The following is a 56934-nucleotide window of genomic DNA, read 5'->3' as shown; positions in this document are numbered from 1 at the left end:
CGCCCTCCAGGCGGCGCATGTGCAGGGTGTGGGCGAGGTAGTCGATGAAGCAGGTCAGCGCCTCGTCCATGTAGCCTCGGCCCTGCATGGCGCTGGCCAGGCAATAACCGATCTCGCCACGGCGAGAGACATCGTCGATGTTGAACAGCTGGACCATGCCGATCAGTTCACCGTTGTCGCGCCGGTACATGCCCAGCTTGAGCTGGTCACCGTTGGCATAGGCTTCACGATCGGCGGCCAGGGCGCTTTCGGCTTCGGCCAGGTCTTGCCAGGGGGCATGGTGCCAATAGCGCATGACCTCGGGGTCGGCCATGATTGCCAACCACTGTGCTGCATCGGCATGGCGCATGGGGCGCAATTGCAGGCGCGGGCTGTCAAGGCAGAGGTCACTGGGGAAACTGCGGGGTGGGGTCACGCCGGATCTCCTGTCCATGGCTGGGGAAATGACAGTTTAACGTCAAGCGCACGGTTCAGGCATCCGGGTGGCCCGCGCAGGCTGGCGCTCAGGCCACCTCGGCGCCGTCATCCGGCCAATGCGGCTCATTGGCCCCTGGTGGCGTCAGCGGTGGCAGCCCATATGCCGCCCGCGCATCGTCACAGCTGGGGTTGTGTACCCCACCCACCCACGACGCCTCGAACTCGCGGCAGGGGCTGGAGCGGTTGGCGTAGATGGTGCACGCCACCTGCTGGCCAATCTCGCCCTGCAGGCTGATGCAGCGGCATGGCTTGGCGTCGGTGCCGATCATGGCGACACGGGTGGGGTTGATCTGTACCACCAGGTCATCCGGTACCAGGCCGCCGGATGACTGGCATTCGCCCCAGAAGAAGGACACACGGAAGTACCCGCAGCAGGCGCCGCAGTCAAGGCAAGGGTTATATTCGGACATGATGGCACGGAGGGAAGGTTGTTGTTATCGGGGCTGGCCCGCGGCGCCATTTTCAATCCAAGCCGGGGCTGCTGGATAGGGGGGCAATGCAAAAATATCTGCCGCTGATCCGGCGGCCGGCCGAGGGCGGCCAACACCTGCGCCGACCGCCCGTTTCCGTTAGCAGATAGCCTTGTACGTCGAGGCATCCGCGCGCTGCAGAGCAAGCCCGGCGTCGGGCTCATAATGGCTGCCTTGCACCTTGCTGAAGTAGGTACGCGCTTCACCACAGTGCACCAGGCGGTCGTTCTTTTCACCCTCGGTGAGTACCGTGTAGGACTCGCTGCGCATGGCCTGATATTGGCTATCGGCTGTCGCCATGGCCTGGTGATGCTTCATCAGCTGGCTGTCGTCCAGCGCCAGGCGCTTGTCGAGCTGCACACCCCAGCGGGTCAGGCAAACCTCGGCGAAATGGCGCACGATCAGCCCCGGCTCCACCAGCACCTTGCCAGCACCGGCGCCATCCGCCGAGGCGTTGCCGACCAGCGTGGCATGGCGGCCTGGCATGGGGTAAATGCATATCCGCGTCCCGCTCGCGACCGACGGGATCACACAGGCAAACCCTTTGGAACGCTCATCCCGCGAGTAGAAGCCCACGTACTCTTTGACGTTCTCCGCCAGTGTCACACGCTCGCTCTGCACGTTGCCGACGCCTGGCACCGGGTCGATGGCAAAGATGTTCACGGGTATGTGGCGCAACACCGGGTCCTGGGCCATGGCATTGGCCAGCATGTGGCAGCTGATCCCTCCCCGGCTCCAGCCGATCAGGTTGACCTGGGCCGGAATGCGCGGCTTGCGGAAGATGCTGATAATGCGTTCTTGCAACTGCTGGGGTGTCGGATGGCGGTGACCATAGGCATAGGTACGCCAGAACCAGGAGGCCGTGGAAGATGGGTCCGGAACCGGTACGCCGGCGCCTTTCAGGCGCAGGTATTCTTGCTCGCTCAGCTCGGTACGCTGCCAGCTGCTTTCGCCTTTTATCACCTGCAACACATGCCTGACGTTCTCTTCCCAGCCACGCCCGAACAGCTGGCCGGTCCAGTTGAAATAGCCACCGGGCTCGACGAACAGGTTGTCATCCTGCAGGTTGCCGCTGCCGGGGCCATCCACGGCGATCCAATGGGCGAACTCGCGGCCTAGATCGTTGTTGGCCAGGGTAGATACCAGCTCGCCGTTCCAGAAATTGGGGTTGGCGTGGTCGAAGCGGTGGGAGCCGGTGCCGCAGAAGTAGGCGGTGAATACACTCATTTGTGGGTCTCTTTGGTGAGAAATGAGTGCGCAAGGTAGGGGGATGAATATTGCGAACGCAGGCGGAAGGCCGATCCCTTTACCTCTTGGTACAGGGGGGCTGCTTCCAGCCCATCGCCGGTTTACCCCAGGGATATCACAGCCCCCAGGGCTTGAGCTACGTGTGGGACGATGGGCCGCAAAGCGGCCCGAATGGCTTACTTGCGGATCAAACCATCGGCCCGGAACATCTGCCGGATCCCGCGAATCGCCTGGCGAATGCGGTCCTGGTTCTCGATCAGGGCAAAGCGCACGTGGTCATCACCGTAGTCACCAAAGCCGATCCCCGGCGACACGCACACCTTGGCCTCGGCCAGCAGTTTCTTGGAAAACTCCAGCGAACCCAGGTGCGCATACTCTGGCGGGATCTTCGCCCACACGTACATCGAGGCCTTGGGGTTCTCGACCATCCAGCCCAGTTCGTGCAGCCCTTTCACCAGCAAGTTGCGGCGCTGGCGGTACTGTTCGGCAATGTCGCGAACGCACTGTTGGTCACCTTCCAGCGCAGCGATGGCAGCTACCTGCAGCGGGGTGAAGGTGCCGTAGTCATGGTAGCTCTTGATCCGCGCCAGGGCGCTGACCAGCTCGGGGTTGCCAACCATGAAGCCGATCCGCCAGCCGGCCATGTTGTAGCTCTTGGACAGGGTAAAGAATTCCACGGCGATATCCTTGGCTCCCGGCACCTGCATGATCGACGGCGCTTTCCAGCCGTCGTAGACGATGTCGGCATACGCCAGGTCATGCACCACCAGAACCCCATACTGCTTGGCCAGGGCCACCACGCGCTCGAAGAAATCCAGCTCCACGCACTGCGCGGTGGGGTTGGACGGGAAGCCAAGGATCATCATCTTCGGCTTGGGGATCGACTCGCGTATGGCCCGCTCCAGCTCGTTGAAGAAGTCCACCCCCGGCACCAGCGGCACCGAACGCACCTGGGCACCGGCGATCACCGCACCGTAGATATGGATCGGGTAGCTGGGGTTGGGCACCAGCACCGTATCGCCCTGGTCGAGCGTGGCCAGCATCAGGTGTGCCAGGCCTTCCTTCGAACCAATGGTGACGATGGCTTCGCTTTCCGGATCGATGTCGACCTCGTAGCGTTCCTTGTACCAGTTGGCGATGGCCCGGCGCAGGCGCGGAATACCGCGAGAGGTGGAATAGCCGTGGGTGTCTTCACGCTGGGCGACCTGCACCAGCTTTTCGACGATGTGCGGCGGCGTGGCGCCATCGGGGTTGCCCATGCTCAGGTCGATGATGTCCTCGCCACGGCGGCGGGCAGCCATCTTGAGCTCGGCAGTGATATTGAAGACGTAGGGGGGGAGACGATCGATGCGCGCAAAGCGGCGCGGCGAACCTGGGTTGGCCATGGCTTCCTCTGAGTACGTAAGCGCCCGGAACCGTCCGAGCGACGTTGGCCGATGTGGCGGCCTGGATCAGAAGATAGTGCCGAAACAGGAATTCTGTAAAGGATAATTTCCTGTTTTTATAGAACTTTTCAGACGTATTTTTTGAAAATCTGAACTTTGTGTTTTCAGGACCGGCCTCTTCGCGGGCTCGCCCGCTCCCACAGGTACGGCGCAGCCTCAGGCCGAGAGTAACCCTGTGGGAGCGGGCGAGCCCGCGAAGAGGCCGGCACAGGAAAACGCCCATAAAAAAACCCCGGCACATGGCCGGGGTTTTCGTGAAACAGGCAGCAGTCTCAGCGCGCGTAGGTCATCAGCACGTCCGCAGCGGTCTGGCTGTCCACACCCATCATCACGCTGAGCGCAGTGACGGTGAGGATGGAGAAGCCGAACACCTTGCGTGCCCATTTGCTGTCGTCCTCGGCCTTGTAGCCACCCCAGGCCATGTACAGCCAGTACAGGCCCATGGCAGCGGCCACGGCCAGGTAGCCGAGGCCGGCGTAACCGCCGAGGGTAAGCATCAGGGTGGCGAGCACGAAGGCCAGCACGTACAGCACGATCTGCTTCTTCGCCGCGAGGACACCGCGCGCCACCGGCAGTACCGGGATGTTGGCAGCGCTGTAGTCCTTGAAGCGGAAGATCGCGATGGCAAAGCTGTGCGGCATCTGCCACAGGCTGAACATCACCAGCAGGGTGACCGCAGCCAGGTCGAAGCTGTTGCTCACGGCGCAGTAGCCGATCACCGGAGGCATGGCACCGGACAGGCTGCCGACCAGGGTGCCATGCACCGATTTACGCTTCAGCCACAGGCTGTAGAAACCGACGTAGACGATGAAGCCGATCAGCGCACAGAACGCCGACAGCGGGTTGGCCTGGACATACAGCAGGCTGAAACCCGCCACCCCGAGCAGGGTGGCGTAGATCAGCGCGAGGGGCAGCGGCATGCCGCCCTGGACCATGACGCGGTTCTTGGTGCGTTCCATCTTCTGGTCGATGTCGCGGTCGATGCAGTTGTTGAACACGCAACCGGACGCGACTACCAGCGAAGTACCCACTACCACCGCCAGGAACAGGGCGAAATCCACATGGCCCTTCGCGGCAAGGAAGAAACCGCCTGCCACGGAAAGCACGTTACCGAAAATGATCCCCGGTTTGGTGATTTGGATAAAGTGCTTAACGGACATGCAGTCTTACCTCACTTGGCCAACATTTCGAAGTGGATGCTGAACATGATCCACAGCGACAGGCCGACCAGCAGCGCGATCACCAAGGTGGTGAACAGGAACGTCGAAACGTTGTTGCGTTGCTCTTTCGAGCGGTCCATGTGCAGGAAGTACACGAGGTGTACGACTACCTGGATCACGGCCATGGCAACAATGATCAGAACGGTCAGGTTCTTCGGCAGGCTTGGCGACATCGCCAGGCCGAACGGGATCGCCGTCAGGATGATCGACAGGATGAAGCCGATCATGTACGACTTGACGCTGCCGTGGTTACCTTCGTGATGAGTGTCGTGTGCGTTAGCCATTACAGAACTCCCAGCAGGTAGACGACGGTGAATACGCAGATCCAGACCACGTCCAGGAAGTGCCAGAACAGGCTCAGGCAGCTCATGCGGGTCTTGGCGGTCGGCGTGATGCCGTGCTTGTTGATCTGGTACATCATGACTGCCATCCAGATCAGGCCGGCGGTCACGTGCAGACCGTGGGTACCTACCAGGGCGAAGAAGCCCGACAGGAAGCCACTGCGGTTCGGGCCGAAGCCTTCGCCGATCAGGTGATGGAATTCATAGATTTCCATCGCGATGAAGCCTGCACCGAACAGGAAGGTCACAGCCAACCAGCCCAGTACGCCAGCTTTCTTGCCATCGAACATCTTCAGCATGGCGAAGCCGAAGGTGATCGAGGACAGCAGCAGGAACAGCGTTTCAACAGCTACGAAATCGAGCTGGAAGATGTCATGACCCGACGGGCCGCCGGCAAAACTGCCGGACAGCACCGCGTACGTGGCGAAGAGCGACGCAAACAGGATGCAGTCGGTCATCAGGTACAGCCAGAAACCCAGTACGGTCATCTGGCCCGAGTCGTGGTGGTGGTGGTCGTCATGCCCATGGTCGTGACCATGAGCAGCACCGTGCATTACTTGACTGGACATTGATTACACCCGCTCAAACGATTCGACACGTGCGCCGGCAGGCAGAGCACCTGCTTTGGCCAACGCTTTCATGCGCTCGCCTTCGATGCGCGCCACTTCTTCGGCCGGAACCATGTAGCCCTGGTCGTCACGCGCAGCGTGGCGAACGAAGACAGCGATGGTTGCAACCAGGCTCGCGCCAACCAGCCACCAGATGTGCCAGATGAAGGCGAAGCCGAAGACGGTCAGGAACAGGCCCATGAACAAACCAGTGGAGGTGTTGCTCGGCATGTGGATCGCTTCGTACTTGGCCGCTGGCTTGTAGGCAACACCGGCTTCCTTGGCTTCGTGCCAGGCGTCCAGGCCAACCTTCTCAGGCATGTGGGCGAAGTTGTAGAACGGAGGTGGCGACGAAGTCGACCATTCCAGGGTACGGCCGCCCCATGGGTCGCCGGTCACGTCCAGGTTCTGGTTGCGGTCGCGAACCGATACGTACAGCTGGATCAGCTGGCAGGCGATACCGAACAGGATCAGCACGGCGCCGACAACGGCTACGTACAGGTAGGGTTCCCACAGCGGGTTGTCGGAGTGGTTCAGACGACGGGTCATGCCCATGAAGCCCAGGGCGTACAGCGGCATGAACGCTACGTAGAAGCCCGAGATCCAGAACCAGAAGGCAGCTTTGCCCCACTTCTCGTTCAGGGTGAAACCGAAGGCTTTCGGGAACCAGTAGGCGAAGCCGGCGATGTAGCCGAATACCGCACCACCGATGATCACGTTGTGGAAGTGAGCAATTACGAACAGGCTGTTGTGCAGGACGAAGTCAGCACCCGGAACAGCCAGCAGAACGCCAGTCATGCCACCGATGGAGAAGGTGATCATGAAGCCCAGGGTCCACATGATCGGCGCGGTGAAGCGCAGACGGCCCTGGTAGATGGTGAACAGCCAGTTGAACAGCTTCACACCGGTCGGAATGGAGATCAGCATCGTCGCCAGGCCGAAGAAGGTGTTGACGCTGGCGCCGGCACCCATGGTGAAGAAGTGGTGCAGCCATACAGCGAAGCCCAGCACGGCGATCGCGCCCGATGCATAGATCATCGAGTGGTGGCCGAACAGACGCTTGCCGGAGAAGGTCGAGGTAACTTCCGAGAACACACCGAAGGCCGGCAGGATCAGGATGTAAACCTCAGGGTGACCCCACGCCCAGAACAGGTTGACGTACATCATCGGGTTCCCACCAAGCTCGTTGGTGAAGATGTGGAAGTCCAGATAACGGTCAACAGTCAGCAGAGCGAGTGCAGCGGTCAGGATCGGGAAGGAAGCCACGATCAGCACGTTGGCCCAGGTGCAGGTCCAGGTGAAGATCGGCATGTCCATCAGCTTCATGCCAGGTGCGCGCATCTTCATCACGGTGACGAGGAAGTTCACACCGGTAAGCGTCGTACCCAGGCCGGACAGCTGTAGCGCCCAGATGTAGTAGTCGACACCCACCCCAGGGCTGTACTGAATGCCCGCGAGCGGCGGATAGGCAACCCAGCCGGTCTTGGCGAATTCACCAACGCCCAGCGAGATGTTGACCAGCAGCACGCCTGCCAGCAGCAGGTAGAAGCTCAGCGAGTTCAGGAACGGGAAGGCCACGTCACGTGCACCGATCTGCAGCGGAACCGCCAGGTTCATCAGGCCGGTGAAGAACGGCATCGCCATGAAGATGATCATGATCACACCGTGAGCGGTGAAGATCTGGTCATAGTGTTCAGGCGGCAGGTAGCCTTCGGAGCCACCGGTAGCGGCAGCCAGCTGGGTACGCATCATGATGGCGTCGGCAAAGCCGCGCAGCAGCATGACCATCGCGACGATGATATACATCACCCCGATTTTCTTGTGGTCGACAGTCGTCAACCACTCGGTCCACAAGTAGGTCCACTTGCGGAAGTAGGTGATAGCACCGACGACAGCGATACCACCGAGCGCGATCATGGCAAGTGTCACCATGACTATCGGCTCGTGATAGGGTATCGCCTCCAGGCTTAGTTTACCGAACATCTCTTACTCCTCTGCACCGGCAGCTGGTTGCATACTCGATTCCACACCCTTGGTAGTGGCCAGATCTTTGCTGCCTGCTTCTTCGTGGCTCGGACGACCGCGGTTCATGCCTTCGTACTTGTCGACGATCAGCTGGAACTGGTCAGGCGAAGCCTCGCTGTACAGCGCGACCGGGTTGTTTTCGCTTGGTTTGGCCAAGGCGTCGTATTCGGCCTTGTCCAGCTTCTTCGGCGACTGCTTGACCTCGGCGACCCACTTGTCGAAGTCTTCCTGGGAGGTGGCAGTAGCCTTGAATTTCATGCCGGTGAAGCCAGCACCGCTATAGTTGGCGCTGATACCGTCGAACTCGCCGTTTTCGTTGGCGATCAGGTGCAGCTTGGTGGTCATGCCGGCCATGGCGTAGATCTGGCCGCCCAGGCCCGGGATGAAGAACGAGTTCATCACGGCGTCGGAAGTGACGCGGAAGTTGACCGGGGTATTAGCCGGGAAGACGATCTTGTTGACCGTGGCAATGCCCTGCTCCGGGTAGATGAACAGCCATTTCCAGTCCAGCGCGACCACGTCGATCTGCACCGGCTTCACATCGGAATCCAGCGGACGATACGGGTCCAGCTTGTGGGTGGAGTGGTAGGTGAAGTAACCCAGGGCGATGATGATCAGGATCGGGATGATCCACACCGCAGCTTCGATCTTGGTCGAGTGCGACCAGTCAGGGGTATAGGTGGCGGCCTTGTTGGAAGCACGGTACTTCCAGGCGAAAACCACGGTCATGATGATGACCGGGATCACCACCAGCAGCATCAGGCCGGTAGCGATGAGGATCAGGTTCTTTTGCTCAATGCCGACCTGACCCTTCGGGTCGAGCAGGGTCCAGTTGCACCCACTGAGTAAAAGCATGCCTAAAAAGGGCAATATGCCAAACAGTCTGGGGTAACGCTTTTTACTCATCTCACGACCTCTAGATCAGCTTGCTTCAATGCAATTTGTGTTTTGGTAGCCAACACTTCGTCCTGCCAAGTGCGGCATTTCGCGCCCGTACTCGCTCCTGCCCGGGTCCGACTGCAGGGCCTTGGCGTCAAGCGGGTTAGCGGTGCTTATGGTTTCGTAGGCAACAGGCCTGTACTTCAGACCAAGTCCATTTGGTGCGGGAAAACGCGGAGGGGGGTCCGCCCGGTATCGCCGTTGGGCGAAACTTGACGAAGTCAGCAAAAAGGAGCGCTGGGGCTTCCTTCAATCCTGCGACTCGCAAGCAGTGCCGAACGGAAATTGGGGGCGATTGTAGATAGGTCGCCAACCCTTGACTATGACTTATTGAGCAACAGTCTTTTACAGATTCCGCAACAATACTGCTCAAAAATTCAACTTCGCGACAGTTTGTCGCACCCCGCTTGCTAGCCCTCAAAGCCGCATTCTGCAAGGCCTACGGGTTGATCTGGATCAAGCGGGGAGCAACTTTTCAGTCTTCTCATGGGGCGCAAAAGCCCCCACGCAATTCGGTACTTTTGTCTAAGCCTGGCGTCGGTTGCGGTAGATCCCGAGTGGAACCAGCACAGCCGTCAGGACAAACGCCAGCAACGCCCACTGCGCCAGGGACAGGCCGAGGATCGGCGGATACGGCGTGCTGCAGAAACCATCGACCTGGAACACCAGCGGCCACAGCTTGGCCAGGGGCAGGTCGTCCACGATTGGCTGCAGGGTATCGATGCCACAACTGACCATGGGGTTGGCGAGTATATACACATGGTTGCCGGCCGCAACGATTCCGCCAATGGCGCTGAGTACTACCAATGCCTCGAAGAAGGTCAGGCTGCGGCGCCCGGGCATCGCCGCCGCGATGAAGGCGAACAGGGCAATGAACAGCAACGCATAACGCTGCAGGATGCACAGAGGGCACGGCGCCTCGCCGAGCACGATCTGCATGTAAAGGGCGCCGCCGATCAGCGAAATGCAGATCAGGCCCAACAGCACCAGAAAGCGCCGTTCCCGATTCAGGCGCGATGTTTGTTCGTTCATTGCCGATTCCTTCGATGGATAGTGGCAGCGTGGTCCGCCTGCCTGGGCGCAAGTCTACACGCTGGGCAGGGCCTTTGAGCGTGCCGAGGAAGCGGCGCGATAGCGCGGCGCAGGGCTATCCGGTGTGGCTGAGACCGGCCGCAGCGACGTCGGTTCAACGTCGGGCGGCGAAAAAGCGGCTGCCCGGGTGCCGCGCAGGGCCAAGCCCCTCGACACCCGGGAGTGAAGGATACCGTGATTAAAGGAGAATTAAAGATCAAACCTACGCTACGGTTTTAATCCTTCTTTATATATAGGCACAAGGTGGGGTAGCCCAGCCGCTGGCAAGCCAGCCCCCAGGCGGCGAATGCTGTCGACCGTTTCGTTCTCGATTACCCACGGGCGGGAGCAAGGCTGCAAGGGAGCTGGCTTGCCAGCGGCTGGGATGAAAGTTTCCATAAGCCTGTAGCGGCCATTTCGCGGATGCACCCGCCCTACAGGGACCGCGCCAATCGTAAATGCGGCGCTGCCCTGCTGGGAGCGGGTTCACCCGCGAAGAAAGCCGCTACCGGGGCTGCATCACTCCAGCGCCGCCGCCGGCCCGAAGAACTCGTAGCGGCTCTGCTGCTCCGGCACGCCCAGGCCTTTCAGCTGGCGCTTGACCGCCGCCATGAAGCCCTTCGGCCCCAGGAAGTAGGCATCCACATCGCGCTCCTGCGGCAGCCACTCGGCCAGCAGGTCTTCACTCAGCAAGCCCACCGCATCGGCTGCAGCAGCACCTTCCGGCTCGGCATAGCAATAGAAGCGCTTGAGTTGTGGATAACGCTCGGCCAGGCCATCGACCCAGTCACGGAAGGCATGCACGGCGCCGTTACGCGCACAGTGAATGAAATGCACCTCGCGCCGGGTTTGCAGGGCCGCCTGCAGCATCGCCAAGGTCGGGGTGATGCCCACGCCACCACTGATCAGTACCAGCGGCTTGTCGCCCGCGGCCAGGGTGAAATCACCTGCCGGCGGGAACAGCTGCAGGGTATCGCCCAGCGCCAACTGGTCATGCAGGTAGTTGGAAACCTTGCCGCCCTGCTCACGCTTGACGCTGATGCGATATTCCTTGCCATCGCACAGCGCCGACAGGGAATAGTTGCGGCGCTGCTCGGCACCGTCGATGTCCAGTTTCAGGCCGATGTACTGGCCAGGCTCGGCCTTGAGCACCGGCTTGCCATCCACCGGGGCAAAGTAGAACGAAACGATCTCGCTGCTTTCCTGCTCGCGGCGGACCAGGCGGAATTCACGGGTGCCGCGCCAGCCGCCTGCGGCTTCTTCCTTCTGTTTGTAGAGGTTTTCTTCAGCGCCGATCAGAATGTCGGCCAGTTGGCCATAGGCCGCGCCCCAGGCCTCGATGACGGCGGGGGTGGCGATGTCCTTGCCCAGCACCTCTTCGATGGCGCGCAGCAGGCAGCTGCCGACGATCGGGTAGTGCTCCGGCAGAATCTGCAAGGCGACATGCTTGTTGATGATCTGACCGACCAGGCCGCCCAGCTGCTCCAGTTGATCGATGTGGCGGGCATACATCAGCACGCCGTTGGCCAGGGCACGCGGCTGGTCACCGCTGGCCTGGTGGGCCTGGTTGAACAGCGGGCGTACCTGCGGGTACTCGCTGAGCATCATCTTGTAGAAGTGGGTGGTCAGCGCTTCGCCGCCGCTTTCCAGCAGGGGGACAGTGGCCTTGATGATTGCACGTTGTTCGGCATTGAGCATTGCGACAACTCCTGAGCCTGTGGCTTCGAATGACTGCCACGGTTATTACAGCAATCGTGCCAACTTTTATTTCCAGCAAAATCAGGGCCTTGACCGGCATCATGTCAAAACGACCCGTGCGCGCGTATAGTCATATCGACCCATAGGAGTCCATATGACTACAAAGCCGCTGCTCACCGCCCTGCTGCCCCTGGTCAGTGACCTGTCCCGCGACTTGCCGGACCAGGAACGATACCGCCGCCTGTTACAGGCCATGCGCGGGCTGCTGCCCTGCGATGCCGCCGCGCTGCTGCGCCTGGACGGTGAGTGGCTGGTGCCGCTGGCGGTGGACGGCCTGAGCCCGGATACCCTTGGCCGGCGCTTCCGGGTCAGCGAGCACCCGCGCTTCCAGATCCTGCTCAGCCGCCCTGAGCCCACCCGCTTCGCCAGCGACTCCGAGCTGCCCGACCCTTACGATGGCCTGGTCAACGCCGCCCATGCCAACCTGGAAGTGCATGACTGCATGGGCTGCCCACTGATGGTCGATGAGCGCCCCTGGGGCCTGGTCACCCTCGACGCCCTCACCCCCGGGCAGTTCCAGAGCCTGGAGCTGGATGCCCTGCAGGCCTTCGCCAGCCTGGCTGCCGCCACGGTCACCGTGGCCGAACGAATCGAGCACCTGGCCCTGCGTGCCGAAGACGAGCACCGCCGCGCCGAGATCTACCGCCAGGCCAGCGGCCAGGATAGAGAACTGATCGGCCAGAGCCCGGCGCACAAGCGCCTGGTGGAGGAAATCCGCCTGGTCGGTGGCAGCGACCTGACCGTGCTGATCACCGGTGAAACCGGGGTTGGCAAGGAACTGGTGGCGCAGGCCTTGCACCAGGCCAGCAACCGCGCCGACAAACCGCTGGTCAGCCTCAACTGCGCCGCCTTGCCCGACACGCTGGTGGAAAGCGAACTGTTCGGCCATGTCCGCGGCGCTTTCACCGGCGCCCATGGCGAGCGCCGCGGCAAGTTCGAGCTGGCCAATGGCGGCACGCTGTTCCTCGACGAAGTGGGTGAGCTGCCGCTGACGGTGCAGGCCAAGTTGCTGCGTGTCCTGCAGAGCGGCCAGTTGCAGCGCCTTGGCTCGGACCGCGAGCACCGGGTGGATGTGCGCCTGATCGCCGCCACCAACCGCGACCTGGCGGCGGAGGTGCGCAGCGGCAACTTCCGCGCCGATTTCTACCACCGCCTCAGTGTCTACCCGCTGCACGTGCCGCCGTTGCGCGAACGCGGGCGCGACGTGCTGCTGCTGGCTGGCTACTTCCTCGAACAGAACCGTTCGCGCCTGGGCCTGAACAGCCTGCGCCTGAGCAGCGGCGCCCAGGCGGCATTGCTGGCCTACGACTGGCCAGGCAACGTGCGGGAACTGGAACACCTGATCGGCCGCTCGGCGCTCAAGGCGCTGGGCCAGCACACAGACCGGCCACGCATCCTCACCCTGGAAGCCATCGACCTCGACCTGCGCGCAAACGCCGCGCCCGGCACCCCGCCCTCCCCCGCTGCCCCCATACAGACGGCGGCCCTGGCCGACGGTGGACTGCGCGCAGCCGTCGACGTCTACCAGCGCCAGCTGATCGAAGCCTGCCTGCAGCGGCACCAGCACAACTGGGCGGCCGCAGCCCGAGAGCTGGGCCTGGATCGGGCCAATCTCAGCCGTTTGGCGCACCGCCTGGGATTACGCTGAAGGGTTGCCCCCAGGCTCTGTATGAAAAGTCTTGAGACGCAGGTCAGGCGAGGCTGTTTTCAACGCAGTATGAACAAGTATCAAGGCTTTTCTTACAGGGCCTAAAGCCCGAACAGATCAGGCCGATAACCGGTTACCCCTGTTCCCGACGAAGGTCACCATGGCCACGCAAAATGCCCGCGCGGACTCGCTGTCCCTGCTGCTGTTCACGCTGCGCAGCGGCAAGTTGATGGCAATCAACCTGCTCAAGGTCAGCGAGATCATCCCCTGCCCGCCGCTGACCAAGCTGCCCGAATCGCACCCCCACGTGAAAGGCGTGGCGACCCTGCGCGGCCATTCGCTGTCGGTCATCGACCTGTCCCGCGCCATCGGTGAACAGCCTTTGACCGACCCGGACGGCGGCTGCCTGATCGTCACCGAGATCAGCCGCTCGCGCCAGGGCCTGCATGTGCAGGCGGTCAGCCGTATCGTGCATTGCCTGAGCACCGACATCAAACCGCCGCCCTACGGCTCGGGCAACCGCTCGTTCATTACCGGCGTGACCCGGGTCGACAACACCCTGGTGCAGGTGCTGGACATTGAAAAGGTCATCCACGCCATTGCCCCGCCGCTGCCTGAGCCGCCGCAGAAAACCTTGAGTGAAGAAGACATCAGCCTGCTGGCCGCCGCCAACATCCTGGTGGTGGACGACAGCCAGGTGGCTCTGCAGCAGTCGGTGCATACCTTGCGCAATCTCGGCATCGAATGCCACACCGCGCGCAGCGCCAAGGACGCCATCAACATGCTGCTGGACCTGCAGGGCACCGCGCAGGAAATCAACATCATCGTATCCGACATCGAAATGTCCGAGATGGACGGCTACGCATTCACCCGCACCCTGCGCGAGACCCCGGATTTCCAGCACCTGTACATTCTGCTGCATACTTCGCTGGACAGCACCATGAGCGCCGAGAAGGCCAGGCTGGCCGGAGCCAATGCCATCCTCACCAAGTTCTCCTCGCCGGAGCTGACCGATTGCCTGGTGGTGGCGGCGCGTACCGTGGTGTTCGCCGAGCGCTGATAAATTCAGCGACAAATTCACCGGCTTGCCGCCGGGGCCGAGCCAGGCATAATCGCGCCCTACGCATGCAATTTGCCGGTATCGCCATGAAATACTTCAGCTCCATCCTGGTCGTCTACGCCCTGTTCAGCGCAGCCGCCCAGGCCTCGACCAGCCAGGCCTGGAACGAGCAGCGCCAGCAGATGCTCAAAGCCTGCCTGGCCGCCAGCCAGTTCAAGGATGCCCACGCCCGCGGCAAGCCCGCCGAGTTCGATGACCAGGTCGGCATGAGCGCCCTGCTGATCGAAGGCGTCTACCCACAGCAGCACATGCAGCAGCGTACCGGCAGCGAACTGTGCCTGTACGACCGCCGTCAGCAGCGCGCCTTCGTCAGCGAATGGAGCCCCGAGGCCAGGTGACCGGCAGCTTGCGTTTCGCCTGCACTGGCTGCGGCAAGTGCTGCACCGGCCAGCACGTGCCACTGACCCTGGCCGAAACCCGTCGCTGGGCAGCAGACAACGGCCAGGTGATCGTGTTGCTCGAAGCGTTCGTGACCGACGGCCCGGGCATGCCGCAGGAGCAGCGCGAGCACGTACTACCCCGCTCCCATCCCGTGCGCTGCGGCGAAGGCGAAATACGCGTCGCGGTGACCTTTGCCGCGTTCAACCCTGGCCGCTGCCGCAACCTCGACGCCAACGACCGCTGCACCATCTATGACCAGCGCCCGCTGGTCTGCCGCATTTACCCGGTAGAGATCAACCCGCATATCCCGCTGCGCCCCGGCAGCAAGGGCTGCCCGCCGCAAGCCTGGCAGCAGGGGCCTGTGCTGATTCACGGCACGCGACTGGTCGACCCCGAGCTGCAGGCGCTGGTGCAAGCCTCGCGTCAGGCTGACCGGGATGACATCGCGGCCAAGGTGGCGCTATGCCAGGCGCTGGGCATGACCACCAGTGCGCTCAAGGGCAATGGTTTTACTGCTTACCTGCCCGACATGCGTGCATTTGCCACGGCGCTGGCGCAAATGCCGGACGATGCCGGCGCGCAGTGGGCCCTGCACGTGGAGGATGAAGCGCTGCTGGCGGACTTGCGACAGCACGGCTTGCGCACCACCAGCAAGCCCCCGGTGTACTACGCCTTCATCGGCTTCTGACCAGGCCGTACGCGCCCCCGTGCATGAACCTGTCTAGCACGGGGCTTTCCGGCGAAAGTCCAATTGCTTTTTGCCCAATCATTACCTTTTGCGCAACAGTGCTTATCGCGCTTCGCTCTGTTTCAAATGCATTGAAAGGACTAACTTTAGCCCTGTCCTCATTAGCACTTGCACTGCAAGAAGGTAGTTTCAAATGTCCAACAGTAAGGGTATTGCCAGTCTCTTCGTCCTGTCTTCCCTGTTGTTGTCGCCGCTGGCCATGGCCGAAGAATCCCAGGCTTTCATCACCCGTAACGCTGAGCTTGCCGCCATTCATCAAGAGGCCCGCGAAGCCGTAGCCGCACAGAAGGCAGATGCCGCCAAAGGCGCAAACCAGACAGCTTCGAAAGCTGACGTCGATGCCAATGCCGACAGTTGAGCAAGCGCTGTCGCTGCTCCCGTTTTCCCTTGGCTACGCCATGGGCACCACCGGTGCCGATATGTTAGCCTTTTAAAGCCGCTGCCGATCAGCGGCTTTTTTTATGTGCTTCAACTATCAGCCCGGCTGTAACGTACCTCAATAAAAAGACGCACATTCGAAAATAAAAACTGCCCCACCGCCAGACCAAAGGAGCGAGTACCGGTGCCTTCCGCGTTTCGTTTTACCCCGCTGTTCATTGCGTTGACTGCAACGATCCCTTTCGCCGCCCAGGCAGATGAAGACAAGGCTGATGGCTTCATCGAAGGGTCGTCCCTCAACCTGCATTTGCGTAATGCCTATTTCAACCGCGACAACCACAACGCTGGCGTGCGTGACACCCGCGAGTGGGGCCAGGGCGCGGTTGCGCGCTTCGAATCGGGCTACACCCCAGGGGTGCTTGGCGTTGGCCTGGATGCCCATGCCATGCTGGGCTTGAAGCTCGATGGCGGTGGCGGCCACGCCGGCACCAGCATCCTGCCCGAGCACATCAAGGACGATGGCGAGCTGGGTGCCGCGCCGCATTCGTTCTCCACTGCCGGGGCCGCGATCAAGTTCAAGGCATTCGACACCGAGCTCAAAGCCGGTGACCTGTTCCTCACCAACCCGGTGATCGCCGGCGGCGAAAGCCGCATGCTGCCGCAGACCTTCCGTGGCGTGAGCCTGACCAACACCAGCATCGACGGGTTGCTGCTCGAAGGCGGCCAGGCAAGCTTCACCAAGCCCTACAACCAGAGCGGCCACCGCCGTATCGACACCTACTACGGCGCGCTGGACGAGCACGACAAGAGCAAGCACCTGAACTGGGCCGGCGCGTCGTGGAGCGGTACCCCGAACATTACGGCCAACCTGTATGCCGCCGAGCTGAAGGACATCTGGAACCAGTACTACGCCGACTTCGACTACACCTACGTGGTCAACGACCTGGTCAGCCTGAACCCGGGCGTGCATTTCTATCACACCCAGGACACCGGCCAGGCGCTGCTGGGCAAGATCGACAACAATACCTACAGCGTGCACTTCACCGTCAACGCCGGGTACCACAGCGTCACTGCCGCCTACCAGCGGGTCAACGGCAACACGCCGTTCGACTACATCAACCTTGGCGACAGCATCTACCTGGACAACTCGCGCATGTACTCCGATTTCAATGCGCCGAACGAGCGTTCGTGGAAGCTGCAGTACAACTATGACTTCGCTGGCTGGGGCGTCCCGGGCCTGACCAGCGTGCTGTCGTACTCGCGCGGTGAGGCCGACCTGACCAAGGCCACTCAGGACACCAGCCACTACGACTACTACCGTGCCGATGGCAAGAACGCCATGCACTGGGAGCGCGACCTGGACCTGAAGTACGTATTCCAGCAAGGTGACCTGAAGGACTTGTCGGTGCTGCTGCGCTATGCCGTGCACCGTGGCAGCCAGGGTTATGCCTCGATCGACAGCAACAGCGACAACGATGAATTGCGGGTAATCGTCGATTACCCGTTGAACGTGTTCTGATTCGAAACCGCCAGCGAAGGCTTTGGCCCCGGTTCGCTAAGACGGTGGATGGCACCGGCTTTGCCGGTGATCGCGGCTGAATCCGCTCCTACAGGGCAGTTCACATCTGTAGGAGCGGATTCATCCGCGAAGCAGGCGACGCGGTAGCTGTGGGAGCTTGCCGGCGATGGGCGGCGCAAAACCGCCTGCGTAATTCCGTCGGACAAATCTTGTTCGACAATCCCCACTTCCCTAGAATGTGGCCGCCGCGAATGGCCCTGCCCACGCAGTAGCGAGCATGACCCCCCGACCCCCGCGTTTCGCACTCTACAGGTCACACCCCGAGCTGTTCCTCAATCTGGGCAGTTGCCTTGCCGTGCTCGCCATTGTGGCCATCGTCAGCTACCTGCTGGCCCGTGAGCGCGATAGCGTCGAGCTGTCGGCGATCCGCTCGTCCAACAATATCGTCCAGCTGATCGAAAGCGATATCCTGCGCAATGTCGAACTCTACGACCAGTCGCTGAAGGGCCTGATCTGGGCAGTCGGGCGCCAGGAGCTGCCAAACATACCCGGCCCGCTGCGCCAGCGCCTGCTGTTCAACGAAGCCTTCGTCGACCGCAAGCGCGGTGACGTGCTGTGGCTGGACAAACAGGGCAATGTGGTAGGCGACTCCACCAGCAGCGTACCGCGTACAGCCAACTTCGGCGCTACCGGGGTGTTTCAGGCGCACCAGCGCGATGCCAACCTCGGCCTGCTGGTCGGCCCACCGTTCAAGGCGCAGCTCGGCGACCTGGACTGGTGCATCAGTTTCAGCCGACGCATTTCCGGCGCGGATGGCGAGTTTGCCGGGGTGGCAGCTGGCGCACTGCGCCTGTCGTACTTCAGCGAACTGTTTCGGCGCCTGGACATTGGCGATGACAGCAGCATCAACCTGATCAACACTGACGGCCAACTGCTCGCACGCCAGCCATCGCGTGCACAGGACCCACTGATTGGCAGCAACTACGCCGACCGCCCCAATTTCAAACGCATCCTCAACGAACAGAGCGGCAGCTTCACCGCCCGCTCCGGCAGTAGTGCAAAACTGCGCATCTATACCTTTGCCCGGGTCCCACAGCTGCCGCTGATCGTACTGGTGGCGCATTCGGCCGACGAAGTGTTCCAGTCCTGGCGCCGCACCGCGATCATGGTCAGCGTCGCCACCGGCGTACTGTGCGTGGGCATACTCTGGCTGACCCTGCTGCTGGGCCGCGAATTACGCCGCCGGCACGAGGCCGAACAAGGCCTGGAAACACTGGCCTCCACCGACAGCCTGACCGGGCTGGCCAACCGCCGTCGCCTGGACCAGGTGTTGCGCCAGGAGTGGGCCCGCGCGCAACGCAACCGCAAGCCGTTGGCGGTATTGATGGTGGATGTGGACCATTTCAAGGCGTTCAATCAGCGCCATGGCCACGCGGGAGGCGACCATGCCCTGCGGGAAGTGGCCAAGACCATCGAGGCGTGTCTCCGCCGCCCTGCCGACCTGGCGGCGCGCTATGGTGGGGAGGAATTCCAGGTGGTGCTGCCGGAAACCGACCTGGCAGGCGCACACTGGCTGGCCGAACGAATCCGCGCCAGTGTCGAGGCGCTGACGCCGTTCGCCGATGATGCCCACTCGGTCACGGTGAGCATCGGCATCGGCGTTTCCGGCACCCAGCACGACCTGGCAAGGGTGCTGGGTGCTGCGGATGAAGCGCTCTACCGGGCCAAGGCCAAGGGCCGCAACCGGGTAGAAGGGCCGGCCGATTAGGAACTGGCGCGTGCAGCGTTGCGCAGTGCCTTGACCTGGTCATGATTGCGCTGCACGCCCTGCAGCTGCTTTTCCACCAGGTTGTAGGTCTGGTCGCTGGCGGTGCGGCCCAGCTTGACCAGTTTTTCCCGGGCGTCCTTGTAGGCCTTGAGCGCGTAGTCTTCACCACGCTCGACTTCGTTCAACACGGCCTCTTCGCTTTTGCCAGTAAGCATGGACTTGAAGTTGACCCAGCCACGGTGCAAGTCGCCGCTCAGGCTGGTCGAGGTTTCCGGATCACCGCCCAGGCGCCGCACCTCGCTTTGCAGCTCGCCAGCAGCATTGGCGCACTCGCCGGCACGTTGCACGAAGAAGGCTTTCAGCTCCGGGTTCTTGACATCATCGGCCGATTCACGAAAACCCTTTTCGCCGTCCTTGCTGTACTCGATCAGGTCGTTCAGTACATCGATCACATCTTTGTTCGGGTTGCTCATGGCAATACTCCTTGGCAGGTGATAGTCCACTAGACAGGAGCAGTGATCGTGCCAACCCGTTTCAAAAACAAAAGACGCCTAATATCAATTACTTAGCCTGACGGCCACAACCCCGGCTAGCGGCGTTCTGCATGATTGCCGCTTGGGCGTTCGTGCACTTTGCAGTATGGTCGGCGCTCTCTACTGCCAGGTGCGCCGATGATGAAGCCGGAAACCCTAGAATTGCTGGTGACCCGCAGCATGCCGTTTGGCAAGTATCAGGGCCGGCTGATAGCCGACCTGCCGGGGGACTACCTGGCATGGTTTGCCCGCAAGGGCTTCCCGGCGGGGGAACTGGGTGGGTTGTTGGCGTTGATGCACGAGATCGACCATAACGGGTTGGGCGACTTGCTGGTGCCGTTGCGGCAGAAGCATCGGCGCTAGCCGGCAGCGGCCTCCTCGCGGAGGAATCCGCGAAGCGGCCAGTGCGGCCAACCCAGGGCTCTAGCCTTTCGCCGGTGCTACCGCCAGCTCTACCCCTTCGCTCTTCTTGATCAGCGCATACACCACCGCCGTCAGCAAGCTGCCGGCCACGATCGCCAGCAGGTACAGCGCCGCATGGTTGATCGCATTCGGGATCAGCAGCACGAACAGGCCGCCATGCGGTGCCATCAGCTTGCAGCCGAAGTACATCGACAAGGCCCCGGTCAGCGCGCCGCCGGCGATGCTGGCGGGGATGACCCGCAGCGGGTCCTTGGCGGCAAACGGTATCGCCCCTTCGGAAATGAAGCACAACCCCAGCGCCAGGGCTGCCTTGCCCGCCTCGCGCTCGCTCTGGGCGAACTTGCGACGGGCCAGGAAGGTGGCAATACCCAGGCCGATCGGCGGCACCATGCCCGCGGCCATGGTCGCCGCCATCGGCGCGTAGCTCGACGAGGCCAGCAGCCCCACCGAAAAGGCATAGGCGGCCTTGTTGATCGGCCCGCCCAGGTCGACGCACATCATGCCGCCCAGCAACAGCCCCAGCAGGATGGCGTTGGTGGTGCCCATGCTGTCGAGGAAGTGGGTAAGGCCGTCGAGCATCGCCGCCACCGGCTGGCCAACCACGTAGATCATCACCAGGCCGGTGAACAGGCTGGCCAGCAACGGGATGATCAGGATCGGCTTGAGCGCCTCCAGGCTACTGGGCAAGCGTGCCCAGCGGGCAATGGCCTTGGCGCTGTAACCGGCGAGAAAACCGGCGACGATGCCGCCGATGAAGCCCGCACCCAGGGTGCTGGCCAGCAGCCCGCCGATCATGCCGGGGGCCAGCCCTGGGCGGTCGGCGATCGACCAGGCGATGTAGCCCGCCAGCAATGGCACCATCAGCTTGAATGCCGCCTCGCCACCAATCTGCATCAACGCCGCTGGCAGGGTCCCCGGCTGTTTGTAGGCCTCGATACCGAACACGAACGACAGGGCGATCAGCAGCCCGCCCGCCACCACCATGGGCAGCATGAACGACACACCGGTGAGCAGGTGCTTGTACACCCCGGTCTTCTCGCCCTTGGTTGGCGTAGCCGCTGCCGAGGCATCGGCGCCGCTTTCCACCTTGGCTTCGGCCAGGGCCTTGTCCAGGGTGGCACGGGCCTGCTTGAGGGCGATGCCGGTGCCGCAACGGTAGATGCGCTTGCCGGCGAAACGCGCGGTGGGCACTTCGATGTCGGCAGCCAGCAGGACCACGTCGGCGGCGGCGATGGCTTCGGCAGACAAGGGGTTGCGCGCACCGACCGAACCCTGGGTCTCGACGGTGAGCTGGTAGCCCTGCTGCTGCGCGGCCTGCTGCAGGGCTTCTGCGGCCATGAACGTGTGCGCGACGCCGGTCGGGCAGGCGGTGACCGCGACGATGCGTGCACCGGCACTGGCCACCTCGGCCGGGCCGGCTGCCACTGAAGTGAGCAGCTCGGCATTGGCCGCGGCTTCATCGAGAAAGCCCTCACGATCGGTCAAGGCCTGGGACGGCGTGCTCTGGTAGACCCGCTTGCCGACGAAGCGGGCGAGGTCCACCGGCCCGGTACTGATCACCAGCACCCAGTCGGCCTCGGCGATCTGCGCGGCGCTCAGTTGCCGCTCGGGGTGCTCGGCGTCCTGTACCTCGACACTGGTACTCCAGCCGCGCCGCTGGGCCGCGGCGGACAGCAAACGCGCGCTCAGCACGCTCGACACCTGGCCGTTGGGGCAGGCGGTGACAATGGCAATGTTCATCGGCAACCCTCTTGTTGTTCTGTCAGTTGCACGGCGGCTTGCAGGCGCGCCAGTTGCTCCCGGTCACAGATGCCGAACCCCACCTGGGTAACGGCCTGGGCGGCGATGGCGGTGGCGCGGGCCAAGGTCTGTGCCGGGGCTTCGCCCTGCAGCAGGCCATGGACCATGCCGGCCACCAGCGAATCCCCCGCCCCTACCGTGCTGGCTACTTGCACCTTGGGCGGGCGGGCATGCACGGCGAGGTCGCGGCTGAACCAGCTGACGCCCTGCTCGCCCGCCGACACCACCACGTGTTCGATGCCACTGGCCACCAGGCGGGCAGCGGCGGCACGCTGCTGTTGCGGGTTATCCACAGCCAGGCCCAGCACTTCGCCCAGCTCTTCGGTATTCGGCTTGACCAGCCAGGGAACGCTCTGCAAGCCGGCACGCAGGGCTTCGCCACTGCTGTCCAGGGCAACCTTCAGCCCCATGGCTTTCAATCGTTCGAGCAACTGGCAGAACCACTCGGCACTGATGCCACGCGGCAGGCTGCCCGCCACCACCACCGCGTCATGCCCCGGCGCAACCTGCTCCAGCAGGCGCAACAAGGCGCTGCGGGCCGCCTCGTCGACCTCCGGGCCCTGGCCGTTGACGTCGGTGACACGGCCATCGGCCTCGACCAGCTTGATGTTGCTGCGGGTCTCGCCGGGCACACGGACAAAGCAGTCGGCAAAGCCACGCCACTGAATCAGCGCTTCGAACGGCTGCAGGTTATCGCGGCCAAGGAAGCCGCCAACCGTGACACTGTGCCCGAGGTCGGCCAGCACCTGGGCAACGTTCAGCCCTTTGCCCGCAGCGTGGCTGTGCTGCGTCTGGCTGCGGTTGACCTGCCCCGGGCGCAGGGTCCCCAGGCCGATGGTGATATCCAGCGCCGGGTTCAGGGTGAGGGTGAGGATCTTGGCCATTCAGTAACGCTCCACCAGCGCGCGAACCGCTGCGGCGCTGTCCTGTTGCAGGGCCTCGCGCGCCAGGGCGCGGGCCGTCTGGTGATCGGCCTGGCGGACCAGGGCCTTGACTTCGGCAATGCTGCGCGCGGCAACGCTGAGCTCGTCCACGTCCAGGCCGAGCAGCACCGCCACCGCCTGCGGGTCGGCCGCCAGTTCGCCGCACACGCCCACCCACTTGCCATGCGCATGCGCGGCGCGCACGGTCATGTCGATCAGGCTGAGCACCGCCGGATGCAGGCCATCGGCCTGGGCCGAAAGGCTCGGGTGGCCACGGTCGATGGCCAGGGTGTACTGGGTCAGGTCATTGGTGCCGATGCTGAAGAAGTCGACTTCGCGCGCCAGTTGCGCGGCCAGCAGGGCCGCCGACGGCACTTCGACCATGATGCCCAGTTGCAGGTCGGCCACCGGGATCTCCGCCCGCAGGCGCTCGACCATGGCCCGCGCTTCGCGCCACTCGTGCACCTGGCCCACCATCGGGAACATGATGCGCAGCGGGCGCTGGTCGGCGGCCCGCAGCAAGGCGCGCAGCTGGTCCTCCATCACCTGCGGGCGCTGCAAGGTCAGGCGTACCCCGCGCACGCCGAGGAACGGGTTTTCTTCGGCAGCGATCGGCCAGTACGGCAGCGGTTTGTCGCCGCCGACATCGAGGGTACGCACCACCAGCGGGCGACCGTCGAGGCCATCGAGCACGCGGCGGTATTCCGCCTCCTGGGTGGCTACGTCCGGGACCTGGGGGTGGGCCATGAAAATCAGCTCGGTGCGCAGCAAGCCCACGCCTTCGGCGCCCTGCTCCACCACCTTGGCGATACCGCTGCTTTCGCCGATGTTGGCGAACACCTCGATGGCATGCCCATCGCGGGTGACTGCCGGCTCGAAGCGGTTGGCCCAGGCCGCCTGCAGGCGTTGCTCGCGCAGGTCCCGCTCGGCCAGGGCACGTTGCAGTTCATCTGCCGGTGGCGCCACGCTGACCACGCCGCGCTGGCCATCGAGCAGCAACGGCGTGCCCGCCTCCAGCAGCAGGATCGCGGCGCCAGCGCCGACCACCGCCGGGATGCCCAGGGCACGGGCGACAATCGCGCTGTGGGCGGTGGCGCCGCCCTGGGCAGTGACGATACCGGCAACACGGCTCGGGTCCAGCCGGGCGACATCGGACGGGCCGACTTCAGTCATCACCAGGACATACGGTTGTTGCGGTTCGGCTTGCGCCTGCACGCCACACAGTTGCGCCAGCACCCGGCGGCCGATGTCGCGCAGGTCGGCGGCACGTTCGGCGAGCAAGGCATCGTGCAGCGACTCCTGCTGGCGTGCCGCCGCCTCGATCACCGCCATCCACGCCGCCGCGGCGCTCTCGCCCTGGCTCAGGCGCTGCTCGACATCGTCGCTCAGGGCCGGGTCGGCGAGCATTTCCTGGTGGGTCACGAAGATCTCGCCAATGGCCTTGTCACTGCGCTGGACCAAGGCTTGCAATTCGCTGTTCACAGTCGCCACGGCCTCACGCAGCTTCTGCCGCTCCTGGGCGTACGACTCGCCGCGCAGGGGGTAGTCGAACTCGCGCTCGACACACACATGGGCCGGGCCACTGGCAATACCCGGGGCGGCGCCGACGCCCTGGACACGGCTACCGGCCGGCGGTGCCTGCAGCACTTCGGCGGCGGCACTGGCGGCAGCCGCGCTGCCCTGCGGCAACGGTTCCACCTCCTCGCCCAAACCTTGTTCGATGGCAGCCAACAGCACCGGCAAGGCATCGGCGGCAATAGTGGGTTCAGCCACCAGTTCCAGCGCCTGGCCACGACGGGCGCCGAGGCTGAGCAACTTGCTCAGGCTCTTCACCGATACCGCTGGCTGCGCGCTGTCGACCAGGCGCACGCGGATTTCCCCCTCGAAACCTTTGGCCAGTTGCGCCAGCACCTTGGCCGGGCGGGCATGCAAGCCATGCGGGTTGGCCAGCACGATACGCGCGCTGGGCCAGTCCGCCGGTGCCTCCCCGCCCAGCACTTCCAGGACTGCGCGGCTGCTGGTGGCCTGGTAGAGCATCTGCCCGCGCCCTTCGATCAACACTTCACACAGGCGTTCGAGCAAGGCCTGGTGGGCTGCGCCGAGGCTGGCCAGGCAGAACAGGCCGTTGAGCGGCTGGTCGCGATAGCGCAATGGCTGTTGCGGAGTGATGAAGGCCAGCCCCGGCTGACGCACCTGGCGTTCGCTGTGCAGCCACCACAGGCCCTCGCCCAGCGGTAACGGTTCGGCCTGCTGCAGCACGGCAGCGAACCCGCTGTCGACACACTCGGCCCGCTGCAACAGGCGGGCGCCGCGCCAGGCCAGTTCGTCGAAGTCTTCAGCGGGCAGGTTGAGGCCGACCAGTTGCGCATCCAGGGCCAGTTCCTGGGGCGCGCCTTGCAACAGCTTCAGCAAGGCCTCGGCGGAACCGGCGCGGCGCAGCGCTTCGGCCAGGTCGGTCTCGCCCAGGGCGCGGGTCAGCAGCTGCAACAGGCGCAGGTGTTCGTCGGAACGGGCAGCGATGCCAATGGCCAGGTAGACCATTTGCCCATCGCCCCAGTCCACACCCTCGGGAAACTGCAGCAGACGCACGCCGGTGGCGTACACCAGGTCGCGCGTCTGCGGGGTGCCGTGGGGAATGGCGATGCCCTGGCCAAGGAAGGTGGAGCCCTGCGCCTCGCGGGCCTGCAGCCCTTGCAGGTACCCTTCGGCGACCAGGCCGTCGGCGACCAACCGGTCGGCCAGCAGGCACAGGGCCTCGGCCTTGTTGGCGGCCTTCTGGCCCATGGCTATCTGCTCCTTGGCGAGCTCGAGCATGACCTTCTCCTTTTGCAGTTCCCGGTCGGGTACTGGAGTATTGTTGTGGAATTCACATGAACGGCCAGTTCGACAGCCTTGCACGATGGCAACCGAGGCAGAAAAATCGGCAGCTGAAACGTTTAATCTGACCAGGCGGCCACGTTACTCGATAATCTGCCAGGGAAAAAGCCCCATCCTGTCGGACAATTGCGACAATGGTCGTCTGCGCGTGGCGCCGCTGCCGGGTCAAACTACCCGGTCAGGCTTCACAGCCAGCCCCGGTAATAACAAGGAAAATTCGGTGAAACTCAGCGATATCGCCCGTCTGGCCGGTGTGTCCGTGACCACTGCCAGTTACGTCATCAATGGCAAGGCCGAACAACAGCGCATCAGCAACAGCACCGTCGAGCGGGTGCGTGCGGTGGTCGAAGCCCATGGCTTCACCCCCAACCCGCAGGCTGCTGGCTTGCGCAGCCGGCATACGCGTACCTTGGGCTTCATTCTCCCCGATCTGGAGAACCCCAGCTACGCGCGCATCGCCAAGCAGCTCGAACAAGGCGCCCGAGCCCGTGGCTACCAGCTGCTGATCGCCAGCAGCGACGACCAGCCCGACAGCGAGCGCCAGTTGCAGCAGCTGTTCCGCGCGCGCCGTTGCGATGCGCTGTTCGTCGCCAGCTGCCTGCCACCGCAAGACGACAGCTACCGCGAATTGCAGGACAAGGGCCTGCCGGTGATCGCCATCGACCGCCGCCTGGACCCGGCGCACTTCTGTTCGGTCATCAGCGACGACCGTGATGCCAGCCGCCAACTGGCCGCCAGCCTGCTCAGCGCGGCCCCGCGCAGCATCGCCCTGATCGGCGCACGCCCGGAACTGTCGGTCAGCCAGGCCCGTGCTGGCGGTTTCGACGAAGCCCTGCAAGGTTATGCCGGCGAAGTTCGCCGCTACCAGGGCGAAGCCTTCAGCCGTGAATGCGGGCAGCGCCTGATGCAGCAGCTGATCGACGACCTCGGCGGCCTGCCGGACGCCCTGGTGACCACCTCCTACGTGCTGCTGCAAGGGGTGTTCGACACCCTTCAGGCGCGCCCGACCGACTCCCGCCAACTGCAGTTGGGCACCTTCGGCGACAATCAGTTGCTCGATTTCCTGCCGCTGCCGGTCAACGCCATGGCCCAGCAGCATGGCCTGATTGCCGCCACCGCGCTGGAACTGGCACTGGCCGCGATCGAGGAGAAACGTTACGAACCTGGCGTGCATGCGGTCGGTCGAACCTTCAAGCAACGCATCGCAGCGGCCTGAACATGCGCCTGATCGACACCCACACCCACCTCGACTTCCCCGATTTCGACGCCGACCGCCCGCGCCTGCTGGCCAATGCGGCGGCGCGCGGGGTGGAACGAATGGTGGTGCTGGGCGTTTATCAGACCAATTTCCAACGCGTGTGGGACCTGGCTTGCAGCGATCAGCGCCTGTTCGCCGCGCTCGGCCTGCACCCGGTCTACCTCGACCAACATCGCCCGGAGCATCTGGCGCAATTGCGCGAGTGGCTGGAGCGCCTGCGTGGCCACCCTCGGTTATGTGCCGTTGGCGAGTTCGGCCTGGACTATTACCTCGAAAACCTGGACAAGGCGCGCCAGCAGGACCTGTTCGAAGCGCAACTGCAAATGGCCTGCGACTTCGAGCTGCCGGCCCTGCTGCATGTGCGCCGCAGCCACGCCCAGGTGATCGCCACGCTCAAGTGCTACAAGCCGGCGCGGGCGGGGGTGATTCATGCCTTCGCTGGCAGTTACGAAGAAGCCCGGGAGTACATCAAGCTGGGCTTCCGGCTTGGGCTGGGCGGAGCAGGTACCTGGCCTCAGGCACTGCGGCTGCGCAAGACCCTGGCACGGTTGCCGCTGGACAGCGTGGTGCTGGAGACCGATGCGCCGGACATGGCACCGGTGATGTACCCGGGGGAACGGAACAGCCCGGAGCACCTGCCGGAGATCGCCAAGGTGCTGGCAGAGGTGATGGGGGTGGACGTCGGGGAGCTGGCCGAAGCCAGCAGCCGCAATGCTTGCGAGGTGTTTGGCTGGTAGCCGCTGGATCGCTTCGGCCCAGGATTTCACGGTCCTTGCAGGAGCGGCCTTGGGTCGCGAAGGGCCGCAACGCGGCCCGACCATCAGGTGGCGAATCTGCACCCCCGGGGCTGCTGCACAGCCCATCGCGACACAAGGCCGCTCCTACAAAGGGACGCGTCTGGCTTCAGGCCAGCACCGTCCACAGCGCAAACCCGGCATACCACAGCACCGCACAGCGCAGCAGCAATTCCCACAGGCTGTCCAGCCGCCCCAGCCCACGCTGGTCGTCTTCTTCCTCTGGAATGTCATCGGCAATGCGCCCGACTCGAGCCACCAGGTGCGCGGCGCTGATGTGCCAGTTCAGCAATTCATGCAGCATCACCCGCGTGACCGCGACAAAATTGCCCACCAAGGCAAAGCTCAATGCCAGTACCCGCACCGGCAGCCAGTCCATCACATGCCGTAGCTGCTCGGCACGGGCCTTGAGCGCTGGCTGCTTGCTGTGCTCGCCACACAGCGCCAACAGGCGGTAGGCCAGCGCTGCACTCGGGCCGAGCACGAAGTACCAGAAGATCACCGCGAAAAAGCCTTGGTATACCTGCCACAACAGGTTGCCCTGAACGCTCACCAGCAGGCTGCGTGAATCGTCGGCGGCCAGCCCCAGGTCACGCTCTGCCACGTGCAGCGCGGCTTGGTCATCGCCTCGGCGCCAGGCGTCGCGGAACGGCCCCAGCGATGCCTTGGCATCGCCGCGGCCCAGGCTGTAGATCAGCACCAGCAGATGCACCGGCAAGGCCAGCAGGCCATACACCACGGGGTCCAGCACATGCAGCAGCAACACCAGCAACGCGACCGGCGCCAACACCAGAATGGCCAGCGTCCACCACGGGTGCACCTTGCCGCTGCGCTCCAGGCGCACCAGTTCGCCAAGGAAGAACCCGTCACGCTGCACCTGATGGCGCAACGCCGAGAACTTCTCGACCCACAGCGCCAGCAACAACACCAGAAAACTCATGCCTTGTCCTCGTTGTTCAGCAGCGCCTTGCGGTAGCGCAGCCAGTCGAAGGCCGGGCCAGGGTCGCTCTTGCGCTGCGGGGCAATGTCGCTGTGGCCTTGGATACGGCTGAGGTCGATGGCCGGCCAGGCGTTGCGGATATGCCGGGTAAGTTGCTCCAGCACTGCGTACTGGATATCGGTATAGGGCAGCTCGTCAGTGCCTTCGAGCTCGATACCGATGGAGAAGTCGTTGCAACCCTCGCGCCCGTCGAAGCATGACACACCGGCATGCCAGGCACGGTCGAGCAATGACACGAACTGGGTCACCGCGCCGTCGCGCTCGATGAACAGGTGCGCCGACACGGTCAGGTGGCTGATGCTGGCGAAATACGGATGCTCGTCAGGGTCCAGGCGGTTCTGGAAGAATTGCTGGACCTTGCCGGTGCCGAAACAGGCCGGAGGCAGGCTGATGTTATGGATCACCAGCAGGGAAATCGATTCGCCCTGGGGGCGGGCATTGAAGTTCGGCGAGGGGCAGTGGGTGATTCCGATTCCGTGGAACCAGCCAGTGGCACGGTCCAATTGCATGGGGGCAGATCCTGAAAGCGCCGTGAACAGGGCATCAGTATGCCCTGTGGCCAAGGCCGTTTGCATGTGAATGATGGTAATGTTTTCGCCTACAGGCCTTGGTTACTGTCGCAGCGCCTGGAGCACCGCGTCCAGCGCCCGCTCGAACAGCAGGCCGTCGTCCAGCACCCGCGCCTCGCCCCGGTGCAGGGCCTGGGCCAGGCTGGCGCCGTTCCACTCGCGCACTTTCATGCCGGTGCGGTTGGCAAACACCAGCCTGTCGCTACTGTCGATGCGCGCCACCAGCTTGCAGCGCAGCGGCTCGTCCTCGTCGAGCACCTCGACCCAGGTACCGATACGCAGGCGCTGTACCTGACGCAGCGCAGCAGCCTGGCCATGGGCGACATGCAACGGCGCGCAGGCGGGCTCTTCGGCAATGGCCAACACGATATCCTCGGCCACCAGCACGTCGCCCAGGCGTTGGCCTTCTGCGCCAGGCGGTAGCTCGGTGCCGGCGCAGGCGCGCAAGTGCAACTGCTCCAGTTGCAGGAAGAATTCGCGAGTCGCGGCCGAGTCCAGGGCCACACTGGCGAGGCCATCGCGCAGTGCCTTGAGCAGGCCAGGCACCTGCTGCAACAAGGCTTGTGTTTCATGCGGTGGGGTGATGCTGGCCAGCAGCGCGTCCATGGTCTGCACTGCATCCCGCCAGGCCTGGGAAGCCTCGCCCTGCTTGAGCCAGGCCAGCAGCATGACCTGGCTCCACGACTGCACCAGCATCTGCACCACCACCTGCGGCCATACCCGGCCGCGCAGGCGCTGGTTCAGCGCATGCTGCACCTGTTGCCTGGCCTGCTGGGCGCGGGCACGCCCTTCTTCGGCATCGCGGGTGCGTTGTTCGAGCAGGTCGTTGCGGCGCCGCTCGTCCTGGTTGAAAGCGAGGAAGTCTTCCAGCAGTTCAGCGAACAGGCTGGTATTTTCGGCAAAATCGTTGAGCAGGCGCTGGATGGTCCGCTCCACGCGCAGGTGCAGGCTGTCGCGCAGGACATCGCCGGCACATTCCCAGCCAATGGCGGCACCGGCGATCTCGTTGAGCAGCCGCCTGGCCGGGTGGCTGGCCCGGCTGAACAGCCCCTTGTCCAGCAGGGCGACTTTCAACAGCGGGATATGCAGACGCACGATCAACGCGCGCAGGCTGCCCGGCAAATTGTCGTCGTTGCGGATGTAGCCGAACAACAGGCCAACCAGGTTGATCATGTCCTCGTCGGCCACCTCGATGCGCCGGCGTGTGCCGCTGCGCACGCTGACCCGCAAGAGCAACTGTTCAAGCTGCTGGCCGAGTTCGAAGTCCTCGTCTTCTTCGTGGGTAGCAGGCACGTAGTGCTGCAAATGGGAGAGCAGCCGCAGCAGGTCGGCGGTGCTGATCGGCTGGGCAGCGGCTACCGCTTGCAGACGCGGCGCGAACTGCCCGCGCAACGGCGCCAGCAGGGTCTGCAGCGAGGCAAAGAAGGCCTGCCCTGCCGCGTCGGCGCCAACCTCCTGGGCCAGGTTCGCCGTGCCACGTCGAGCGCCCATACGCCGGTCTTCGGCACGCCGGCGCGGTGCCGGCGGCAACTCGGGGAGCACGCCTGCAGCAGCCAGCAACTGGTTGGCTTCGCCATAGATGACGTCGACATCGCGCAGCACATAGCGCTCGAACAGTTTCAGCAGCACCAGCTTTACCCGCAGGCCAACCCCCAGGCTACGCCCGGCATCGAGGAAGTAGCCACACAGTGCAGCCGGCCCCAATGGGTTGTGCTGCTCGTGCAGCGGGCGATCGAGCAGTGCCTGCAAGCGCAGGCCCAGTTGCTGCAGGGCAATGCCGTCACGCGACAGCACCCGCGCGACCATGCCTTCGATCGCGGCGGCCCGCTCGGCCTGGGCCTTGCTGCGCAAGTCGCGAGGATCGCCCAGGTGGGCCAGCAGGTCGACCTGGCCCATCCGGGAAAAGGCGTCGTAGAAGGTGTCGAGAAAGCCCCGTTCGATGCTCTTGCGCTTCAGGCGCAGGTCGCGCATGGCCTCGAAGTAGAGGTTCTGGTCACCGCGGTCGAACGCCTTGTCGGCCATTTCGAAGAGGGTGTCGTCGGCGTTGTCGAACAAGCCTTGCAAGCCCTGGCGCAACTGCAAGGCGGCTTTGTCGCGCACTTGCAGGAGCAATACCGGAAGGCAAGGCAGGGGCGTACGCCCCCCTCGGTCGATGGCGGCCGCCAAGGGCACCACCTTGCCTTCTTTTTGCATCCTGGACTCCTTGCAGGGTGTCTCGCCCGAAGGGGCTGAAGATCGTCAAAGCTATGACGCCAAATACTGGTCGTTATTATCGGCAAAAAACCATACCGCTACCAGCGTCGTTTCACTCGCTGGCTAGTGACCCCGATTTGCCCCGGTTGCTCAATGCGACCGACCGAAGGTCACTGCCAAGGCGGCTGTACACACCGGCCCCCTGCCCTATAATCGCGGGCATCTAGCTTGTGGAGCCGACCATGCCGAACCTACGCCTTGCCGACCTGACCGCTGAAATCGAAGCCAACGTGCGCCGCGCACTGTTGGAGGACATCGGCAGTGGCGATATAACCGCGCAGTTGATCCCGGCCGAGCGCCTGGCCAAGGCGACCATCATCACCCGCGAAGACTGCGTGATTGCCGGCACCGCCTGGGTCGATGCGGTGTTTCGCCAACTCGACCCGCGGGTGGCGGTGCACTGGCAGGTGGCCGACGGCGAACGCGCCACGGCCAACCAGGCGTTGTTCCACCTGGAAGGCCCGGCACGCTCGCTGCTCAGCGGTGAACGCAGTGCGCTGAACTTCCTGCAGTTGCTGTCGGGTGTGGCCACCCGTGCACGCTTTCTCGCCGACCTGGTGCAAGGCACCCAGGTACGCCTGCTGGACACCCGCAAGACCTTGCCTGGCCTGCGCCTGGCGCAGAAGTACGCAGTGACCTGTGGCGGCTGCGACAACCACCGCATTGGCTTGTACGATGCCTTCCTGATCAAGGAAAACCACATTGCCGCCAGTGGCGGCGTGGCCGAGGCAGTGGCAGCCGCGCACCGTATTGCACCGGGCAAACCGGTGGAAATCGAAGTGGAAAGCCTGGACGAACTGCGCCAGGCGCTGGCCGCCGGTGCGGATATCATCATGCTCGACGAGCTGAACCTGGAGGAAATGCGCGAAGCAGTGCGCATTACCGCTGGCAAGGCCAAGCTCGAGGCCAGCGGCGGGGTCAACGAGCAGACCTTGCGCGTGATTGCCGAGACCGGGGTGGACTACATCTCGATTGGTGCCATGACCAAGGATGTGAAGGCAGTGGACCTGTCGATGCGACTGAGCCTGTAATCGAATTGCAGGCATGAAAAAACCGGCCCCTGGCCGGTTTTTTCATGCGACATCCGGGGCGTAGCCACCTTGTAGGAATGGCCTTGCGTCGCGATGGGCCGCAAAGCGGCCCTGGCACTCCCGGATCAGAACGAGGCGTTGGCCAGACCGTCCAGGTAACGCTCGACGTCCAGCGCCGCCATGCAACCGGCACCGGCCGAGGTGATGGCCTGACGGTAAACGTGGTCAGCCACGTCACCGGCGGCAAACACGCCCTCGACGTTGGTGGCGGTGGCGTTGCCTTCACGGCCACCGTTGACCACCAGGTAGCCGTCCTTCAGGGTCAGCTGGCCTTCGAACAGCGAGGTGTTCGGAGTGTGGCCGATGGCGATGAACACGCCATCGACCTTGATTTCGTCGCTGCTGCCGTCGTTGTTCTTCAGGCGCGCACCGGTCACGCCCATGTTGTCACCCAGGACTTCATCCAGGGTGGCGTTGAGCTTGAGCTCGATCTTGCCTTCGGCGACACGGGCGTGCAGCTTGTCGACCAGGATCTTCTCGGCGCGGAAGCTATCGCGACGGTGCACCAGGGTGACCTTGCTGGCGATGTTGGCCAGGTACAGTGCCTCTTCAACGGCAGTGTTGCCGCCGCCGACCACGGCAACCGGCTTGTTGCGGTAGAAGAAGCCGTCGCAGGTGGCGCAGGCCGAGACACCTTTGCCCATGAACGCTTCTTCGGACGGCAGGCCCAGGTAGCGGGCGCTGGCGCCGGTAGCGATGATCAGTGCATCGCAGGTGTAATTGCCGCTGTCACCCTGCAGGGTGAAAGGCTTGTTGGCCAGGTCGACGGCACTGATGTGGTCGAAGACGATTTCGGTTTCGAAACGCTCGGCGTGCTCCTGCATGCGCTGCATCAGCGCCGGGCCGGTCAGGCCATGGGGGTCGCCCGGCCAGTTGTCGACTTCGGTGGTGGTGGTCAGCTGGCCGCCGGCCTGCATGCCGGTGATCAGCAGCGGCTTGAGGTTGGCGCGGGCGGCGTATACCGCGGCACTGTAACCGGCAGGGCCGGAACCGAGAATGATGACGCGCGAATGACGTACTTCAGACATGTCGAACTCCTGTCGAGCGGGCCGCACGGGCCGGCATCGTGTGCACCGGCTGCGCCAGCTGGAATTTAAAAGGGACCCACGCAGCACTTGGGGAAGGCTACAACGCGCAGGCCCGAAAAGCGGAAAGTTGAACGCACTGTAGCGAGGTGGCAAAGATTAAGGAAATATCCTTAGACAATCCACCTCATAGGCATCGCCTATCCATCGATTTGTTCGGATAGCCATGGGCTGGCGCTTTTGTTACACCCCGTTTCCCTGCCGCTGCCTGCCTTTCGTCGGCGCGGCAAACTCGGTAAGGTCAGCGCGTTTACCTTCTCTGCGGAGTCTCCCGATGCAAGCCCCTGTCCTGTCTGGCCCCCAGTACCTGCGCGAAGGCCTGAAACTGGTGCTGAGCCCCAACCTGCGGTTGTTCGTGCTGCTGCCGCTGGCGGTCAACCTGCTGCTGTTCGGAGGCCTGATCTACTTCGCCGGCCACCAGTTCAGCCTGTGGGTGGATGCCCTGATGCCCACCCTGCCGAGCTGGCTGAGCTTCCTCACCTACATCCTCTGGCCGCTGTTCGTCGCCCTGGTAGTGCTGATGGTGTTCTTTACCTTCACCCTGGTGGCCAACATCATTGCCGCGCCGTTCAATGGCTTCCTGGCGGAAAAGGTCGAGGTGGTGCTGCGTGGCGAAGACACCTTCCCGGCTTTCAGCTGGGCGGAGCTGGTGGCCATGGTGCCACGTACCTTCGGCCGCGAAATGCGCAAGCTGGGCTACTTCCTGCCACGGGCCATCGGCCTGTTCATCCTGTCGCTGGTCCCGGTGGTCAACGTGGTGGCGGCGCCGCTGTGGCTGGTCTTCGGGGTCTGGATGATGGCGATCCAGTACATCGACTACCCGGCGGACAACAACAAGATGAGCTGGCAGGACATGCTCGCCTGGCTGCGCCAGAAGCGCTGGCAGTCGCTGGGCTTTGGCGGCATCACCTACCTGGCGCTGATGATACCGCTGGTGAACGTGCTGATGATGCCGGCAGCGGTGGCCGGCGCCACGTTGTTCTGGGTGCGGGAGCGCAACTGACGCCAAGCCTGTCCGCATTCCCGCCAGGAGCGGCCTTGTGTCGCGATAGGGCCGCACAGCGGCCCCAGTCGATTGTGTGCCTCAGCGCTGCGATGCCGGGGCCGTGCTGCGCCCTGTCGCGATACCGCACCGCTTCTACAGAAACCAGGTCCGGCTTGGGTTTCACTGCCCCAACCGGCTGGAAAACTGCCCCACCACATCCACTACCCGCTTCGCCCCGTCCTGGATCTCGACAATCACCCCGCCCGTCTCATCGGCAAGGGCCAGGCCCTGCTCGGCCTGGCGCTTGCTGGTGTCGATGATGGCCACCGCCGCCTGGGCCAGCTGCTCGTTCTGCTGCACCACCCGGGCGATTTCCTCGGTGGCGGTGCTGGTGCGCGAGGCCAGTTGCCGCACTTCATCAGCCACTACGGCAAAGCCACGGCCCTGCTCGCCAGCGCGGGCCGCTTCGATGGCCGCGTTGAGCGCCAGCAAGTTGGTCTGCCCGGCGATGTCGCTGATGGTCTTGATGATCGAGCCGATCACCCGCGACTGGGTGTCCAGCGCCTGGATGCCCTCGGCGGCTTCTTGCATGGAGGCTTCCAGCCCACGCATCACGCTGACCGTCTGGGTCACCACATCGGTCGCCTTGCGGGCACTGGCATCGGTGCCCAGCGAGGTATTGAACGCCACGTCTGCCGCCTCGGCCACGGCCTGCTCCTGGTTCACCTGGTCGGTGATGACGGTGGCGAACTTGACCACCTTGTACAGTACGTCATGGGCGTCGAAGATCGGGTTGTACGAAGCCTCCAGCCACACCACCCGGCCGTGGGCATCGATACGCTTGAAGCGGTCGGCAACGTATTCGCCACGGCGCAGCTTGTCCCAGAACGCCTGGTAGCCCGCCGAATTGACCTCCTCCGGCTCGCAGAACATGCGGTGATGCTTGCCACGGATCTGTTCCAGGCGATAGCCGAGCGCGGACAAAAACCGGTCATTGGCGGTGAGAATGGTGCCGTCGAGGGCGAATTCGATCACGGCGGTAGAACGCATCAATGCCTTGATCAGGCTTTCGTGCTCCCGAGAGGTCTCGATGGTACGCGTCAGGTCGCTGGAGTGCAGGGTGAAATACTTGATGCGCCCCTGGCTGTCCTTGACCGGCTGCAGGATCGACCGCAGCCAGGCTTCCTGGCCATTGCCACGCAGCAGGCGGAAGGCGCCGTTCAGGTGCTCACCGCGGCTGATCGCGCCCTTCATGCGCTGGTAGAAGTCCAGTGACTTCACGTGCGCAGGGACGATTTCCTCGATGTTGCGGCCAAGCAGTTGTTCGGCACGGTAGAGCATCTCGCTCTCGAAGTTGCCGTTGACCATCTCGATCCGCCCCTGAGGGTCCAGTTGCAGTACCAACATCTCGCTGTCGAGGCTGCTCTTGACCTGTTCGATGGACATCAGGTCTTCGCGCAGTTGCCGGATTTCTTGCTTGAGCTTGTTGTTGAACATCACCGCTCTCCTGGAGCGCATCAGGTCGTCGAATGCTTCTGCATCGGCTGCCGGTCATCGCTTCTTGAGTGGCCTTGCAAGGAAAATTTCACAACCGCCGAAACGTCAGCGATCAGGCGTCATGCATCTGTCACAGTGCCGTCACATTGGCGCAACCCAGGGGGCGGAAACTTTTTGTCATGAATACACCTGCGCTACGTATCACGCTGGTCAGCGAAACCTTCCCACCCGAAATCAATGGCGTGGCCAACACCCTTGGCCGGCTTAGCGAAGGCTTGCGCCAACGCGGCCACATGGTCGAGGTGGTGCGCCCGCGCCAGGCCGGTGAAGAGCCACTGCACAACGACCCGGCCTTGGTCCTGTGCCGTGGCTGGCCACTGCCCGGCTACCCGGGTTTGCAGTGGGGCGAGGTGTCGATGCACAAGCTGTTGCGCCGCTGGCGTCGGCAGCGCCCGGATGTGTTGTACATCGCCACCGAGGGGCCGCTGGGGCTCAGCGCCCTGCGCGCCGCGCGGCGCCTTGGGGTGGCCGTGGTCAGCGGGTTTCACACCAATTTCCCGCAGTATTCCGGCCAGTACGGGCTGGGCCTGCTGACGCGCTTGCTCACCCATTACCTGCGCTGGTTCCATCGGCGCACGGCCACCACCCTGGTACCCAGCCTCAGCCAGCGCCTGGAACTTGAACGCCGAGGTTTCGAACGCCTGGCACTGCTGGCACGGGGGGTCGATGCCGGCCTGTTCAATCCGGCACGCCGCAGCCAGGCATTGCGCGACAGCTGGGGGCTTGGCGCGGACGATATCGCCGTACTGCACGTCGGCAGGCTGGCGGTGGAAAAGAACCTGAGCTTACTGCGCCCATGCCTTGATGCATTGCACAAGGCTTATCCGCACAAGCGCCTGCGCCTGATCGTGGTAGGCGATGGCCCGCAGCGCAGCACCCTCGCCCAGCAGTTGCCCGATGCCGTGTTCTGCGGCGCCCAACGCGGCGAGGTGCTGGCCGAGCACTATGCCAGCGGTGACCTGTTCCTGTTCCCGAGCCTGACCGAGACCTTTGGCAATGTGGTGCTCGAAGCCATGGCTGCGGGGTTGGCGGTGGTCGCCTATGACGAGGCAGCCGCAGCGCAGCATATTCGCCATGGGCACAGCGGTGCGCTGGCCATGCCGGGCGACCAGGCGGCATTTATCGATGCCGCCTGCTGGCTGCTGGAAGAAGCGGAAACCTTGCGCCGGGTGCGCCTGAATGCACGGCAGCACGCCAGCCGCCAGGGCTGGCCAGCGATTGTCGAGCAGTTCGAGGGGCATCTCCATGCAGCCCGGAACCAGGCTGCGAATGCACCAGCTTCGAGGCTGGGTTCCACGCGATCTGTGTAGGAGCGGCCTGGTGTCGCGACCGGGCTGCAGAGCAGCCCCTCGATAGTGTGGCAATGCTGATATCCGGTGCCACCTTGCGGCCCGGTCACGACACAAGCCGCCCTGCATCGCGTCAGGCGCTTCAGGCCAAGGCTTTCTCGATTGCCTGCACCACCGCCGGATCATCCGGCGCCGTGCGCGGCGAGAAGCGCGCCAGCACCCGCCCGTCCTTGCCGACCAGGAACTTCTCGAAGTTCCAGGTGATGTCGCCGGGGAATTCGGCGCCCTCGCCCGCCAGCAGGCGATACAGCGAATGACGATGTGGCCCATTGACTTCCAGCTTGGCGCCCAGCGGGAAGCTCACCCCGTAATTGAGGCTGCAGAACGCCTGGATTTCCTTTTCACTGCCCGGCTCCTGGCCGGCAAACTGGTTGCACGGCAGGCCAAGCACATTGAAGCCCTTGTCCTTGTAGTCCTGATAGAGGTTTTCCAGGGCCTTGTACTGCGGCGTCAGGCCACACTTGGAGGCTACGTTGACCACCAGCACCACTTGGCCCTTGAAGGGTGCGAGAGGCAGCTCCTTGCCGTCCAGCCCCTCCAGTTTCAGGTCGTGAAATGCACTCATGATGAATCCCTCTCAGGTTGCCGGTTGCCGCGCAGGCGAATTCCACCCACTAAAAAGGCGCCCGGCCAAGCCGTCCACCTCCCGAAGGAAGGCAAGTCGGCTTGCCCGAGCGCCTGGCGACTTTCTGAGCTTAGCGCAGAAAATCAGTGGTGATGGCCGCCTTCACCGTGGATGTGACGGTGAGCGATTTCTTCGTCGCTGGCGTCACGCACGTTGACTACCTTGACCTGGAAGGTCAGGCGCTGGCCGGCCAGCGGGTGGTTGCCGTCGACAGTGATGTCATCGCCGTCGATGTCGCGGATGGTGACGATCTGCATCTGGCCGTCCGGCGCCGAAGCGTGGAACTGCATGCCCACTTCCAGCTCGTCGACGCCTTCGAACAGGCTGCGGTTCAGGGTGCTGACCAGCTCGGCCAGGTATTCACCGTAGGCGTCTTCCGGCTCGACGGAAACGTTCAGCTCGTCACCGGCCTGCTTGCCTTCCAGGGCTTTTTCCAGGCCCGGGATGATGTTGCCGGCACCGTGCAGGTAAACCAGCGGCGCGCCACCGGCGGAGCTGTCGATGGTCTCCCCGGCGTCGTTGGTCAGGGTATAGTCGATGGAGACAGCCTTGTTGGCGGCGATCAGCATGGGGCAAGACCTTTTGCAAAAGAATGTAGAGCGGACAAGTGTAACCAAGCCATCGTCCGATTGCGACCGCACTGCGGATGAGCAGCGGCCCATCAGTCGGATCATCGGCTTTCACCAGGACGAACAAGGCCACTGGGTGGTCGAACTGTCCTGCGGCCATACCCAGCATCTGCGCCACCAGCCGCCGTGGCAGGCGCGCCCGTGGGTGCTGGACCCAGCCCAGCGTGCGCAGCGTATCGGCCAGCCTTTCGCTTGCGGCTGGTGCGCACAGGGGGCCGATAGCGCTACCCTTGGCGGCTAATTTCTTGCACCGCTTATTTCGAGAAGCACGCATGCAGACATTTTTCATTGCGCCGACCGACTTCGGTGTCGGCCTGACCTCCATCAGCCTGGGCCTGGTGCGCACCCTGGAGCGCGCCGGCCTGAAGGTCGGCTTCTTCAAGCCGATCGCCCAGCCGCACCCGGGCGACACCGGCCCCGAGCGCTCCACCGAACTGGTCGCCCGCACCCATGGCATCAAGCCCCCGGTTCCGCTCAGCCTGGCCCACGTCGAGCGCATGCTCGGCGAAGGCCAGCTGGACGAACTGCTCGAAGAAATCATCCGCCTGTACCAGCAGGCCTGCATCGGCAACGACGTGGTGGTGGTCGAGGGCATGGTGCCTACCCGCCACGCCAGCTATGCGGCGCGGGTCAACCTGCACCTGGCCAAGAGCCTGGATGCCGAGGTGATCCTGGTCTCGGCGCCGGAAAACGAGGTACTCAGCGAGCTGTCTGGCCGGGTCGAACTGCAGGCGCAGCTGTTCGGTGGCCCGCGCGACCCGAAAGTGCTCGGGGTGATCCTCAACAAAGTGCGCACCGACGAGAGCATGGCGGAATTCTCCGCCCGCCTGCGTGAGCACTCGCCGCTGCTGCGCGGCAATGACTTCCGCCTGCTCGGCTGCATCCCCTACCAGCCGGAACTGAACGCCCCGCGTACCCGCGACGTGGCCGAATTGCTCGGCGCCCAGGTGCTCAACGCCGGCGACTATGAGCAGCGGCGCATGAGCAAGATCATCATCTGCGCCCGCACGGTGGCCAACACGGTGCCGCTGCTGACCTCGGGCACCCTGGTAGTCACCCCGGGCGACCGCGACGACATCATCCTCGCCGTCAGCCTCGCGGCGATCAACGGCGTACCGCTGGCCGGCCTGCTGCTGACCAGCGACAGCAAGCCTGACGCGCGCATTCTCGGCTTGTGCCGTGGCGCCCTGCAGGCCGGCCTGCCGATCCTGTCGGTCAGTACCGGCTCGTACGACACCGCCAACCAGCTCAATTCGCTGAACCGGGAAATCCCGGTGGACGACCGCGAGCGCGCCGAATTCATCACCGACTTCGTCGCCAGCCACCTCGACGCCGCCTGGTTGCACCAGCGTTGCGGTACCCCGCGCGAACTGCGCCTGTCGCCGGCGGTGTTCCGCTACCAGCTGATCCAGCGGGCGCAGCAGGCCAACAAGCGCATCGTCCTGCCGGAAGGCGCCGAGCCACTGCTGGTACAGGCTGCGGCCATCTGCCAGGCCCGTGGCATCGCCCGCTGCGTGCTGCTGGCCAAGCCCGAGGATGTCGACGCGGTGGCCCGCGCGCAGGGCATCACCCTGCCACCGGGCCTGGAAGTTCTTGACCCGGAGCTGATTCGCGGGCGCTACGTGGAGCCGATGGTCGAGCTGCGCAAGAGCAAGAACCTCAACGCGCCAATGGCCGAGCAGCAGCTGGAAGACCCGGTAGTGATCGGTACCATGATGCTGGCGCTGGATGAAGTGGATGGCCTGGTATCGGGCCTGGTGCACTCGACCGCCAACACCATCCGCCCGGCCCTGCAACTGATCAAGACTGCACCGGGCTCGAGCCTGGTGTCGTCGGTGTTCTTCATGTTGTTCCCCGAACAGGTGCTGGTATACGGCGATTGCGTGATGAACCCGCACCCGAGCGCTGCCGAACTGGCCGAAATCGCCCGGCAGAGCGCCGAATCGGCGCAGGCCTTCGGTATCGCGCCGCGGGTGGCGATGATCAGTTATTCAAGCGATTCGGCCAGCGACGAAGAAGTCGAGAAAGTGCGCGAAGCGACCCGCCTGGCGCAGGGCGCGGCACACGAGCTGCTGATCGACGGGCCGTTGCAATATGACGCAGCGGCCAACCCGGCGATTGCCCGTGAGCTGGCCCCGGGCAGCCCGGTGGCCGGGCGGGCCACGGTGTTCGTGTTCCCCGACCTGAATACTGGCAACACCACGCACAAGGCGGTGCAGCGCAGCACCGACGGGGTCAGCCTGGGGCCCATGCTGCAGGGGCTGCGCAAGCCAGTGAACGACTTGCCGCGTGGGGCCCAGGTGGACGATATCGTGCATACCATCGCCCTTACCGCCATTCAGGCCAGCGTGACGGGCTAGAAACCGGGGCTGCTTTGCAGCCCATCACGACACAAGGCCGCTGCTGCAGGGGTTACCTGCAGCAGCGGCCTTGTGTCGTGATGGGCCGCAAAGCGCCCCAAGGGTCAGTCAGGGATACTGCTGAACCTGGCCTTGCTGGTCATACTGCTGACCCGGAATCGGCTTCAGGTTCACCTCCACCCGACGGTTCTGCGCACGGCCATTGGCATCGGCGTTGCTGGCGATCGGCTGATCCGGGCCCATGCCACGTACCGAGATCCGCGAGGCGTCGACACCCTGCGAAGTCAGGTAGGTGCTGACTGCCTGCGCGCGACGCTGGGACAGGTCCATGTTGTGCTGGCGGCTGCCGGTGCTGTCGGTGAAGCCGACCACCTCGATGGTGTTCTGGTTGAACTGCTTGAACGAGCTGGCCAGGTTGTTCAGCGGCGAATAGAAGCTTGGCGCGATATTCGCGGAGTCGGTGGCGAAGGTGATGTTGCCCGGCATGATCAGCTTGATCTGGTCACCCTGGCGCTGCACTTCCACACCGGTGTTGGCCATCTGCGCGCGCAGCTCGGCTTCCTGCTTGTCGGCGTAGTAGCCATAACCGGCGGCGGCGGCACCCACGGCAGCGGCGCCGATCAGCGCACCCTTGCCGCGGTTGTTGTGGTCGATGGCGGCACCGGCAATAGCGCCGGCCAGCGCGCCCAGGCCACCGTATTTGGCGGTCTTGCTCATCCCTGTGGAGCCCTGCGCCTGACCCTGGCTGTCATACGGGTTCTGGCCGGCACAGCCGGTCATCAGGGCTGCGGCGGTTGCGACGATAATCAGACGACGCATGGTGAACATGGACAAGCTCCTACTGAATTCATGAATGCGAGAATCGCAAACGGATCTATGCCAGCCTTGGATTGCGTAGGCAACGAAAAATTCCGTGAAAGTGCCTTCATGTGCCATCAGGCCCGCACGAAGGGGTTTTCGCGCATCTCGTCACCCAGCCGGGTATCAGGCCCATGGCCGGTCACCACAATGGCCTCTTCATCCAGCCGGTACAGCCGCTCCCTGATAGAACGGACGATAGCCCGCTGGTCGCCGCCCCACAAATCGGTGCGGCCAATACCGCGACGGAACAGGGTGTCGCCGGCGATCAGCAGCTTGGCATCGGCAAACCAGAAACTCATCGAGCCCGGCGTGTGGCCTGGGGTATGCAGGGCCACGCCGCAGCCGCAGGCCAGCTCTTCGTCGTCATTCAGCCAGCGGTCTGGCGCAGGTACCGGGGTATACGGCACGCCGAACATCTGGCACTGCATCTCCAGGTTATCCCACAGCGCCTGGTCGTCCTTGTGCAGGTGCAGGGTGGCACCGGTCAGCGCCTTGAGCTTGCCGGAGGCCAGGAAGTGATCGAAGTGCGCGTGGGTATGGATGATGCTCACCAGCGTCAGGCCATGGGCCTGCAGGCGGGCCAGGATCTTCTCCGGGTCACCGCCCGGGTCGACGACGATGGCCTTCTTGCTCAGCGGGTCGCCAATCAGGGTGCAATTGCATTGCAAGGGGCCTACGGGGAAGGTTTCGCGGATAAGCGCTGGCGATGGATTATGCATGGGGAATACGGGAGCTGGTTGATCGGAAGAGTTTGCATGCGTGCCCGTCCGAAATGCAAACCCTGCCAGTTTCAAGGCAAGAACAGTTTGAACAGCCCCCCGCCGAGCGCCCCGCCATTGGCGATCTCGATGCGCCCGCGCACCCCGCCGCTTTCATGTAACGCCGCGATGCGTGCGGCAAAGTAAAGGCCAAGGCCCGTGCTGCCGGTGTTCGAGTCAATGCCCTGGATGAATTCTTCCTGGCGTTCGAGCATGCGCTGTGGATAACCTGGCCCGTCATCGTTGACGCAGATGGCCAGCTGGTTGTCCGCTTCCTCGATGGTGATCAGCAAGGCATGCGCGGCAAAGCGAGTGGCGTTGGTGATGACGTTGGCGACCACCGAGGCCACCAGCTCGCGGTCGAAGAAGCCCAGTGGGTTGTCGGTGTCGACGCGCCAGGTGGCGAGGATGTCCTTGTGCCTGAGCACTTCCTCGTGGGCGGCCAATTGGGCTTCGATGAAGTCGTCCAGCTCGTGGTAGTCCGGGCACACCGGCAGCTGGTTGACGCCCAGTTTGTACAACCCCAACAACTGCACCAGCATGCCGTTGAGGTGACGAAACTCATGTTCCATCACCCCCTGCTCGGTACCACCGCGCAGTGCTTCGGGCAAGCGCTCCATCCACTGGTTGTGGGCCTGGATCAGCGCCGACAGGGAATTCTTCAGGTCATGCACGGTGGAGGCGATCACCGTGGAAAAATCCAGCCCTTGATTGTCTTGATTCATGCGCCGAACACCCGAATGTGCAATTTGCGGTAACGGTCGTAACGGTTGTCGCTGGCGGGAATGCCGGCCACGCTGGTCAGCGCGTCGCGGCATTCCTGCATGATCGCTGGCTGGGGGTTCTCACCGCCGATGCGCAGCAGCGCCTGGGCAGTGTTCAGGGCGATACTGATGTTTTTCGGCTGCAAGCCCAACGCCTTGCGGAACAGCTGCAACGCCTCGCCAAGCTGCCCCTCCTGGTAACTGCGCACGCCTTGGCGATTGAGGCTGACGGCTTCGGTAATGGCATTGAGCACGCCCGGGTCGCTGGTCAGCTTGCCCACCTTTTCCATGACCTTGGGGTCATCACCGTAGCTTTCCACACAGCCCTTCAGCACGCCGGCAGCGGCGGCTTCCTGGCCCATGGCCTGCAACTGTGCGGCGACGGTCAGGGCCGAATCGACCGAGAAGAACTGGTTCATCTTGTCCAGGCGCTGGATAGCCTGCTCGGTCAGTTTGGCCGCGGTTTCCGGGTCGCCGGCCTGCTGCAGGCTGGCGGCCTTCATCATGCGCGCGCGCACCTGCAAGCCCTGGTCCTCGGGGTTGTCCTTGGCCACCTCGCTGAGCGTGGCGTTGATCTCGACCCGGGTGCGTGCATCCAGGCCAAAACCGGAATTCTTGTTCATCAGCGACTGCACCAGGCCAAGGTTGTTCTCGGGGTCCTTGTAGCGCGAGCTCTGGCCCTGGTTCACCGCATGGCGAAACGCCTTCGAGGCGCTCTCGAAGTCGTCGTTCTCCAATGCCAGCTTGCCCAGCGTCGACTGCCGGCGCACCGACAACGGTGACAGCCGCACGGCTTCTTCGAGCATGCTCTGCGCACGCCTGGTTTCGCCCTGGGCCACCAGCACCTCGGCCATGCCATCGTACAGGCTCGGCATGATCGGGAAGGCCTTGAGCGCCTGCTCGTACACCCCCTGGGCCTGGGCATTCTGGCCACGCTTGTGCATCAGGCTGCCCAGGGCCGCGTACACCCACGGCTGCGGGCGGCTGGCGAGGATGGCCTTGAGGAATTTCTCCAGTTCCTCGAAGCGATTGAGATTGCGCAGGGCATCGGCCCGATAGCGCAGGCACAGCGGCGCCAGGCGCGGGTCGCGCTTGCACAGCTCGGCGCAGGCAGCCAGCACTTCGGCCGGGCGATCGCGGTCCAGGGCCTGCAGGATCGGCTTCAGCAGGTTCTTGCGCTGGTACAGCTTCTCGACACGCTGGGCCAGGCCAACCCGGTTGAACGGCTTGGTCAGGTAGGCATCGGGCTCGTGCTCGATGGCGCTGAGGACAATGGCCTGGCTGCTCTCGGCGGTGACCATGATGAATATGCACTCATGGCTGATGTGCTTGTCGAGGATCAGGTCCTCGAGCACCTGCTGGCCATTCTTCTTGCCGTCGCCCAGGTGGAAGTCCTGCAGGATCACGTCATAACGCTTCTGCGCGCACATGCGCAGCGCCTGCTCGCCGCTGTCGGCGGTGTCGACGTCACGCACACCCAGCTCGCGCAGCATGGACCGGGTCGACGTGCGAAAGTCGGTAAAGTCGTCGACGATCAGAAAGCTCTTTTGCCCGTACTGCAGCATCAACACGGCCTGCCTTGGAATAATTGAAAAATCGCGCGAAGCGATGCCACCGCTAGCTGTATCGGCAGCGGCTCGGGAAAGATGAGGGCAGCGCGTTGGCGGCCAGCAGCCCTGGCCTCGGTCATGACGCTAGCGGGCAATGCCCTGCGCAGCCAGCTTCAGGCCAGCAGCCCCAGGGTTTTGGCCTTGGCCACCGCCTGGGTACGCCGCTCTACCCCCAGCTTGCTGTTGATATGGCTGGCGTGGGTTTTTACCGTGTGCAGGGAAATGAACAGCCGCTCGCTGATCTGCTGGTTGGAACAGCCTTGGGCAATCAGCTCCAGCACTGCCAGCTCACGGCCGCTCAGCGCTTCGCCGCTGCCGCTGCTGGGCATCTGCGGCAAGCGCTTGAGCAGCTCGGCCTGCACCGGGCAAGCGGCACCTGCCTGCAAGTGCTCGTGAAGCCACTGCGGGTGCTGCTCCAGCAACGGCTGAAACGGTTGCAGCACGCCGCCACGGGCAGCTTCCAGCAGCCTGGGCAGCAATTGGGCAGCCTGCCCTTCCCGACCTTCGCCCAACAACAAGGCAAGCCACTGGCACAGGGCGTTGACGGCCAGCAGCATGCCGCCACTGGCCTGGCCGCGCTCGACCAGGCCGGCCAGGCGTTGCTCCGCAGCCTCGCCACGCGCCTGGGTGCGTTCCAGCAACGCCTGCTGCAAGGCGATGTGCAGCGGCAGCAACGGGTGGAATTCCGGCGCTGCTGCCGGGTGTTCACCGCCGTAGGTCTGGCCCAGGCGCAGCAGCCAGGACTCGGCCAGGTCCATGCGCCCCTGGGCCAGCCACAACTCGCATTTGACCAGGGTGATCATGGCCAGGTAATAGACCGGCGGGACGTCCCAGATGTGCATCAGCCGCTCGGCCTCGGCCAGTTCGGCAAAGGCCTCGGCAAAATGCCCTTCGCGGCCATCCAGGGTGGCGATCACGCAGTGGCCGATGAGCACGCTGATGTCACGGCACGCCCGTGCCTCGCCCAGCCCCGCACGCAAGCGGGCACGGCCCTGGGCCGGTTGCAGGCGCGAGACCAGCAGGTAGCCTTCGTACAAGGTCAGGCGCGCGCGCACGGCATACAGGCGCTGCGCCGAGAGCCCTTGCAGGCGTTGCAGCCCCTGGCGCACTTCGTCCAGTGCCCGCAGCACCTCGCCACGTGCGTGCAGGACGCGTGCGCGGTCGTAATGGGCCAGGGCCTCGAACAACGGGTTGCCGACCCGCTGCGCCAGCTCCAGGGCCTCGCGGTTCCAGCCACGCGCGCGCCAGAAGTCGCCATCGGCAATCGCCAGGTTGGACAATGTCGACAGGCACACCAGGCGCTGGCCATAACGCTTGTTCGGCAGGCTTTGCAGCGCTTCACTGCAATAGGCCAGGGTGCGTTCGCGGTCGCCACGGCCACGGGCGATCACACCGCTGAGCGCCAGCCACTGCGCCAGCATGGACTTTTGCGCGGTCGCCGAAGGTGCCGGCAGAAAGCGGCTGAGGTAGCCTGCCAGCTCCTCGGCCGCGTCCAGCTGGCAGGCCAGGCCCAACGCCCAGCTGTACAGCACGATCAGCCGCGGCGTGCTGATCAGCAGGCTGTCGGGCAGGTCCATCTTCCAGCGCAGCAACATGCCGACGTTCTGTTCGGCCAGCAATTGCTCCTCGGACAAGCTCTGCACCAGGTTGGCGGCGACATCCAGGTGGCCGGCACGCAGGGCTTGTTCCACCGCCTCGTCCAGCAGGCCCTGGCTTTCGAACCAGCGGCAGGCGCGCAACTGCAGCGCTGCCAGCGGCTGGCTGGCCTGGCGGCTGCGCAACAGGTCGGAGAACAGGTGGTGGTAGCGAAACCAGTGGCCATGCTCGTCCAGCGGTACCAGGAACACCTGGTGCGCCTGCAGGAAGCGCAGGATCGCGGCACTGTCGTGGCGACCACGCACGGCATCGCACAGCGGGGCGCAGAAGCGTTCCTGGCAGGCCGTGTCGTAGAGGAAGGCCTGCACGTCGGCCGGTAGCCTGTCGATGACTTCTTCCAGCAGGTAATCGCGGATCAAGCCTTCGCCGCCATGCAAAGCCTGGGGCAAGGCCTGCTCGTCAGCGGACTCGCTGGCCGCCAGTTGCCAGAAGCGCAACCCGGCCACCCAGCCGTCGCTGCGCTGGATCAGGTTGTCCAGCGCCTGGCCACGCAGGCCGGTGGGTTGGCGGCCGATCACCGCCAGTGACTCTTCGGCGGTCAGCCGCAGGTCCTGCTCATTGAGCTCGACCAGCTGCCGCGACAGGCGCAGGCGCGCCAGGTGCCAGTCCGGGCGCTGGCGGCTGGTGACCAGCAGCACCAGGCCGGGCGGCAGGTGATTGAGGAAGAACTGCAGGCAGCGGTCGAGCACCGGCCCTTGGGCCAGGTGATAGTCATCCAGCACCAGCAACAGCGGCGTATCGGTTTGCAGGTACAGCGCCAGCTCGTCGAGCAGGCCATCGAGCCATTCCTCGAAGGCGAACGGCTGGTGGCGCTGGCGCATTTTCAGCAGGCCCATGGCCTGGCCGCCCAGCGCCGGGCAATATTGCTGCAGGCCTTCGAGCAGGCGCTCGAGGAAGCGGCCAGGGTCGGCATCGCGCTGACTCAGGCCCAGCCACAGGCTGCGCCAGTGTTCCGGTAGCGCTTCGCAGAATTCGATGGCCAGCGAGCTTTTGCCGAACCCTGCGGGGGCGTTGACCAGCAGCAGCCGCCCGCCGAGGCCGGCCTGCAGCCGCTGGCACAGGCGCAGGCGCGGGACATGGCCGTCCGGCAAGGGCGGACGGAAGAAACGCCCGTCCAGCAGGCCCAGGGCCTGGCTGGTGAACCCATGCGTACGGGACAGATCTGTCATGGCCGGCTCGTTCTGGTTGGAAGACTACGGCGAGATGGATGCCTGCGAGACTAGCGGGTAACGCTGCGTATTTGAAGATGATGGGCGCCACAGCGCCGGAAAAGACTACGACAAAAAGCAACAAGGCGGATGGACAGGAGCTGGGGCGGGGGTTTGGCGGGATATTCAGCAGGTTTATCGGTGGTTCCGGGCGCTTCGCGGGTAAACCCGCCGCCAGCTGAACTGGGCTATGCCGGTAGAAGCGGGCTTACCAATCCGAAGCGCCCGGAACAGGCAGATGGAAACGCCCCGGCAAGCCGGGGCGTTCTGGGGCTGCACAACCTAGCGAATGCCTGACTGGCGCAGTGCCGCAGGCTGGAAATCCGCCTTGCTGGCGCTGAAGCCGAAGTCGTAGGCGCGCTTCTCTTCGTTCTTCATGCCCAGGGCCAGGTAACGGCCCGACTGCAGGTCGTAGATCGCCTCCAGGGTGTACCACGGCACTTCCACGTTGTAGTACGGCTGGGCATGTGCCTCGGACACCCGCCACAGCTGGCCACGGCCGTCATACTGGTCGATCACCGCTGCCTGCCAGGTGTCTTCGTCGATGTAGAAGTCACGCTTGGCGTAGATGTGCCGCTGGCCTGGCTTCAAGGTGGCGACCACGTGCCACACGCGGCGCAGCTCGTAACGGGTCAGGTCCTGGTTGATGTGGCCGGCCTTGATGATGTCGGTGTACTTGAGCTCGGGGTCGTCGAGCTTGAAGGCGTTGGAAGCGATGTACAGCTCCTTCTTGCCTTCGAGCTTCCAGTCATAGCGGTCCGGGGCGCCGTTGAACATGTCCAGGTTGTCCGAGGTGCGCAGGCCGTCGGCGGCGGTACCCGGGCCGTCATACGACACTTGCGGGGCCTGGCGCACGCGGCGCTGGCCAGCGTTGTAGATCCACGCCTTGCGCGGCTCCTTCACCTGGTCGAGGGTTTCGTGTACCAGCAGCACGGTGCCGGCCAGGCGCGCAGGCGCGGTCACTTCCTGCTTGAAGTAGAACAGGATGTTGCCCGGGTTGTTCGGGTCGTAGTCCTTCATCTTGTCGCGGAAGACGAACTGGTCGGAAAAGTACACAGGGTTGAATGACCCGTTCTGCTGCGGCGTGGCCTGGGTCACCAGGCGGCTGACGCTGCCGCCGCGGTAACGGGTGATATGGTTCCAGATCACTTCCAGGCCGCTTTTCGGAATCGGGAATGGCACGGCGGTGCGGAAGTTGCTCAGGCCGTTGCCGCCTTCGACCAGGGTGGTCTTGGTGGCGTTTTCCTTGATGGCGGCGAACACATCGGCCGGTACCGTGGCGCCGCGATGGGTCTTGTATACCGGAAGCTTGAAGGTGTCCGGGTAGCGCTTGAGCATCGCCAGCTGGCCCGGCGAGAGCTTGTCCTTGTACTGCTCGGCATTCTGCGCGGTGATGGTGAACAGCGGCTTTTCACTGCCGTACGGGTCGGACAGGAAGCCCTTGCCGTCGGCGCTGCCGGCGCTCTTCGCCAGCGGCTCCCATGGGCCGATCGAGCCATCGGCGTTACCGGCCTTTTCGGCCCCCATCGGGGTCAGGGTACTGCCCAGCTTGGCTGCCTCGTCGGCGGATACCGCAGCCATGACGCTGGTGGCCAGCAGGGACAGGCCCAGTACACCGGCCTGCAGCAGACTTCTGGTCTTGTTCATGTCGTGTCGTCCTGGATCTGTGTGCTTAGAAGTTCACGCCGAAGCTGAGCGCGACGAAGTCACGGTCATCCACGGTGGTGTACTTGCCATCGAAGAAGTTGGTGTACGACAGGCTTGCCGTGTAGGTGTTCTGGTACTCGGCGTCGAGGCCCAGGCTGACCGCCTTGCGGCCTTCCTCGAAGTTGGCGCCAGGGCCTGGCGAATAGCCATCGACGTCGTGCGACCAGGCTACGCTCGGCTTGAGGTTCACCCCAGCGAATACATCGTTGTAGTCCCAGATGGCTCGGGCCCGGTATCCCCAGGAGGTGCTGGTGGTGAAACCATCACTGTTGCAGTTGCGCGACAGATTGGCAGTGGAACTCCCCAGGCCAGAACCGCCGATGGTAGTACCATTGAGCGCTGTACACATGCCGCCAGGCAGTTCCCCAGGCCCATATACCGGGTCGCGGCCATAACGCGCCTTGCTGGTGCTCTCCAGCCCCCCGACATGGGTTACGCCGACTTCGCCTACCAGCGTCAGACGGCTCGCGCCCATCACCTGGTCGAAGAAGTGGGTGAAGGTTGTCTGGAATTGGGTAACTTCCTTGCGACGATAGCCGTGCAGGTCCTGCCCTGCTGTACCTTGCAAAACGGAGGCATCTCCGTAACCGGGCAGCGGCGTCACGCCAGCAAACAGGATGTCGGTGGTGTTGAGCTGCACCGGTGCGTTGGGGCGGTAGCTGAGTTCGCCACTCCACGCAGTACCGGTCGGTAGCGTGGTGGAGAAGCTCAAGCCATAGAGGCGAATGTCTTCTGGATATTCGACGAAATACTGCGAATTACCCGCCACGATAAGGGGGCGCAATGCGGCTGGCAGCGCAGCGACGCGATCGAACACCGCCTTTGAAGCGCCGGTGGCACTGAAGATCGGTGCGCGGCTGTGATAGTTCATGAAGTAGGCACCGAACTCGGTGTCCAGCGGCTCGAACATATAGCGGAACGCGAAGCCGAACTGGCCACTGTCGCGCGCATCACGGTCTGCGCCGCGGCGCACCAGCACGCCCTCATCGTTGTAGTCGACACCACTGGACGCGAGCAAGCCCTGGACGAGAGGTGGCTGCTGGCCTAGGACACGGCCGCTGGCCAGCACGCGCAGGTTGTCGGTACAGCCGTCGGCAATGATGTCCGGCTGGGAGAAGAACGTGCCGCAGTTGTCGACGACCGTCTGGTCCCACTCGATCTGGTAGAAGGCCTCGGCCGACAGGTTGTCGGTCAGGCTCTGCGAAACGTAGAACATGTTGACCGGAATCAGGCCTTCCTTGATCTCGGCCCCCGGGCGGCGGAACGCCGACACGTCGATCGGGTTGATCGAGTTGATGCCGCCACCGATGAAGGTACTTTCACCCCAGCTCACCACCTGCTTGCCCAGGCGTACCGAGCCTGGCTGATCGCCGATGGAATAGTTGTGGTAGACGAAGGCATCGAGCAGCTCGGCACCAGACGACTTGGCTCCCTCCTTGCGGTTGGAGTCGCTGATGTCCTTGAATTCGCGGCCTTCGTCTTTCAGTTCGAAGTCGTACCAGTACTTGCCCCGCACGAATACGCCAGTGTCGCCGTACTTGAGCTCCAGGTCATGGATGCCCTTGAAGATCTTGGAGAAGGTTTCGCCCTTCTTGAAGTTCAGGTGGCCATCGTCCGATGTCTGCGACAGGCCCTTGCCGCCGTTGTTCACCCCGATCAGGTTCTTGTTGGGGTTGGCCGTCGACCAGCTGGCGCCGATGGAGAGCGACGAGTCGAACTGGCCTTCGATTTCACCAATGTTGAAACTGACAGCGAAAGCAGGACTTGCGAGCGTGGAAGCAAGGCTGACGGCCAGGGGCAACTTGGCCCGGCGCCAGAACGGGTTTGCAGATTTCATCGACGCTACTCCATGTACTTTTTTTGTTATGGCAGTGAGTCCTTTCAAGAACGGCCCGAGCGACCGGTTTGCAGGCTTGCGCCCGCGACGACATGGCTTGCGCATGTCGCATCCCCATTCCTGAAAATCCCCTGGCCCCGACTATAGCCAGCAAGGCACAGGCGCTTGATCCCTCTAAAGTGTGATTTGCGCTCCGTGCTGCCAACGCGCTGCCGTGTGCTGTCGGTGGCGCGCTGGCGGTGCTAAAGGATGGCGTATTTTCGCCGTTTGGCAAGGCTGGGGCGCTCTAGAATGCGGGTCGCATGCGGTGCAAGGCGACCCGCAGGGCGGTTACAGGGTGGAAAGGAAGGCGCTGTTACTGGCCTGCCACTGGACGATGTCCTGGCGGATGCGTTTCTTGTCGAGCTTGCCGACGCTGGTCTTGGGAATTTCAGTAACAATGGCGATCTGGCTTGGAATCGCCCACTTGTTGATATGCCCTTGCTCGACAAAGGGCTTGAGGTGCTCCTTGAGTGCCTTGGCGTCGATGGCCTGGCCTTCGCGCACCACCAGCAGGGCAAACGGGCGCTCGCCCCATTGCGGGTCGGCCACCCCCACCACGGCCACTTCGCGCACCGCCGGGTGGCGGCTGACCAGGTCCTCCAGATCAAGCGAGGAAATCCACTCGCCACCGGTCTTGATCACATCCTTGATGCGGTCGCGAATGTCGATGTAGCCCATGCCGTCCAGGGTCGCGACATCACCGGTGTGCAGCCAGCCCCCCTGCCACAGCTCCTCGCTCTTCTCCGGCTCCTTGAAATAGCCCAGGGTCAGCCAAGGTGCACGCAACACCAGCTCGCCCTGGGTTTCGCCGTCGGCAGGCAAGAAGTTGCCGTCACCGTCGACGATCGCCGCTTCCACCAACGGTACCGGCACGCCGGCCTTGATGCGGTAGGTGACGCGCTCATCGTCGCTGCCGGCCTGCAGCTCGTCGTTCAGGTGGGCGGCGGAAATCAGCGGGCAGGTTTCCGACATGCCATACGCCGCGGTCAGCTGGATGCCACGCGCCAGGGCGGCCTGGTACAGCGAACGGTTGAGCGCGCTGCCGCCGATGATGATCTTCCAGCCGCCAAAGCCCTGCCCTTGGGCGGTCGGGCAGTTGAGCAGCATCTGCAGGATGGTCGGCACGCAATGGGAGAACGTGACCTTTTCCTCGCGCCACAGCTTGACCAGCATCTCCGGCTCGTAGCGCCCCGGGTACACCTGCTTCATGCCGAGCATGGTGGCAACGTAGGGGATGCCCCAGGCGTGCACGTGGAACATCGGGGTGATCGGCATGTACACGTCGTCGCTGCCCATCAGCCGCACGCTGTCGATGCTGCCGGTCACCGAAGCTTCGGCCAGGGTATGCAGCACCAGTTGCCGGTGAGTGAAGTACACACCCTTGGGGTTACCGGTGGTGCCGGTGGTGTAGAAGGTGGTGGCCACCGAATTTTCGTCGAAATCCGGGAAAGCGTAGTGCGGGCTGGCGGCGGCCAGCAATTGCTCGTATTCGCCGACCAGCCCGGGCAGCTCGGCGGTCTTGTCCGGGCCATCGGTCAGCAGCAGGGTCTTGTCGACAGTGGTCAATTGCCCGGCAATGGCCTGGTACAGGCCGACGAAGTCGCTGTTGACCAGCACCACGCGGTCTTCGGCGTGGTTCATGGTGTAGAGGATCTGCTCGGGCGACAGGCGCACGTTGATGGTGTGCACCACCGCACCGATCATCGGGATGGCGAACATGCATTCCAGGTAGCGGTGGCTGTCCCAGTCCATCACCGCCACGGTGTCACCCGCCTTCACGCCCGCCTCGGTCAGCACGTTGGCCAGGCGCGCAATGCGCTCGTTGAGCTGCGGGTAGGTCAGCCGCAACTGGTCGCGGTAGACGATTTCGCGGGTCTTTTCATAGCGGCTGCCAGACATCAGCAGGCGTTTGATCAGCAGCGGGTAGGCGTAGGCGCCCTCGGCGGGCTTGATGATGCGGGTCTGCAACATGGGTATCCCTTTCTGGAAAAGGCGGGCCGGACAACTCTGGCAACTACTGTAGTCCGCCAATGTGACGGCCAAATCAGCCGAAGGAATGATTTGTGCGCTAAAGGTATGAGTGACGGGCGTTGACGGGCGGTAACCGCGGGCTAGACACTGCGCTGACAGCTTCAGGATTTGTGCTGGATCTGCAGGCCCTTTCGCGGGCCAGAACACCGATACCCCTGCCCTGCACCGGAGAGCCCCATGCCCAGCCCGCGTCGCGCCGTGTTTCTCGATCACCAGTCCCTGGACCTGGGCGATCTCGACCTCTCGCCCCTTAAGCAGCAGTTCGACGAATTCGAGCTCTACGCCGCAACCCGCCCGGACCAGGTCGCCGAACGCCTGCAGGGCGCGGTGGCGGTAATCAGCAACAAGGTCGTGCTCGACGCCGCGACGCTAGTCGCCAATCCGCAATTGAAGCTGATCCTGATTGCCGCCACCGGCACCAACAATGTCGACCTGGCGGCGGCCCGTGCCCAGGGCATCACCGTCTGCAACTGCCAGGGCTACGGCACACCGTCTGTGGCCCAGCACACCCTCGCCCTGCTGCTGGCCCTGGCCACCCGCCTGTGCGACTACAACCAGGCAGTAGCCGACGGCCGCTGGGCCGAGGCCAGCCAGTTCTGCCTGCTGGACTTCCCTATCGTCGAACTGGAAGGCAAGACCCTCGGCCTGCTCGGCCACGGCGAGCTGGGCGGCGCGGTGGCGCGGCTGGCCGAAGCCTTTGGCATGCGCGTGCTGAGCGGGCAGATCCCCGGCCGCCCGGAACGCCCCGACCGGCTGCCGCTGGACGAGCTGCTGCCACAGGTCGACGCCCTGAGCCTGCACTGCCCGCTGAACGAGCACACCCGGCACATGCTCGGCGCCCGCGAACTGGCGATGCTCAAGCCCAATGCACTGGTGGTCAACACCGCTCGCGGTGGCCTGATCGACGAGCAGGCGCTGGCCGACGCCCTGCGCAGCGGCCACCTCGGTGGCGTCGCCACCGACGTGCTGAGCGTGGAGCCGCCGATCAACGGCAACCCGTTGCTTGAACCCGGCATTCCGCGCCTGATCATCACCCCGCACAGCGCCTGGGGCGCAGTGGAGTCGCGCCAGCGCATCGTCGGCCAGCTGAGCGAGAACGCCCAGGCCTTCTTCGCCGGGCAGCCGCGCCGCGTGGTCAGCTGAGCGCGGCGCCCGGCTCTGCTACACTGCGCCACTTTTTCAGGAGGCGTCGTCCATGGACCCGCGCAGTGAAGTGTTGCTCCGCCAGGCAGAGCTGTTCCAGGGGCCGCTGCTGCTCGCCGGTGCCCCCGCCGACGGCCTGCTCGGCCAGTTGCCCCAGGCCCAGGCCTGGACCTGGCATGCCGGCGATCAGGGTATCCTCGAAAGCCGTTACGCCGGCCGCAGCCACTACGGGGTCGAGCCGCCGCAGGTGGCGTTCGACAGTGCCGTGCTGTTCCTGCCCAAGTCCCGCGAGCTGGCAGCCTACCTGCTCAATACCCTGGCCGCGCGCCTGGGCGGCCGCGAGCTGTACCTGGTCGGCGAGAAACGTGGCGGCATCGAAGGCGCAGCCAGGCAGCTGCAGGCGTTCGGCAAACCACGCAAACTCGACAGCGCGCGCCATTGCCAGCTGTGGCAAGTGAGCATTGACCAGGCACCAGAAGCCAAACCCCTGGCAAGCCTGGCCGAACGCTTCGAACTCGCCCTGGAAGACGGCCCGTTGCAGGTGGTCAGCCTGCCCGGGGTGTTCAGCCATGGTCGCCTCGATCGCGGTACGGCGCTGCTGCTCAAGCACCTCGATGGCCTGCCAAGCGGGCATGTGCTGGACTTCGGCTGCGGCGCCGGGGTGCTCGGTGCCACGGTGAAACGCCGTTATCCGCAAAGCCGCGTGACCCTGCTCGACGTGGATGCCTTCGCCGTGGCTGCCAGCCGCCTGACCTTGGCCGCCAATGGCCTGGAAGGCGAAGTGATCAGCGGCGACGGCATCGACGCGGCGCCTACCGAGCTGAGCCTGATCCTGAGCAACCCGCCATTCCACACCGGGGTCCACACCAACTACCAGGCCTCGGAAAACTTGCTGAAAAAATCGGCGATTCATCTGCGAAAAGGTGGCGAAATGCGCCTGGTGGCCAACAGCTTCCTGCGCTACCAGCCGCTGATCGAAGGCGCGCTGGGCAACTGCCGGGTGCGCGACGAAGCCGATGGCTTCCGCATCTACCAGGCAACACACGAATAAAAACAGCGCTTGCCGAAAGCGTTTTGCCTAGGCAGAATCCGCACCGTCCTAGGGGAGTAGTCTCCCGCGAGCGCCCAGCTCGCCCGGTACGCGTCAACATACTTGGCCCACAGGCCATGGCGCGTGCGACCCACCATGCAGGCTGCATGGCGAGATCCGCATAGACGGGTCCAGGGTTTGACAAGACCTATGACACGCACACCTTACCCGGGGCGGGGAGGCTGTACGTGTCATAGCCGTGTCGACCCGCCCCCGTAGGAATCCTGATGCTGGAATCTCTGTTGGTCCCCACCGCAATCGTTGCGCTCGCCGAAATTGGCGACAAGACGCAGCTGCTCGCGCTCATTCTCGCTGCCCGCTTCCGCAAGCCATGGCCGATCATCGCGGGCATCATCGCGGCGACCCTGGCCAACCATGCCGCGGCCGGTGCCGTGGGGGCATGGGTCGGCAGTTTCTTCAGCGCTGCGGCGTTGCACTGGGTGCTGGCCGCGAGCTTTACCGCCACGGCGCTGTGGACCCTGGTGCCGGACAAGATGGATGACGACGAGAGCCCGGCGCGCCGCTTCGGGCCGTTCCTGACCACGCTGATCGCGTTCTTCCTGGCGGAAATCGGTGACAAGACCCAGGTCGCCACGGTGATGCTGGCGGCTCAGTATCCGCACCTGATCATGGTCATCATCGGCACTACCCTGGGCATGCTGATTGCCAACGTGCCGGTGGTCCTGGCAGGCAACTTCGCAGCAGACAAACTGCCGCTGACGCTGATTCGTCGCCTGGCAGCGACAGCGTTCTTCGTCCTGGCAATCGTGGCCGTCTATTCGGCGATGAAGGCCAGTGGCTGGGTCGGGTAACTCGCAAGGCGGGGCTGCTGCGCAGCCCATCGCGACACAAGGCTGCGCCTACAAGCAGTACGCGCCTGCTGTACGAGCGGCCTTGTGTCGCGAAAGGGCCGCTAAGCGGCCCCATGAGCAGCCATTACTTCTTGGCCGCC

48 protein-coding genes, 2 pseudogenes and 1 riboswitch (2 of these 51 running past the window's edge) are annotated in these 56934 nt (G+C 63.9%); of the genes and pseudogenes, 18 read left to right on the top strand and 32 right to left on the bottom strand.

Translation table 11 applies throughout. The annotated features are described in order from the left end of the window. From ACJA3S_RS04195 to hmpA, 11 genes are all read right to left on the bottom strand, one after another. Nucleotides 1-415, bottom strand: the 5' portion of a protein-coding gene (locus tag ACJA3S_RS04195) for a GNAT family N-acetyltransferase (protein WP_170028318.1). The gene continues 149 nt to the left of window position 1, outside the view; 415 of the gene's 564 nt are visible here — the first part of the coding sequence; the start codon lies at nt 413-415; the stop codon falls past the left edge of the window. A gap of 88 nt (nt 416-503) precedes the next feature. Beyond that, nucleotides 504-887, bottom strand: coding sequence for a YkgJ family cysteine cluster protein (locus tag ACJA3S_RS04190; protein ID WP_170028317.1), 384 nt, complete (start codon nt 885-887; stop codon nt 504-506). A gap of 159 nt (nt 888-1046) precedes the next feature. After that, nucleotides 1047-2174: a hypothetical protein gene (locus tag ACJA3S_RS04185; RefSeq protein WP_406820928.1), complete on the bottom strand. Its 1128-nt coding sequence runs from the start codon at nt 2172-2174 to the stop codon at nt 1047-1049. 197 nt (nt 2175-2371) lie between these two features. After that, complete coding sequence (alaC, locus tag ACJA3S_RS04180) at nt 2372-3580, bottom strand: alanine transaminase (protein ID WP_406820927.1); 1209 nt, start codon at nt 3578-3580, stop codon at nt 2372-2374. 332 nt (nt 3581-3912) lie between these two features. After that, a complete protein-coding gene (gene cyoE / locus ACJA3S_RS04175) occupies nt 3913-4800 on the bottom strand; it encodes a heme o synthase (protein ID WP_170028315.1) in 888 nt (295 codons plus the stop codon). A gap of 11 nt (nt 4801-4811) precedes the next feature. After that, complete coding sequence (cyoD, locus tag ACJA3S_RS04170; protein ID WP_003259128.1) at nt 4812-5144, bottom strand: cytochrome o ubiquinol oxidase subunit IV; 333 nt, start codon at nt 5142-5144, stop codon at nt 4812-4814. Then, nucleotides 5144-5770, bottom strand: coding sequence for a cytochrome o ubiquinol oxidase subunit III (gene cyoC, locus ACJA3S_RS04165; protein ID WP_406820926.1), 627 nt, complete (start codon nt 5768-5770; stop codon nt 5144-5146). The genes cyoD and cyoC overlap by 1 nt, the downstream gene beginning before the upstream one ends. Nucleotides 5771-5773: 3 nt before the next feature. After that, nucleotides 5774-7792 (bottom strand): cytochrome o ubiquinol oxidase subunit I, encoded by a 2019-nt coding sequence (gene cyoB / locus ACJA3S_RS04160; RefSeq protein WP_063911280.1) that lies wholly within the window; start codon nt 7790-7792, stop codon nt 5774-5776. Between the two features lie 3 nt (nt 7793-7795). Further along, a complete protein-coding gene (cyoA, locus tag ACJA3S_RS04155) occupies nt 7796-8740 on the bottom strand; it encodes a ubiquinol oxidase subunit II (protein WP_015268993.1) in 945 nt (314 codons plus the stop codon). A gap of 558 nt (nt 8741-9298) precedes the next feature. After that, nucleotides 9299-9805 carry a disulfide bond formation protein B gene (locus ACJA3S_RS04150; protein ID WP_170028313.1) on the bottom strand — a complete coding sequence of 169 codons (507 nt, stop codon included), beginning with the start codon at nt 9803-9805 and terminating at the stop codon, nt 9299-9301. A 558-nt stretch (nt 9806-10363) separates the two neighbouring features. Beyond that, a complete protein-coding gene (gene hmpA, locus ACJA3S_RS04145) occupies nt 10364-11542 on the bottom strand; it encodes an NO-inducible flavohemoprotein (RefSeq protein ID WP_406820925.1) in 1179 nt (392 codons plus the stop codon). A gap of 154 nt (nt 11543-11696) precedes the next feature. Here hmpA and norR point away from each other — a divergent pair, with 154 nt between their 5' ends. The 7 genes from norR to ACJA3S_RS04110 all read left to right on the top strand — a co-directional run bounded on the left by norR (nt 11697) and on the right by ACJA3S_RS04110 (nt 19164). Further along, a complete protein-coding gene (gene norR, locus ACJA3S_RS04140; protein ID WP_406820924.1) occupies nt 11697-13250 on the top strand; it encodes a nitric oxide reductase transcriptional regulator NorR in 1554 nt (517 codons plus the stop codon). Between the two features lie 160 nt (nt 13251-13410). Next, nucleotides 13411-14310 (top strand): chemotaxis protein, encoded by a 900-nt coding sequence (locus tag ACJA3S_RS04135; protein WP_406820923.1) that lies wholly within the window; start codon nt 13411-13413, stop codon nt 14308-14310. A gap of 86 nt (nt 14311-14396) precedes the next feature. Beyond that, on the top strand, nt 14397-14708 hold the full coding sequence (locus tag ACJA3S_RS04130) for a hypothetical protein (RefSeq protein WP_406820922.1): 312 nt from the start codon (nt 14397-14399) through the stop codon (nt 14706-14708). Beyond that, nucleotides 14705-15439 carry a YkgJ family cysteine cluster protein gene (locus tag ACJA3S_RS04125; RefSeq protein ID WP_406820921.1) on the top strand — a complete coding sequence of 245 codons (735 nt, stop codon included), beginning with the start codon at nt 14705-14707 and terminating at the stop codon, nt 15437-15439. Before ACJA3S_RS04130 ends, ACJA3S_RS04125 begins: the two co-directional genes overlap by 4 nt. A gap of 193 nt (nt 15440-15632) precedes the next feature. Continuing rightward, nucleotides 15633-15857: a hypothetical protein gene (locus tag ACJA3S_RS04120; RefSeq protein ID WP_406820920.1), complete on the top strand. Its 225-nt coding sequence runs from the start codon at nt 15633-15635 to the stop codon at nt 15855-15857. Between the two features lie 204 nt (nt 15858-16061). Beyond that, nucleotides 16062-17396, top strand: coding sequence for an OprD family porin (locus ACJA3S_RS04115; protein WP_406820919.1), 1335 nt, complete (start codon nt 16062-16064; stop codon nt 17394-17396). Nucleotides 17397-17673: 277 nt separating this feature from the next. Then, on the top strand, nt 17674-19164 hold the full coding sequence (locus tag ACJA3S_RS04110) for a diguanylate cyclase (protein ID WP_406820918.1): 1491 nt from the start codon (nt 17674-17676) through the stop codon (nt 19162-19164). On the opposite strand, the gene ACJA3S_RS04105 is transcribed toward ACJA3S_RS04110, so the two are convergent. Further along, nucleotides 19161-19637, bottom strand: a complete 477-nt coding sequence (locus ACJA3S_RS04105) for a PA2169 family four-helix-bundle protein (RefSeq protein WP_170028304.1) — start codon at nt 19635-19637, stop codon at nt 19161-19163. The genes ACJA3S_RS04110 and ACJA3S_RS04105 overlap by 4 nt on opposite strands. A 201-nt stretch (nt 19638-19838) precedes the next feature. Between ACJA3S_RS04105 and ACJA3S_RS04100 the strand changes: the two genes are divergently transcribed. Continuing rightward, complete coding sequence (locus tag ACJA3S_RS04100) at nt 19839-20060, top strand: DUF3820 family protein (protein WP_170034042.1); 222 nt, start codon at nt 19839-19841, stop codon at nt 20058-20060. A 60-nt stretch (nt 20061-20120) separates the two neighbouring features. Here ACJA3S_RS04100 and ACJA3S_RS04095 read toward each other — a convergent pair whose 3' ends face one another. The 3 genes from ACJA3S_RS04095 to ptsP are packed head-to-tail and all read right to left on the bottom strand — an operon-like array spanning nt 20121 to nt 25657. Then, nucleotides 20121-21860, bottom strand: a complete 1740-nt coding sequence (locus ACJA3S_RS04095) for a PTS fructose-like transporter subunit IIB (protein ID WP_406820917.1) — start codon at nt 21858-21860, stop codon at nt 20121-20123. Beyond that, complete coding sequence (gene pfkB / locus ACJA3S_RS04090) at nt 21857-22804, bottom strand: 1-phosphofructokinase (protein WP_406820916.1); 948 nt, start codon at nt 22802-22804, stop codon at nt 21857-21859. Before pfkB ends, ACJA3S_RS04095 begins: the two co-directional genes overlap by 4 nt. Beyond that, a complete protein-coding gene (gene ptsP / locus ACJA3S_RS04085; RefSeq protein WP_406820915.1) occupies nt 22805-25657 on the bottom strand; it encodes a phosphoenolpyruvate--protein phosphotransferase in 2853 nt (950 codons plus the stop codon). A gap of 283 nt (nt 25658-25940) precedes the next feature. Here ptsP and cra point away from each other — a divergent pair, with 283 nt between their 5' ends. Together cra and ACJA3S_RS04075 are read left to right on the top strand one after the other, a co-directional pair. After that, nucleotides 25941-26936: a catabolite repressor/activator gene (gene cra / locus ACJA3S_RS04080; RefSeq protein ID WP_406820914.1), complete on the top strand. Its 996-nt coding sequence runs from the start codon at nt 25941-25943 to the stop codon at nt 26934-26936. A gap of 2 nt (nt 26937-26938) precedes the next feature. Then, entirely contained in the window at nt 26939-27715 is a 777-nt protein-coding gene (locus tag ACJA3S_RS04075; RefSeq protein ID WP_406820913.1) for a TatD family hydrolase, read from the top strand. Nucleotides 27716-27881: 166 nt separating this feature from the next. Here the strand turns inward: ACJA3S_RS04075 and ampE are convergent, their stop codons facing one another. From ampE to ACJA3S_RS04060, 3 genes are all read right to left on the bottom strand, one after another. Continuing rightward, a complete protein-coding gene (gene ampE / locus ACJA3S_RS04070) occupies nt 27882-28712 on the bottom strand; it encodes a regulatory signaling modulator protein AmpE (protein WP_406820912.1) in 831 nt (276 codons plus the stop codon). Next, nucleotides 28709-29281: a 1,6-anhydro-N-acetylmuramyl-L-alanine amidase AmpD gene (gene ampD, locus ACJA3S_RS04065; protein WP_406820911.1), complete on the bottom strand. Its 573-nt coding sequence runs from the start codon at nt 29279-29281 to the stop codon at nt 28709-28711. The genes ampE and ampD overlap by 4 nt, the downstream gene beginning before the upstream one ends. A gap of 102 nt (nt 29282-29383) precedes the next feature. Continuing rightward, the gene (locus ACJA3S_RS04060) at nt 29384-31534 is read right to left on the bottom strand and encodes a DUF1631 domain-containing protein (protein ID WP_406820910.1); all 2151 of its coding nucleotides are present in this window, start codon (nt 31532-31534) and stop codon (nt 29384-29386) included. 242 nt (nt 31535-31776) lie between these two features. On the opposite strand from ACJA3S_RS04060, the gene nadC reads away from it, so the two are divergent. After that, nucleotides 31777-32625, top strand: a complete 849-nt coding sequence (nadC, locus tag ACJA3S_RS04055) for a carboxylating nicotinate-nucleotide diphosphorylase (protein WP_170028295.1) — start codon at nt 31777-31779, stop codon at nt 32623-32625. Between the two features lie 125 nt (nt 32626-32750). Here the strand turns inward: nadC and trxB are convergent, their stop codons facing one another. Next, entirely contained in the window at nt 32751-33713 is a 963-nt protein-coding gene (gene trxB, locus ACJA3S_RS04050; RefSeq protein WP_406820909.1) for a thioredoxin-disulfide reductase, read from the bottom strand. 331 nt (nt 33714-34044) lie between these two features. Here trxB and cysZ point away from each other — a divergent pair, with 331 nt between their 5' ends. Next, nucleotides 34045-34773, top strand: a complete 729-nt coding sequence (gene cysZ / locus ACJA3S_RS04045; protein ID WP_406820908.1) for a sulfate transporter CysZ — start codon at nt 34045-34047, stop codon at nt 34771-34773. 162 nt (nt 34774-34935) lie between these two features. Here cysZ and ACJA3S_RS04040 read toward each other — a convergent pair. Both ACJA3S_RS04040 and ACJA3S_RS04035 read right to left on the bottom strand, forming a co-directional pair. Next, a pseudogene (locus ACJA3S_RS04040) lies at nt 34936-35352 on the bottom strand (methyl-accepting chemotaxis protein); the annotation flags it as partial. A 171-nt stretch (nt 35353-35523) separates the two neighbouring features. Next, nucleotides 35524-36123, bottom strand: a pseudogene (locus ACJA3S_RS04035) (PAS domain-containing protein); the annotation flags it as partial. Nucleotides 36124-36431: 308 nt separating this feature from the next. On the opposite strand from ACJA3S_RS04035, the gene ACJA3S_RS04030 reads away from it, so the two are divergent. Beyond that, nucleotides 36432-37622 (top strand): glycosyltransferase family 4 protein, encoded by a 1191-nt coding sequence (locus ACJA3S_RS04030; RefSeq protein WP_406820907.1) that lies wholly within the window; start codon nt 36432-36434, stop codon nt 37620-37622. Between the two features lie 121 nt (nt 37623-37743). Here ACJA3S_RS04030 and ACJA3S_RS04025 read toward each other — a convergent pair whose 3' ends face one another. Both ACJA3S_RS04025 and ACJA3S_RS04020 read right to left on the bottom strand, forming a co-directional pair. Beyond that, nucleotides 37744-38226: a glutathione peroxidase gene (locus tag ACJA3S_RS04025; RefSeq protein WP_200626689.1), complete on the bottom strand. Its 483-nt coding sequence runs from the start codon at nt 38224-38226 to the stop codon at nt 37744-37746. Between the two features lie 143 nt (nt 38227-38369). After that, nucleotides 38370-38855 carry a peptidylprolyl isomerase gene (locus ACJA3S_RS04020; RefSeq protein WP_170028289.1) on the bottom strand — a complete coding sequence of 162 codons (486 nt, stop codon included), beginning with the start codon at nt 38853-38855 and terminating at the stop codon, nt 38370-38372. Here ACJA3S_RS04020 and ACJA3S_RS04015 point away from each other — a divergent pair. Together ACJA3S_RS04015 and pta are read left to right on the top strand one after the other, a co-directional pair. Continuing rightward, complete coding sequence (locus ACJA3S_RS04015) at nt 38854-39156, top strand: DUF3565 domain-containing protein (protein ID WP_406822200.1); 303 nt, start codon at nt 38854-38856, stop codon at nt 39154-39156. The two genes, ACJA3S_RS04020 and ACJA3S_RS04015, sit on opposite strands and share 2 nt — an antisense overlap. A gap of 31 nt (nt 39157-39187) precedes the next feature. Then, the gene (gene pta / locus ACJA3S_RS04010) at nt 39188-41275 is read left to right on the top strand and encodes a phosphate acetyltransferase (RefSeq protein ID WP_406820906.1); all 2088 of its coding nucleotides are present in this window, start codon (nt 39188-39190) and stop codon (nt 41273-41275) included. A 108-nt stretch (nt 41276-41383) separates the two neighbouring features. On the opposite strand, the gene ACJA3S_RS04005 is transcribed toward pta, so the two are convergent. The 8 genes from ACJA3S_RS04005 to ACJA3S_RS03970 form a co-directional block, all read right to left on the bottom strand. Then, entirely contained in the window at nt 41384-42103 is a 720-nt protein-coding gene (locus tag ACJA3S_RS04005; protein WP_225780436.1) for an OmpA family protein, read from the bottom strand. Between the two features lie 107 nt (nt 42104-42210). After that, on the bottom strand, nt 42211-42855 hold the full coding sequence (locus tag ACJA3S_RS04000) for an MBL fold metallo-hydrolase (RefSeq protein WP_406820905.1): 645 nt from the start codon (nt 42853-42855) through the stop codon (nt 42211-42213). 71 nt (nt 42856-42926) lie between these two features. Further along, nucleotides 42927-43619 (bottom strand): sensor histidine kinase, encoded by a 693-nt coding sequence (locus tag ACJA3S_RS03995; RefSeq protein ID WP_406820904.1) that lies wholly within the window; start codon nt 43617-43619, stop codon nt 42927-42929. Beyond that, nucleotides 43616-45223, bottom strand: coding sequence for a response regulator (locus ACJA3S_RS03990; RefSeq protein WP_170028285.1), 1608 nt, complete (start codon nt 45221-45223; stop codon nt 43616-43618). Before ACJA3S_RS03990 ends, ACJA3S_RS03995 begins: the two co-directional genes overlap by 4 nt. A 158-nt stretch (nt 45224-45381) precedes the next feature. Beyond that, nucleotides 45382-48093: a LuxR C-terminal-related transcriptional regulator gene (locus tag ACJA3S_RS03985; RefSeq protein WP_406820903.1), complete on the bottom strand. Its 2712-nt coding sequence runs from the start codon at nt 48091-48093 to the stop codon at nt 45382-45384. Nucleotides 48094-48414: 321 nt separating this feature from the next. Continuing rightward, complete coding sequence (locus tag ACJA3S_RS03980; protein ID WP_406820902.1) at nt 48415-49779, bottom strand: DUF1329 domain-containing protein; 1365 nt, start codon at nt 49777-49779, stop codon at nt 48415-48417. Between the two features lie 25 nt (nt 49780-49804). Continuing rightward, nucleotides 49805-51676, bottom strand: coding sequence for a DUF1302 domain-containing protein (locus tag ACJA3S_RS03975; protein WP_406820901.1), 1872 nt, complete (start codon nt 51674-51676; stop codon nt 49805-49807). Between the two features lie 330 nt (nt 51677-52006). Continuing rightward, nucleotides 52007-53689 (bottom strand): fatty acid--CoA ligase, encoded by a 1683-nt coding sequence (locus ACJA3S_RS03970; protein WP_406820900.1) that lies wholly within the window; start codon nt 53687-53689, stop codon nt 52007-52009. Nucleotides 53690-53926: 237 nt separating this feature from the next. On the opposite strand from ACJA3S_RS03970, the gene ACJA3S_RS03965 reads away from it, so the two are divergent. The 3 genes from ACJA3S_RS03965 (at nt 53927) to ACJA3S_RS03955 (ending at nt 56794) form a co-directional block, all read left to right on the top strand. After that, nucleotides 53927-54892: a 2-hydroxyacid dehydrogenase gene (locus ACJA3S_RS03965; RefSeq protein WP_406820899.1), complete on the top strand. Its 966-nt coding sequence runs from the start codon at nt 53927-53929 to the stop codon at nt 54890-54892. A gap of 52 nt (nt 54893-54944) precedes the next feature. Beyond that, nucleotides 54945-55943, top strand: coding sequence for a methyltransferase (locus ACJA3S_RS03960; protein ID WP_406820898.1), 999 nt, complete (start codon nt 54945-54947; stop codon nt 55941-55943). Nucleotides 55944-55982: 39 nt separating this feature from the next. Next, nucleotides 55983-56121: riboswitch (yybP-ykoY riboswitch) on the top strand. Between the two features lie 91 nt (nt 56122-56212). Next, nucleotides 56213-56794, top strand: a complete 582-nt coding sequence (locus tag ACJA3S_RS03955; RefSeq protein ID WP_170034036.1) for a TMEM165/GDT1 family protein — start codon at nt 56213-56215, stop codon at nt 56792-56794. A 124-nt stretch (nt 56795-56918) separates the two neighbouring features. Here the strand turns inward: ACJA3S_RS03955 and ACJA3S_RS03950 are convergent, their stop codons facing one another. Then, nucleotides 56919-56934, bottom strand: the 3' portion of a protein-coding gene (locus ACJA3S_RS03950; protein ID WP_170028278.1) for a M48 family metallopeptidase. Its footprint extends 800 nt past the window's final position; the window shows 16 of its 816 coding nt (coding positions 801-816); its start codon lies beyond the right edge, outside the window; it ends in the stop codon at nt 56919-56921.

The organism is Pseudomonas sp. KnCO4 (assembly GCF_045344305.1).
Classification (GTDB): domain Bacteria; phylum Pseudomonadota; class Gammaproteobacteria; order Pseudomonadales; family Pseudomonadaceae; genus Aquipseudomonas; species Aquipseudomonas anuradhapurensis.
This window is presented reverse-complemented; position numbering and strand designations above follow the sequence as displayed.

What these genes read in the sequence shown, in the direction of transcription:
- ACJA3S_RS04190 (WP_170028317.1), bottom strand. Translation starts at nt 887, where the DNA reads ATGTCCGAATATAACCCTTGCCTTGACTGCGGCGCCTGCTGCGGGTAC.
- ACJA3S_RS04185 (WP_406820928.1), bottom strand. Translation starts at nt 2,174, where the DNA reads ATGAGTGTATTCACCGCCTACTTCTGCGGCACCGGCTCCCACCGCTTC.
- alaC (WP_406820927.1), bottom strand. Translation starts at nt 3,580, where the DNA reads ATGGCCAACCCAGGTTCGCCGCGCCGCTTTGCGCGCATCGATCGTCTC.
- cyoE (WP_170028315.1), bottom strand. Translation starts at nt 4,800, where the DNA reads ATGTCCGTTAAGCACTTTATCCAAATCACCAAACCGGGGATCATTTTC.
- cyoD (WP_003259128.1), bottom strand. Translation starts at nt 5,144, where the DNA reads ATGGCTAACGCACACGACACTCATCACGAAGGTAACCACGGCAGCGTC.
- cyoC (WP_406820926.1), bottom strand. Translation starts at nt 5,770, where the DNA reads ATGTCCAGTCAAGTAATGCACGGTGCTGCTCATGGTCACGACCATGGG.
- cyoB (WP_063911280.1), bottom strand. Translation starts at nt 7,792, where the DNA reads ATGTTCGGTAAACTAAGCCTGGAGGCGATACCCTATCACGAGCCGATA.
- cyoA (WP_015268993.1), bottom strand. Translation starts at nt 8,740, where the DNA reads ATGAGTAAAAAGCGTTACCCCAGACTGTTTGGCATATTGCCCTTTTTA.
- ACJA3S_RS04150 (WP_170028313.1), bottom strand. Translation starts at nt 9,805, where the DNA reads ATGAACGAACAAACATCGCGCCTGAATCGGGAACGGCGCTTTCTGGTG.
- hmpA (WP_406820925.1), bottom strand. Translation starts at nt 11,542, where the DNA reads ATGCTCAATGCCGAACAACGTGCAATCATCAAGGCCACTGTCCCCCTG.
- norR (WP_406820924.1), top strand. Translation starts at nt 11,697, where the DNA reads ATGACTACAAAGCCGCTGCTCACCGCCCTGCTGCCCCTGGTCAGTGAC.
- ACJA3S_RS04135 (WP_406820923.1), top strand. Translation starts at nt 13,411, where the DNA reads ATGGCCACGCAAAATGCCCGCGCGGACTCGCTGTCCCTGCTGCTGTTC.
- ACJA3S_RS04130 (WP_406820922.1), top strand. Translation starts at nt 14,397, where the DNA reads ATGAAATACTTCAGCTCCATCCTGGTCGTCTACGCCCTGTTCAGCGCA.
- ACJA3S_RS04120 (WP_406820920.1), top strand. Translation starts at nt 15,633, where the DNA reads ATGTCCAACAGTAAGGGTATTGCCAGTCTCTTCGTCCTGTCTTCCCTG.
- ACJA3S_RS04110 (WP_406820918.1), top strand. Translation starts at nt 17,674, where the DNA reads ATGACCCCCCGACCCCCGCGTTTCGCACTCTACAGGTCACACCCCGAG.
- ACJA3S_RS04105 (WP_170028304.1), bottom strand. Translation starts at nt 19,637, where the DNA reads ATGAGCAACCCGAACAAAGATGTGATCGATGTACTGAACGACCTGATC.
- ACJA3S_RS04100 (WP_170034042.1), top strand. Translation starts at nt 19,839, where the DNA reads ATGAAGCCGGAAACCCTAGAATTGCTGGTGACCCGCAGCATGCCGTTT.
- ACJA3S_RS04095 (WP_406820917.1), bottom strand. Translation starts at nt 21,860, where the DNA reads ATGAACATTGCCATTGTCACCGCCTGCCCCAACGGCCAGGTGTCGAGC.
- pfkB (WP_406820916.1), bottom strand. Translation starts at nt 22,804, where the DNA reads ATGGCCAAGATCCTCACCCTCACCCTGAACCCGGCGCTGGATATCACC.
- ptsP (WP_406820915.1), bottom strand. Translation starts at nt 25,657, where the DNA reads ATGCTCGAGCTCGCCAAGGAGCAGATAGCCATGGGCCAGAAGGCCGCC.
- ACJA3S_RS04075 (WP_406820913.1), top strand. Translation starts at nt 26,939, where the DNA reads ATGCGCCTGATCGACACCCACACCCACCTCGACTTCCCCGATTTCGAC.
- ampE (WP_406820912.1), bottom strand. Translation starts at nt 28,712, where the DNA reads ATGAGTTTTCTGGTGTTGTTGCTGGCGCTGTGGGTCGAGAAGTTCTCG.
- ampD (WP_406820911.1), bottom strand. Translation starts at nt 29,281, where the DNA reads ATGCAATTGGACCGTGCCACTGGCTGGTTCCACGGAATCGGAATCACC.
- ACJA3S_RS04060 (WP_406820910.1), bottom strand. Translation starts at nt 31,534, where the DNA reads ATGCAAAAAGAAGGCAAGGTGGTGCCCTTGGCGGCCGCCATCGACCGA.
- nadC (WP_170028295.1), top strand. Translation starts at nt 31,777, where the DNA reads ATGCCGAACCTACGCCTTGCCGACCTGACCGCTGAAATCGAAGCCAAC.
- trxB (WP_406820909.1), bottom strand. Translation starts at nt 33,713, where the DNA reads ATGTCTGAAGTACGTCATTCGCGCGTCATCATTCTCGGTTCCGGCCCT.
- cysZ (WP_406820908.1), top strand. Translation starts at nt 34,045, where the DNA reads ATGCAAGCCCCTGTCCTGTCTGGCCCCCAGTACCTGCGCGAAGGCCTG.
- ACJA3S_RS04030 (WP_406820907.1), top strand. Translation starts at nt 36,432, where the DNA reads ATGAATACACCTGCGCTACGTATCACGCTGGTCAGCGAAACCTTCCCA.
- ACJA3S_RS04025 (WP_200626689.1), bottom strand. Translation starts at nt 38,226, where the DNA reads ATGAGTGCATTTCACGACCTGAAACTGGAGGGGCTGGACGGCAAGGAG.
- ACJA3S_RS04015 (WP_406822200.1), top strand. Translation starts at nt 38,854, where the DNA reads ATGGGGCAAGACCTTTTGCAAAAGAATGTAGAGCGGACAAGTGTAACC.
- ACJA3S_RS04020 (WP_170028289.1), bottom strand. Translation starts at nt 38,855, where the DNA reads ATGCTGATCGCCGCCAACAAGGCTGTCTCCATCGACTATACCCTGACC.
- pta (WP_406820906.1), top strand. Translation starts at nt 39,188, where the DNA reads ATGCAGACATTTTTCATTGCGCCGACCGACTTCGGTGTCGGCCTGACC.
- ACJA3S_RS04005 (WP_225780436.1), bottom strand. Translation starts at nt 42,103, where the DNA reads ATGTTCACCATGCGTCGTCTGATTATCGTCGCAACCGCCGCAGCCCTG.
- ACJA3S_RS04000 (WP_406820905.1), bottom strand. Translation starts at nt 42,855, where the DNA reads ATGCATAATCCATCGCCAGCGCTTATCCGCGAAACCTTCCCCGTAGGC.
- ACJA3S_RS03995 (WP_406820904.1), bottom strand. Translation starts at nt 43,619, where the DNA reads ATGAATCAAGACAATCAAGGGCTGGATTTTTCCACGGTGATCGCCTCC.
- ACJA3S_RS03990 (WP_170028285.1), bottom strand. Translation starts at nt 45,223, where the DNA reads ATGCTGCAGTACGGGCAAAAGAGCTTTCTGATCGTCGACGACTTTACC.
- ACJA3S_RS03985 (WP_406820903.1), bottom strand. Translation starts at nt 48,093, where the DNA reads ATGACAGATCTGTCCCGTACGCATGGGTTCACCAGCCAGGCCCTGGGC.
- ACJA3S_RS03980 (WP_406820902.1), bottom strand. Translation starts at nt 49,779, where the DNA reads ATGAACAAGACCAGAAGTCTGCTGCAGGCCGGTGTACTGGGCCTGTCC.
- ACJA3S_RS03975 (WP_406820901.1), bottom strand. Translation starts at nt 51,676, where the DNA reads ATGAAATCTGCAAACCCGTTCTGGCGCCGGGCCAAGTTGCCCCTGGCC.
- ACJA3S_RS03970 (WP_406820900.1), bottom strand. Translation starts at nt 53,689, where the DNA reads ATGTTGCAGACCCGCATCATCAAGCCCGCCGAGGGCGCCTACGCCTAC.
- ACJA3S_RS03965 (WP_406820899.1), top strand. Translation starts at nt 53,927, where the DNA reads ATGCCCAGCCCGCGTCGCGCCGTGTTTCTCGATCACCAGTCCCTGGAC.
- ACJA3S_RS03960 (WP_406820898.1), top strand. Translation starts at nt 54,945, where the DNA reads ATGGACCCGCGCAGTGAAGTGTTGCTCCGCCAGGCAGAGCTGTTCCAG.